A 57,671-nucleotide genomic window follows, 5' to 3' on the forward strand; every position below is an offset into this window, starting at 1 on the left:
GAAACTGCACTCACTTAGTAAAAACATTACTGTCATCACAATTATATCGAGATAATAAAGCTCTTTAATTTTATCTTCAGAAAGGTGATAACCTCCCATCAACAATATGCTAGGAGGTTATTACAGTTATTTTAAATTTGTTTTTATTTTAATGGATTCGATTTTTGCAAATAATAATGTTATTTAATTTGAGCAGCGAATATTAAAAACATACTGCTTAATAACTCGTAATTTTTCTAGTTGTTCATCGGTTGCTACCATCTCATATGAGTTATCTACAACCAAACGAATTTCAGTATCATTTTCTTTTACTTTTCGCAAGTCTTTTTCTGTACAATTAAACTCTCGAATGATTTCCCCTTGTGTGTTTACCAATCTAACGTAAATGTTTTTTTTCTCCTTCTTCTTAAACATCTGAACTCCCCCTTATTTGTTTCCTATCATAGATAACCCTATTGTAATTAAGAGAAAGAAAACGATAATAAGGAAAGTCTTCCCTTTGCTTACTTGTGTTGTACAACCTTCCAAGACAGCCCATATAAGAATTGGAAAAAGAAGAATACCTAGGAGAATATCGACCAACTTGTTGCTACTCTTCTTTAGTGGTTTTTCTTCTACTATCGGTTTTATCTGAACAGCTTCTTTTCTTATTTGTTTCGGTTTCTTTTTCTTACGTCTATGATTCACCCAACTTACTCCGCCACATTTTAAACTTAGCTGCAAATTGATCTTCCATTCTTCAAAACAAATCAGCTCCCTTAGAATGATTTATTATTATGAAAAGACTTTTCATAATTCACATAATCTTGCTTCGCTTTCCTCTTTAACTTCATACTGTCACCAGTTACTCTAGGCATTTTTAGTTTCATTACGTTCCCTTATTGTTCCTATCATAAATCCTAAAGCATCCTCAGGACTCCAACGATGTTTACATATCATCCGAAATTTATCTAAATCTTCTTTTTTTATATTCCATATCCAAGTTTTCCACCTTTAACTACCTTTACTTAAATCATATAGATTAAAAATAAAAACCTTCTCATTTTAACGAAAAGAGAAGGTTTTCTTACTGTTATACATTCATGCCATATTCAAAACTTTCCCTCTTCAAATAACGTATTATAGTTGTTAATCTTTGGAATTTTATTTTTGCTATTAATTTAGGCATTTTTACTTTTCTTAAAAAACACCAAATATGCAAATAATGACGAAATTAAGAGGAATACACCCGCCCCTATACCCTCATATATTTTAAAATAAACAGCAGCAATTATCACAAATATTGACATTATTATTATTAGAATCATTGTATATTTCATTATAAATTCTAACGCTTGATAGATAGATACTATTGTCCTTTGAAAAAAACTTTGCTCTGTTTCTGAAACATTCCGATCCTTAATCAAAATAACACCTTCCCCTCTTTACAAATTGACTTTTGAATAAACTTTCCCCTTCAAACTAGCAACAAAGCGAACTATAGCACGTAACTACTACCAATACAGAATGAGCCCGTTGAAAATCGCATGTCGAAATATTAAGTTAATTACATATAAATTTGAGAACGAAAAACCTCCTCATTCTAACGAGAAGAGAAGGTTTTATTTATGATATTTCCCCAAACCCTATTCAAAACTATCTCTTTTATGATATTTCATGATGTTTCCATATGTTAAAAGCCACAAGCTTAAAATATTATTCTTCATTAAATACAGCAATCTTCACTTCAACATACTGTAAAGACTCATCACCGCTAAACACATGATAAATTGGCGAGGCTAAATTCAGATTATTATCCTCCATATACAGAAGCATTTCACCATATACCTGCTCTGTTAATTTTTCATAATCTCCCGTATATCGTTTCATGAGCATCTCATCAACATAATAATAGCTCCTAAATTGAAGTGTTTCTGATGCTGGAATTTTATCTTCATTCACTGGCATGAATAATTCAACGTACATATTTTCATCAGATGGTATATTTTTCAAAGCATAAAACATCGGACCTTTTACTGTTAAATTCTCTGTTGCAATTTCTGACATAAAATGTTCAATTGCTTCTTCCATATCTTCGTAATGAAAATAGTACTCTTTCGAAACAACATTTGTATATGCAATACTTTGTCCTTCAATTATCATTTTATTGTTTCACCTACTTCTCTAATAGGAGCATAAATATCTAGCCACATGTCACCGTATACGTCTAAACATACGTGATAAAAACCATTATCTAACTTGATATGATGCTGTTCTGCAAACTCATGTATTAAATTATAAGCCTCCTCAATATCACCATCTTCATCAGTAAATCGAACACTTAATGCCTCTTCAATAATTAATCCATCAACGTATTCATATGCAGAATTCTCTCCCAATTTAACACGCTCATTTACTGGAACAGAATACGTATATTCACCGTACTCTGGTTCATTTTCCAATGGCTGATATTTAAAAAGAACAGGACCTACAGCATATATTCCATTATGAACAACTTGATTTCTCAGTGCGATAGCAGGTAATAACCAATCTTCTTTTTTTACAATTTGAGTAATACTAATTAAATTTAAAAGTGATAATGCTTTATATTGAATTTTCATAATACCTACTCCTTTTACTATTCTTTCTCTTGGCTATATATTCTTTTGTTTCTTCAAATGTCACTTACGCTCTCTTTCATATTCCTTCCACATTATAGTAAATGGCGAACATTTAAACCTACTATACTCATTTCCTTTACGCCTTACGTTTTGATTTACCTTTTTTATTTTTCTTTTGATATCTTGGAGTCTCTCTTTTATGTTGCTCCCACGACATGTTAAATGAAGGGAATTTAAATCTACAATACGCTAATAGCTGAAATTCAGCTGCACCAATGGCTATCGTATACATTAAAACAGTACCTATTACATACCCAATAAAAGTATCAAACGCATAATCATTATGAAAATAAATCAAAATAAGTAGGAGTAATGCGTATATTGAAGCAACTTTCATCATAGTTCCTTTTGTTTTACTAAAAAAGGAAGCGGATCTTTCATTCATACTAAACGCACCTTCACTTGCCTGTTTAAACGTATCAATCGTTGTCACAATATGAACAATCACTGCTCCAAAAAATAAGAAACCTACATATACTAATGTAATTCGATCAATTGTATAATCAGACATTCCAGGAAGAATTAGAGCCGTGAATAATATCGTACCTAATTGAAATGCATATAATAATACAACAAATGTTTGTAACTTTTGAAATTTAAATCGAGCTTTTGGAAATGAATATAGAATTAAAAAAATTATTTGTAAGCTATATAACACAAGTTCCATTCTAACGATTGTTTTCTCAAAGAAAGTAGTATAATAGTCCCAACCAAACGTTACTAAAGTACCAATAAGAAAAAACATCATTACTGAAACAAACACTATTGTTCCTATCATAAATCCAAAAGCACCTTCAGGACTTAATCGACGTTTACATGTCATCCGAAATTTATCTAAATCTTCTTCTTTTATATTCCACATTACCTATATGCACCTTTCTTGTAGTCTTATTACCAAAATATAGATCCAAGTTTGTGTGTTACTTTTTTAACTCCTTTTTTAGCAAGATCAATTGCATTGTCTTCTCCTCCTAAAAAAGACCATTTTTTATTAATTGCCCATGTAAGTCCTACGGCAACACCAGCTCCAACCACAGTTCCAAGCGGCGGAAGGAAAAACGACCCTGCTACAGCACCAGTGGCCATCGCTCCAGCATTTGCTCCAATATCTACAGCTGAATCTGTTGCTATATCAGCTACATCATGTAACTGCCAACCATCATCTTTAGTAGCGTCTACAACATTCCCTCCGACTGACACAACAGCCCCAAAAATACCTGCTCCTTTCAATACTGTGGCCGGTTTCCCCATACCTTTAAACATTTCTTTCCATTTTCCAGGATGTAAATCCTTTAAACCGTCTGCATAAGCAGTCTTAAATGCACTCAATCCTCTCTCCCCAATTGCAGTAGGCAATCCTTTCTTCTCCCAATCAACGTGGAAATCTTGATAACTTTGAAACTCTGGTAATTTTAAAATGGTTTTTCTTGCTTTTTTTATTTGTGCATTTGTTGTTTTTAAATCACCAAATTCAAATTCTAATTTATTCTTGATAAATCGAACTAAAACATCATCATTATTATCCATTGTAAGGATTTTTGCTACTTTAACCAAATCTTCTTTCTTTAATGTCGATAGTTCATATACTCCTTTCCCTTTTCGACCTTTAGGATCAAAAAGGACGTCTAAAGCATAATTCTTTTTAACATAATGCATGCGTATATAGGAAGCTAAAAGAGCCTTAGTTCCCTTAACACTAATGTCGAATTTGGTCATTGTATCTGCCATTACCTTAATGATATTTCCAATTGCCACGCTAGATATAAGCTTCCCTATTGCAGCGATAGACAAATTTCCATTATTCACTTTTATTTGTTGCATTCCCTCATCTATTTTATGCATTAATTCATCAAACTCTTGCAGGTCACTTTGTTTACTATTATAAGTCTCTAATTTTTCTAATGTATCACTGATTTCTTTTTGGCTTTTTACAGCGCCTTCAGTGATACTTGATGATGATGGGTATTGAGTTGCGACGATGTCACTAATCGTACCTACTGTTTTTTTTGCCTCTTCACTAGAGTGGCTGAATCCCTCACTATATCCATGAACTTTTTTCTTTACATCATCCAAATAACTTCCATGAATTTTTGCATCTGCATCACTGTCAACCTCACTGTTAAACTCCTCTATTGCTTTTTGAAATTGACTTTTTAACATTTCCGTTGTAACTGTAAATCCAGTGATAACAGCTCCATGAACTGTAGATAAATGATTCTTAATAGTATCAGCAGCTTTTCCTTGAAAAGAGTTAATTTGTGTAAAGTCCTCTATTTTTTGCTGCAATGTTTCCAAATGTTGATTTAACTCTTCAGCACTTGAATTAAAGCGCTCTTGCAGTTCTTTTACTTCTTGTAACTCTATGATTTTGCTCATATTTTCCCCCTCCTTTCCCTTTACATAGCACGGTGAGCTGAACTGTCTTTCAAATCTTTTCCAAGCTTTTCATCTTGCTGAACCATTTCTTGTCCTGTTTGCTGAATTCTACTAATATCTTTTTGTAGTATTTGTTCATATTGCTGCACTTTTTTCGATAACTTTTCAATCGCTTCACAATATTTTTTCAGTTTACTTAAATTCGTACGATGTAACTGCATACCATTAAATTTAGTCTTACCTAAATCACTAGCACCACTTTTCAAATCACTTACTTTCGCATCAAATACCCCTTTATTTAATTTAATTTCCCCCATTTATCATTTCCCCGCCTTCTGTACTTCTACTTGAATACTAGCGTCAACCATTGAAACACTTCTACTTAGAGAAAGAATACTAGACTCACATGTAGCGATTTCTCTTTCAAGCCGCCGTATAGCTTGATCGATGTCTTCTTGCACTCTCCCTAGTTCTCCGATAAACTTCCCTAAATTCGAAATGACTTGTTGTTCATATGTTTCTTTAAAAGTAGTTGCTCTTTGCCCTTTCCAACTACTCTCGTTTATTTCTAAGGACTTAAACTGCTCTTGATTTTGTTTAATTGCTTCAAGATTATTTACAAATTTCCCTTTAGCAGTTATTAGCCTTCTTAGTTTCATTTGTAGTTCAGCCAATTGCCCTTGTTGATGACTTATACTACTTAATAAACCAGATTTTTGACTATTTAATTCCTCTATCCCCATGCAAATCCCCCCTTAAATAGTTGGCACTTTAATTCTAGTAGCAAAACGATTTTCAACAAAATACCCTTCAAATGGATTTAATTTTGTACTACTTAAATCTTTATTAGATACATCGAAGACCATTTGGCCTGATGATTTTCTAAGTAAAATAACATGAGATTGCGTTTTTATTGTTTTTGAAACTAAGTCGTATCGACTGTCAATTGAATCAACATCACAGCCAATTACGAAGTGGATGCCCATAAATGCACCATTTGTTATTAATTCCGCTAAACTATATATATCGCTATCCTCTAAATTACTTAAAATATCATTTACATCTGCAATTACGATTACAATCGGCTTAAATTTCTTAATAAATTCTGCCGGGTTCACTGTTTCACTTGATGCTTCCTGTTCCTCTTTAAACGCCGCTTCTCTCGATTTATAAGCATTTGTAACTTGTTTAATCGTTTTCTCAATTCCTGTTTTTTCAGCTACATATAAAGCAGCGCTCTCTCTATAGTTTGAGAAATTGCGTGTTCTTGTATCAATTAAACCTAGGTCAAAGTGTCCACTGTCTGCTAACTGTTGAAGGAATTGATGAACTACATTTTCAACTTCATCTTTCTTGATTCCCCCTACAACAATATTAGACGCTTCCGTTAAATCTAATTCGAGAGGTGTAACGCTTTCTGTTTCTACACCAAATGTTAGTTTGCCTGCTTCAATAATTTTTCTTGTTTCTGGCCATGCAATAAATTCTTTGTATTCTAGAACTTCAGGTACCATAGGAATTGCTTTCGGTCTTTCTCCATCCCAGAAGGAATCCATCTCTTTTCCTTCAGCTTGTATATTTTCAATTCGAGTAAGGACATCTTCTCCATCTGTCGGTAAAGCTGTTTGGAAGATTGTTGGTTCGTCAATTTTAACTAAACCACGTCCTGCTAATTCTTCAATTTTCAACTCTGTTCTTCCTACAATCGCTCTAGATTCTGCCTCATCTATCATATATAGAGCAATTTGTAGTTTAATATTTGTATTTACTTGTACTCTCAATGCATTTTGACGTGTAGCTGTAAGCATTAAATGAATTCCTACCGCTGCCCCTTCACGTACAATTTGTGCAATAATGCGTTCAAAATCTTCGACAAATCCAGCTTCTCTAACAGCATCATAGTTATCTAATGTAATTAATATTGTTGGTAATACTTCTTTACTAGCTCTCTCATACATTTCAAGACTCGCAACGCCATATTTACTTAGCAATTGCTTTCTATCTTTTAATAGGTCTTCTATGCGACGAAGAAACTTCTCGCATTTTTCAACTTGGTCTAATGTAATGATGTCTGCCACATGCGGTAAAGATTTTAATGGCATTAAACCATTTGTTCCGAAGTCTAATAAATACACATGCAAATGCTCCGGACTATGTTGACGAGCTACATCCATAATGACTGATTGTAAGAATGTTGATTTTCCGTAGCCTGGACTTGAGAAGACCGCTACGTGTCCGTCTTTACTAATATCTAAAGTTAATGGTGTTTGTGATTGTAATTCAGGCTGATCTAGTAGACCAATTGTTGCTTGTAATGGTTTCTTTTCTTTCGTCCATGCTTCTTTGAACTGAATAGCATGTAAGTCTTGTAAATATACGCTTTCTGGAAGTGGTGGTAACCACGGTCTTGCTAATGCTTCAATTTCATTTATTTCTGCGTAATCGTGAATGTAGTCAATAACAGCATCCAGTTCAGATGGTACGCTTATTACTTCTTTACTGCTACCAAGTCCACTTAAGTCTTCACTTAATATTTCATATTGTCCTAGATCATTTATTGCATAGATTGTTGCATCTAAATGTTCTTTATCCTCTTTATTTTCTACATAGTCTGCTCCGCTCCAAGCTGATTGGAATAGTTCATAAATTTCATTATTCCCAACTTGTAAGTAAGCACGTCCTGGTAATGTAATTTCAGCAGCATCTGGTGTTTTTAAAATTTCATTACTATCTGACGTATTTTGAACTTTTAATGCTAGTTTGAATTTCGAGTTACTCCAAATTTGATCATCTACAACACCACTCGGTTTTTGCGTAGCTAATATTAAATGGATTCCGAGCGAACGACCGATACGCGCTGTTGAAACTAACTCTTTCATAAACTCTGGTTGTTCTGACTTCAGTTCCGCGAATTCATCACTAATTAAAAATAGATGCGGCATCGGCTCACTTACTAAGCCTTCTTTATACAGTTTTTGATACTGATTAATATGGTTTACATCATTTTCACCAAATAATCGTTGTCTTTTCTGTAATTCAGCTTTAATTGATGCGAGCGCTCTCATACTTTGTGCTCCATCTAAGTTCGTAATTGTTCCTAATAAATGCGGTAAGTTTTTGAATAAATTCGCCATTCCGCCGCCTTTATAGTCAATTAGTAAAAAGGCTACTTCGTACGGGTGGAAATTGACTGCTAGAGATAAAATATACGATTGTATAATTTCCGATTTACCTGAACCTGTTGTACCTGCTATTAATCCGTGTGGTCCGTGTGCTTTTTCGTGTAAGTTTAAGTTTACGATATCTTCTTTCCCACGTAATCCAAGTGGTACAGCTAAAGATTTATGCGCTGCATTTTTCTCCCAACGACTTGTGATATTCAGTTCTTTTACTTTTTCAACGCCGTACATTTCTAAAAATGTTACGCTTTCTGGAATACTATTTTTTAAGTTTTGCAAATGATTTAATGGTGCTAATGCCCGTGAAATATCTTCTAAATTGAATCCTTTTGGCACATGGTTTAGCTTAAATTGACGGTTAACAAGTTCTCCTTGCTCTAAGATGATGTTCCCTTGTTTTGCATCTCTTATATCTATTACCGTTTTCACATGCTCCGGTAAACTTTGCATAACATCTTGTACAAATACAAGCGATACACCTAATTGACTCGGATCATCATTAAAGAACTCCATAACAACATGGTCTAATATTAGTTTTTCATCTGTAATGAGAACGACATAGTGCGGTGCAAAGTACATTTTTTCATTAGTAGAACTTTTTTCATCTAGTTTTAATTTTCGTTCTTTCAATATTTGATACAAACTATTTAACACTTGATCACGGCTACGATCATGGTATACAAATCCACGTACATTTATATCGCGAACACTTCCATGAGGTAACCAGCGCATCCAATCCCATTGTTCTTTTTCCTCTTCCGGAAAAATAGTAATAAACTGCAAGTCATAATAACTATGGAATAAAGCCGTTTGTGCAACTAATAATTGTAATTGCTCTAACACTAAAGAGCGTTGACCAATATAACCGACTGGTCCATTCATTAAATCTGTTACAACTGGTACATCTTCCAATGATAGATAACGCTGTCTTAGTTCACGTGCTATATCAATTAATTCATCTTTCGTTTGACTAAATTCTTCTTCATTAAATTGAATTTCAAAACTCGTATTAGCTTGTCCTGTTCCAACGCTAAATGTTAAGAAATCATGATGTAACATTGTTTTTTCATAAATTCGAGGATTTACTTGAACTGCCATATTACGTATTACTTCTACATTTGGATTGTGATAATGTAATGCGTGACGCTGTTTTTCACTTTCTGCATGTAAATCTTTCGTTTTTTGTTTTATATACTCTCTATAGCTTTTATCTCGTTCAACAATGTCGACTTTATATTGCTTCAAATTTTTAATATACGATGTGACAGAAACAATGATTGTTACTAATGTCATCGCAATCGATGCGATAATAAACATTCCATATTTCATGAAAATAGCAAGTAATACGGTTACGACAATCATGACAAGTGAAGGTGCAATGATTCTTGCTAAATGCTCCGTTGGTTTTGATGGCATACTTGAAGGCTTTGCAATTGTCATTTTCTCTTCTGGTTCACGGTAAATAATACGTGGTGAACGATGATAGTCTGGATAACCACTTTGATAATTTGTTTCTGATTCTACTAAAATAGGTAACTCAGATTTCACTTTATCTTCTGAAGAAAGTACTTGAATGTCTTCACTACCAATCTCCAATAAAATACCATCAAAATATAATACGTCTCCTGATTCCAACATAACGCTATCTTTTAACTTCGTATAATTATGAAATACATCCCCGCCATACACGTTCACTTTAAAAGAATCGTACAACGTTTCGCGAGATAGCATTAAATCTACACTAGTCCCGGTAATAGAAATATCATCGTAATCGTTTTGACTCACTGTAAGAGAATGTTTCGTTCCGATATCAAACACTTTAGTTGTACCAACAATAGATATAAAGATTTTCAAGCTCACATCTCTTGTTTTCCCAATCTCAATTTCCTTATTAAATTCTATTAACTGATCCTGTACCATCCAAGCATTTACTTCATTATTCCACTTTAACTCTACTTCTTGTTCTAAACTTGGATTCGTAATATCATTTGTCCACTCTTTTCCAATCGACACTATTGATTGCTCATTTGGATGTAATGTGCACTTATATATTTTGTCTCCATAAGTCAATACTAATAGTTGCTCCATCCGTGTTCACTGCTCCTTTTCAACTGTCTCATCAAGTGCTTACTCTTTTTTCTCCGTGTCCGACAAATTTTTATCGCTTGATGAATTGCCATATTTCTTTTTATATTCATCTAATTGTTGCTCATATGTTTTTAACTTTTGATCACGTTCTTCCCCTGATAAATCTGGATTATTTTTCAGTGATTCAATTTGTTTAACAAGGCCGTACATAATAAGCTGAGGATCATCAAGTGTCTTAGCTAAATCTAATGATTTATCAAAATTACCTTTTCCGTTATACATCCAATACAGCAAATACTTTTCATCACTTTTCAAACTAATGTTTTTCATAATCGATTTCTTTTGAGCTTCACCTAGTTTTTCAGCTGTAATGTATGCAAATGCTAACTCATATTTAGATGCAATCGGTAATGATTCAAACTCCTCCTCATTCAATTGCGTAATGACTTTGTCATAATCAGTTGCTATGAAACTTGCATTTGCTTCTAACAATTTATTTTGATAAGGAAATTTTATAAAAGTGAAATATATTAAAGGAGCAGCTAAAATAACTGTCGCCGCTATGAAGGAAAAAGCTAAGTATTTAAATGATTTATAGCTTTTTTTAGGTACTAACTGCATATTTTTTTCTGTTTTTGTTTGTTCCTTCTCAAAGCTGTCATTAAGAAACTGCAGTAATGCATCTAAGCTTTCCATTTGAGCAACGGTCTGTTCAAATGTTGTTTCTTTTGCATCTTTTAGTAACCCAGCATACAAATCATCAAAGTTATGTTTTTGGGAGAATAAAGCAATAATTAGACATTTATATTGTGTTAAAAATTGCTCTTCTAATAACGGGGTTGGCGGAACAATATCTCGAATTCCTCTATGTATAATACTTGGTATTAAATTAGCATTAAAAACTATATTGTCTGGATGTAAAAAGAACGTGATTCGTTTATTTAAATATTTACGAAACTGCGCAACATTCCGAAGTAGTCTTAATTTCTCATTTCTTCCAAAACGGCTAAGATCGTCCCACTTATATAATTTTTTATCTACTTGATATAGAAACGTAAACATATCATCCGTTTCTTCTATTTTTAATGGTACAAATTCAGATGATTCGCCCGTAATTATATCGAATTGACGGAAGTCTTTTATACGTGTTTGAGATTTGGTCATCTCCAATTTCCAATTTTCTTTTTCTATTTGAAATTGATAGTTCATTGCATCAATTTTAATTATTTTTTCCGTCATGTTTATCCTCTTCTCCTTTTCTTTATAACCCGTAATAACTTATTTTCAAATAACTAAAAGTAAAAAATATTCTTTATAAAACTTGCAAAATATCTCCATCTGTTATTTGGTGATCAATTAAACGATCATTATCTGTTAAAACAATTGACTTATTTTTCACTTTAATTACAAAATGTGAACCTTCATGATTATCAATCTTTAGCGTATCTAATAAGTTTTTTAATAAATATTTAATAGATTGATGATTCGGAATACGCAAATCATATGTATTTCCATTCCATTTACTAAAATCTACTGTCACATTGATATGTGTTTGTATTGCCATCGCTTTACCTCCAATTTTTACGAAGAACCGTATAAATACCGATGCAAATAAGTAGAATGCCGCCGCCAAATAATAATATTATTGTTATACTAATTGGTTCTTCATTCATTGTTTCATTACTCGCTACTTCATCTGCACTTTTTCTGACAATGTATTCACTGCTAAACAAACTATTTTTCGTATCTTTAACACTATTATTCTCTTTTTGTTTTATAAAAAGAGAATCTCGCAGAGCTTCCATATCTTTTTGTTCTTTCTTTTTCTTTTTCTCAATTTCTTCTTCTATATCTTGGTTAAATAACTCAATTGATGCTTTATCTAATTCTGTTTCCTTATGTTCCTTTTTATTTTTTTCTTGGTCGCTTTCTTCAAGTCGATCCACTTTAAACTTAATCTTCCCATCATCACCAAGATAACTGTCAGCCGCGCTCCTTATCGGTAGCGCGACAAACAGTAAAAGGATAGAGAGAAATGATAACTTAGCCACTATGCTCCATTGTTTGATCATTTACTTCTTTTTCCTCCCATTTCTTATGCCATACAAATAGATTACTAACCAATCCGATAATGGCAATTACAAACAATACGACAAAAATAACTTTCCCAGTATCTTTCCCACTAATAAAATCATTTAGAAAACTTTCTATATACTGAAGCGGTGAGAATTGACGTATCTTTCCGACAGAAGACATTTGATCTACTTTACTTCCAACTGCCTCAGTTAAAAATAGGTACATGCTTAAAAATACTAATAGTATAAACATTCCTACCATTTTTATTTGTCGTAATAAGTAGGTTGAGACCAATACAAACGCCATCATAATAAATGTAATGAACGCAATCCATAGCAAACTTTGATCCTGACCGAACTTTAAAAGACGCCCAGAAATGATACCTATACTAATTCCTTCCACAATTGATATACCGAAAGCTACTACTGTAGTTGGTACATTCATATCAATTAATGAGAATTTCTCTTCAAAATGATCCGATTGCATTCGTTTCTTTTCTTGATTCGCAATTGCGTATGCTGTAAATAATGCAACAATGAAACAAGTTAATACAATTAAGTACGGTGTAAAAGCATTACCTGCTACAATTACTCCATCATTTTGCTTTTGAACTGGACTAGCTAAAAAGTCATATAGCATTTCATTTTGACGATCTCCAATACGACTATTCGCTAAAATTTTCGTAAAGTTTTTGGAGAATGATTTATCATCTTCCATTTTCTTTGTAAAGTCATTTAATAATAAATCAGCTTTTGAAACAATTGTCGTTCCGCTGTCTTGAATTTCTTTTGCTTGTCCATTAATTTGATCAAATGTTTTATATACATCGTCTGAAGTTGCTAAACTATGCTTCGAACTTTCGACCAATGACTGACTTTGCATCATTAATGATTTAATACCAGAATCTAACGATAAAACAGCCGTTTGCTCACCAGCATGATTTGTTGTTACTACTTGCTGCTCTTCAACTAGCTTTAAGCTATTCTCACGCCATTTCGCTAAACCTTTTACATACTCTCCTAAATTTTCATTCATACTAGTCGCTTGTTGCGTCGTTCCATTTAATTTCTCCGCTAGTAGCATAGAATTTTGATCCGCACTAGTAATAGATTGTTGATAAGAGTTTATTTTTTGTTTTAAACCTGACATATCTTGCTTTATTTCTGTAGTAATACTTGATGAAACAAGATTTGAAATTAAATCAATTAAGCTTTGTTTATTTAATACGTAGTACAAAGATTGATCCGTCGCAATTGCATCTAAACTTCCCTCTTCTAACTTAGGACCTACATCTTTCGTTCTTAAATCAATCCCATAATACATTTCGTAAAGGCTCATTAAACCTTGATAACTTTCGACTGTATCTACTGCTTCTTTTATTAATACACTAGAAGTAATATCTGGTATTTTTTCTGTTTTTTGATGTATAACTTGATTCGTTGTACTTTCAATAATTTTTGAATTGCTACCGTTATCTGTCCCAGTGTCTGGCTTCTCTCCTGTATCAGGTTTTTCTCCTGTGTCTGGATTTCCTCCTGTATCAGGTTTCCCTCCTGTGTCTGGATTTCCTCCTGTATCAGGTTTCCCTCCTGTGTCTGGATTTCCTCCTGTATCAGGTTTCCCTCCTGTATCAGGTTTCCCTCCTGTGTCTGGATTTCCTCCTGTATCAGGTTTCCCCCCTGTGTCTGGATTTCCTCCTGTATCAGGTTTTCCTCCTGTATCAGGTTTTCCTCCCGTATCAGGTTTTCCTCCTGTATCAGGTTTTCCTCCTGTGTCTGGATTTCCTCCCGTATCAGGTTTTCCTCCTGCATCAGGCTTGACACTGTCACCATTATTACTCTGTTCTGTTTTTTGAATAATAGGCGTTTTAGCATTGTGTACTAACGGCATTATGCCATACTGTGATTTATGAACCACATTTTCCACCTTGCTATTTTCCGTTTGTGTTCCTTTATCTTCTTTGTTAGGTTTTTCTTTTTCAGGACTAGTTTCTTTTTTATGAGTCCCACTCAATTCCCATTGCCACATTACAGGAGAGAAAACATCTATATTGATGTTTGGATCTTTTAACTTCACATCCAAGCTAATCTTTATATCCCCTTCATTACGAGGAGCTATTGTAATTTCTCCTGCTTCGCTTTGAAGAAAGTCACTTGTACGATCCACATCATCAATATGTAAGAATCCTGTACTTCCATCTAGTTTAAATTCTTCTGGAATCTTTATCTTCAAAATTTGCGGAGATTCCATTTTAATTACTTTAGCAGTATCACTAAATGTAATTCCCTCTGTATAAAGTCTATCCTTTACTTCTTTAATAGCATTTCCTAAAGATATTTTATTTACAGGATCATAATAAAAATTATTTTCTTTATTATATTTTTTTGTAAATTGAATTACATTTTGCAGTTGTAATTTCGTTGTATCTGGCAAATCACTTTGAGCGATTTCTTCCATGTTTAAACTAGGTAATTTCGCAATTAAATTCTCGATTTGTTTCTTTATTCGAACATCTGGTTGTTTCATTAATGTATTTATGAAGATTTCTTGCTTTCCATCGTTCGACATAGATTGCTTTAACTTCCTAATTACCGTCTCTTGAATATCACTTTCTAACTTTCCTGCAAGTTCTGTATCATATTCAGACACTTGTTTTTTTACATCTGCTAAATATTTTTGAACTGCTGAAGCATCAGTTAAAATATTCGGTTCTTTCTCTGAAAACGTAAATTGATTTGAAATACTTTTATTAGCGGATTCCAATGTACTTAATTGCTTTAAAGCATCGCCTGTATTCATATCATTCATATATTGATTGAATTGATTTGTGAAATTATTTGCTAACAAATTGTTATCAGTTTGCATTTTTTGAAAGTTATTAAAACCATCTAAGTACGTACTGTTAGATTTATTCCCTTCATCTAACGCTTGACCGAAACCTTTTAAAACATCCTGAAATCCTTTGAAACTATTAACAGAAACACCTGTATAATCTTGTACTGTTTTAAATTGATTTGTGTAATTTGCTAACGGACTATGTATATCTTTTTTATACATAGTTGTTTGAACGTTTCCTTTTTCAATTATTTTACCTATATTATCTTGTGCACCTTGTAGCTTACCGATAATACTCGCAAAATAAACATCGATTATTTGCTTATTGAAATCTTCTAAAATAACAGAAGCTGTATTTTCTGCCTCAGCTTTCAAATCCTTATTCCCAGTTGCATTTACTTTGTAGTTTAACGTTAATTTCTCTGGAATCTCTGAATCAATCGCAACTGCTTTCCTAGAAAAATCATTTGGAATAACAATCATCATATTGTAATTATTATTTTTCAATCCGTTTTCCGCTACCCCGCGACTAACTACGTACCATTCTTGTTTCGTATTTTTATTTACATTTTTAACAAATTGATCTCCAAACGCTATTTTATTGCCCTCAAATACAGTGCCCTGATCTTCATTTACCAACGCAACTGTCATTTTGGGTGTAGTATTCTCATTAGCTTTCTTAACATTTTGATTTAATGCTAAATAGGAGACCCCTGTTGATAGTACAAGAGCTAAAATAATAAACAACAAGATGCTCCATTTGAACTTTTTCACTACTTATCACTCCTGCGACTGCGAGTCTATCTAATGAAAGACTTCGTATCTTACTCTAGTTTTAAAGTAATTTAGCCATACAACGTATGGTTGCATGGCTAAATTATATATTTCTTTTTATCTGTCTTATTGTAGACCGAAATTACGAGAAAGATCTTCGTCATGTCTAGCAACAGCTTCTGCAGTTTTATTAAGCTGCATATTAATTTCTTGTAATAGCTGCGCGAAGTTTTGTACTTTTGGCTTTAATTGATTGAACTGTTGGTCAAAACCTTCAAAAGCACGACCTTCCCATTCTCCTCTTAATTCATTTTGTAAGTTTTGTAGTTGACGTAAAATGTCCTCAATTTGATTTGCACCTTGTCCATATCGAGTCGCTTTCGATTTAAGCTCCTCTGGTGACATACGAATTTGTCCTGCCATTATTAAATCCCCCTTAAAATTTAAAAATAGTAAAATTAACCAATAATCAATTCTACAAATTGATTATATCAATAATTTAAAAATTTCTAAACAAAAAAATGATATTTTTCCAAAATTTATCTTTTACTATAATAACGATATATTGTATAATAATAATTTATCTGTTTTTAAGCATACTCTATAAATCTACTAAAAAATAAAGGCAAACCATCTATTTTATATATTTATAAGGACTTATTCACTTTAAATTTCAGCGATAAAGTAGCCACTAAATCATTATTTTCTCCCATTGAGACTATAATACTCACTTCAAAGTCATAATTACCTGCCTTTCAACAAACCCAAACTCTTCGTACATCTCTTTTGCAAAATTCCCAGCAAATACATTCAACCGAATTTCTGAATACTTCTCCTTTAATTCCTTAATACCAGCTTCCATCAGTTCTCGCGATAATCCTCTCCCGCGATATTTTGGGAAAACGTACAATTCATATATAAATCCAAGTTTTTCACGAGAAAAATAGTCTGTATTTTCCCCTATTAATATCCATCCCATTACTTTATTTGCTTCTTTAATGATTAAATAATATGCTCCTTTTTCTACAATCGGCTTTGTAATTTTAATCGCTTTCTCGGTACTTAATTGACAATTCCCTCTCGTCCCTTCAAAAAGCGATTGAGCCGCATATTTTAATATTTCATTGGTATCTTCTTGATTCGCCTTAATTATCATTTTTCACAACTCCCCTTGAATAATAGGCATTACTATCCCTTGTTCAAGATTCTCTGCTTCCATAACAATTGCCGTTAATCCTTGTTCTGTACTTGTTTCATGAAGCTCTCCCTTCTCCCAAAACACAGCTTGTCCCGCCTCTACCTTTATCTTTTCTTTATTTGCCCCACATACATATCCTGCTCCGTCCACAATAAGAAGCAGTTGAGATACAACTGCTTCATGATTACCGATGATTCCATTCTCGTGTAAATGCATAGCACCGATATGTACATTTCCTTGATGGTTTACTATTTTCGACATGATGAAATTAGATTGAAATACTGATAAGTGCTTTCCTACTTTTTCACTAAAATCAAAAGTTTTCATTACTAGTCCTCCTTATACGTATAAAACCATCCTTACTGTCTGCATCATATGTCCTTCAAAGTCTTCTTCAAATTGCTCTAATTCAGCAAAACCTTTCGCTTCATAAAAGCGTTTTCCTTTTTCATTTGCAGCTTCTACATGTATGTACAATTTCCGTATCCCATTTAATGCCTTAATCCCTCTTTGTAATAAAGCACTTCCGATCCCTTTTCCTTGCTGATCTGGTAACAAATAAATTGCCCCTAATTCTGCTTCGTTTTGTAGTCTAACAGGTGAAAAGTTCGCAAATCCTATTACTTCACCCTCTTCTTCCGCAACGAATAAATGTGTATTTTTAAGGCGATATTTCATTTTTTCATCAGAATATGCCTCGTCTAAAAAACTATCTTGAATCTCTCTCGGAATAATGCCTTCATATGTATCATGCCAAGCTATTTTCGCTACTGATTGTACAGCCTGAATATCTTCTTGCTTCATTTCTCTAATTACATATGTCATCTCGATGTCTCCATTCTCTTTAAATTATATTCTGCTAATATACTAGAAGAAACGGCAGAACCATTTTCATAATTGACCTTAATTAATTTTAACTTTTCAATCGAAGCTGTTGTAACATCAAAATTCTCATATATATACTCCATCGCACTTAAAAAATGAGTTGAATTCAAATGATTCGCAATCGTACAATGCGGAACCCATTTTCCTGGTACATAATATGAATTTGAATTATCATGAAAAGTTTTGAAATGATCATGATAAAAATGATGAAGTCTCAATAAATCATCGGTAACAGTCGGCGCTAGAAAAACCGTACCGTTAGTAGGAAAAGTTCCAACAGAAGGAAAAGTGACTGCAGACATGTTTTCTTGAATAGCTACAAATTCCTTTAATTTTTCAATATACAAATTAACATCTAACTCATTATAATCCGCAATCGTTATATGAGGTTCTACTCCAGCTAATTGATTTGTTCCAATTACATTTGTTAATTTATTTTGTAATTCTGTAATTTTATTAGTAAACACACGATCAAATGTAGCTATGATAGCGTACAATCTTTCTCACCCCTTCGTTACACATAGCGCTTCCCATTCTTCACGAATCATGCCCATTCGAATAGAATCATAGTATGTTCCGTTATAATAACGACACTTTCGCATTCTACCTTCTAAGCTCATTCCTATTTTCTCTGCTACTTTCATCATTCGTTCATTGCCAGACCAAGTCGTGATTCCTACTCTACCAATCTCCATTTTTTCAAATAGCAAATCTCTATATAATGTCAATACTTCCGTACCGTAACCACCATTCCAGTATGTTGGGTCATAAATCACAAGCCCCATCTCTAACCAACGCGACGGTTTATATTCCCAATAAAACCCGACTGTCCCAATGATTTGACCGTTATTTTCTATAATTAAATTTGACAGTGGTTCTTCTTTTAAACGAGTTTGCATCTTCTCTTTATAGGAAGAGTATTCTTGCATTGAGAACGGGAAATATGGCGCATCCCATTTCTTCCATTCTGGGCTTTCTTCTTTAAATATGATATTCCATAATGTTTTTATATCTGATTCTTCTATTGTACGAATTGTAACTTTCTTCCCCTTTAATACAACGTTTTGCATAATTCCCTCCTGCATTTCTCTTTATTTCATATATAATTATAATATTTTTTCAGAAAAATCAAAACTAATATCATATATTATATTGTATAATTTTGTTATTAGATACCAATTATTGATTTAGAAAGCTGGTGATTCAGTGAATAATTGATTTAGTATTACTTTATTTCTCACTATTATTACGACAAATATTATTCTATATTTCTTCTTACCATCAAATATTGTTACGAAATGGGACTTCAATGGAACGCCTACATCAACAATGGATAAAAGCACTTTTGTAATCGTAAATATAATTATATGTTCCTTCTTATTCTTTGTATTTTTAGCTTTATCTAAAGCAGCGAGTAACCAGAAATTTCTCCATTGGATCGGCAACACAATGTTACTATTCTTATTTTTTGTCGATATTGTCATTGCCCTCATCGCTCTTGGCTTTTCACTTCCTCTTGATCATTTCATATTTTTAGCATTAGGGCTTTTATTTATATTAATAGGTTATTTCAGTTCCAAAATTGATACGACTAAATCAACCGTTTCATTAGAATGGAATGATAAGCACCTTGAAAAAAGAGCTTCAAATATTAGTAGTATTTCAATGATGATAGCAGGTATTTTTTTAGCGATACTTCCTTTTATCGTTTCTGCTCCCTATAGAGGTTATGCTATACTAGCAATTCTTTTAGGAATGACGCTTATCATTCTGCCGAGTACGATTTATTTACTTATTAAAGACAGCAAGCAATCTACTCCTTTAAAAAAATAGGAGGTTATATCCCTCCTATTTCAGCTTAATGTTTTATTTTTCACTTTTTCTATCTCAACTAAAATCCCTTTCTCTATCCAACCCTCTACGCCACCTTTTTTAATTAAATCATATCCTGAACAGCTATCATCAATGAGAGAAACGATATCTCCTTTTCTAACGCTTATTTGCGCACAAGAAATATCAGTTTTCACTGTATATTCACCTGACTCAAGTTGTTTCATATATTCATTTTTTACAGTGAGCACATTATTTGTTTCCTTTTGCTTACATATTGTGTAATCTTGCATCTTCTCGATAGGCTCTATGTAATAATACGGATATGTCACTCCGCCCTGCATTTCTGAATTCGCATTAAAATCCGCTATTACTTCATACTCTGGAAAATAGTCTACATATGTATAAGAAAACGTATCACTTGTTGGTTTCCTCTGAATAATAAATACATTTAATTGTCCTGCTTCTTTAATTGCATTTCCTCCATCAATTGCAATAATTTTTTTCTCCTTATCAATAACTGGATTGTTAGACGGTGCTTCTTCTGCATAGTTCACGACAGGCCAATGACCAACTATTACATACTTATTTGCTTTATGTGATTTATTAAAAAACTCTGGCATTGCTATCGCATTTTTGCGCTCTGTTTCTTTCCAATCTACTCTATCTTCTAGCCCGGCATGCACAAAAATATAATCTTCTGTTTCAATCGCTGTCGGCAACTCCGTTAGCCAATGTATTTCTTGTGAAAATTCACTTAGCAATGCTTCTCTCACTTCACGAATTGAAGTGCCTTCATGAACTGAAAAATCCAATTGCTCTAGCCATTCATTAAAAATCGAATGCTTTCTCGTACATAAATAATTAATAAGACGAGGATTTTCATTTAGAAGAGCATCAACTAAAACTTCACAATTCCCTTCAACAACGTGAACATTTGAATTGTTCTTTACAAGATTCATAACGTAGTTTACTACGCCTACGCTATCTCGTCCTTTCTCGCAAAGATCTCCATTAATAATTAAATAATCTTCATCTTTAAAGTTAACTTTATGTAGTGCTTCTTTTAAAAGATTTAATTCTCCATGAATATCAGATATGACGATAACTCTAGCATCATTAGGGATTGATAGTTTCTTTATTTTCTTCAAGTATAAGCGCTCCAATCATTCTCTTTATTAAATTAAAACAATTCGACAAAATACACTATATAACTTTTTCAAATACATATACCATAACTTACAACCTATTTACCGTTCAATAATAACTTAATAAATAAGAAGAAGCTGTTCCCAACTTTTGCGGGACAGCTTCTTCTTATTATTTATAATTCTTTATGAAAAGAATAACTCACTTTATCATACCCTTCTCTTTCATAAAAACGATGAGCATCAATTCTTGGAAATGCTGATGTGAGGACGATAGATTCACATCCGTTTTCCTTTCCCCAGTTCTCTATATACGAAAGTAATACATTTCCATGTCCTTTTGAACGATGTGCGTCTGCTGTTACAAGGTCATATACGAAAACGTGCTTCTTATTATAAAAGTTCGTACAAATCGCTACACCTGCAAGGCTAACAACTTCATCCTCCTCATTACGCAGCGAAAATAGTTTATAATTTTCTTCTTTCATATTTCGAAATAAAGTGCCTGTTTCCTCTTTTGAAAGTTTCGTTCTTAATTGCTGTAAAACAGGTAATACTTCATGTAATTGCTCTTCTGTTACTACTTCTTTAACATTCATTTTTAACTCTCCCCTAACTATTTATATAATTTTCTAAATGTTATATCATTATTATAGGAAGCAACTGCCCTTTACTTAAGTGGCAGTTTAAGAATTTTTTATAAGGCCAGTTTTAAAGGAGAGTTTTATATGGATTTTACTATCCCATTGCAATTACAAAGTAACACACCTATTTACTTGCAAATTTACGAATATATAAAAGCTGAAATTATACAAGGGCGTATTTCTGTTGGCACACGTCTACCCTCACACAGAAATTTAGCATCACAACTTAATATTAGCCGCATTACTGTTGAATCAGCTTATCAACAATTATTAGCTGAAGGTTATGTAGAAAGTAAACCGAAACGTGGTATTTTTGTAGCAAATTTCGATATTGACGTTATCCCAAATAAAAAACGAAATGCAGCAATGAAGACGAGCAATTTAATAGACGAAAAATTCGAATATGATTGTAGCCAAGGGCTTATTGATCAAACTGCTTTTCCGATTACAAATTGGAAACGAGCATTACAAGAATCCATACTTAAATACGAAAATGCACTATTTTCCAAAGAAGATCCTCAAGGTGAATTCGCTCTTCGAGAGCATATATCAACATATTTATATCACTCTCGCGGTGTACATTCTTCACCTGATCAAATTATTATTGGTGCCGGAACGCAGCCACTTCTCTGGCTACTACTTCAACTGCTTGGCCCTACAAAAGAATACGGCATTGAAAACCCTGGATTTCACCGTATACACGCAATCATTAAAAGCTGTGATAGACAAATCCATCCCATACCATTGGATGAAAAAGGGATTAATATTTCTAGCTTATACAATACAAATGCCAATGTCGCATACGTTACACCATCACACCAATTTCCACTTGGGATTATTATGCCTTTACCTAGAAGATTAGAATTGTTAAAGTGGGCTAATGATTGCAATGGATACATTATTGAAGATGACTATGACGGAGAGTTTCGCTACGCTGGTAAGCCGATTCCTTCTTTACAAAGTCTTGATTCAAATGAACGCGTTATTTATATGGGGACTTTCTCAAAATCTTTTTTACCTTCTTTACGAATGGGATATGTTGTTTTACCACCACATCTTTTAAAAATATATCAAGAACTGCATGGAATTTTTAAACAAACAGTGGCTACAATACAACAACTTGCTTTTGCTAACTTTATACAAAGCGGGAATTGGGAACGTCACCTTAATCGGAGTCGTACACTATATAAAAGAAAACATCATGCGTTAGTAAAATCCATTATGAAAGAAATGGGGGCTAATGTTCAAATTCTTGGCGAACAGTCCGGACTTCATATTGTATTATGTGTACATAACAGTATGAATGAAAATGAACTGATTGAATCCGCTAAAAAACAAAGCGTTAAATTATACCCACTTTCTCCATATGATTTCATGAATGATTTACGCAAGGAATCATATGTATTACTCGGTTTTGGTAGTATTCCGGAAAATAAAATTGAGACGTTGGCTACATTATTGAAAGACGCTTGGTTCCCTAGTTGCAAGGAAACTTGTTAACAGTGGGTTTAACTTGTAACATACTAACAATTCAACAAAATAAAAAAGAAGGTTGTTCCAAAATAACTTTTTGGACAGCCTTCTTCTAGTTACTCACCTGACCTAGCTTTCCTTCCCGGACGTTTCACACCAGTCGTTTCTGTTGAATAGGAAGCTTCAATTATAGCGGTTGGATCTACAGAGAGAACGAGATCTTTCATTTTCGGATAAATGAATCGGTTTGTAATGCAATAAATGATTCTCTTATGCTCCCCTAAAAAACCACCTTCTCCATGTAGATACGTAACAGATAGTTGCAATTCTTTCATAAGTAAATCGCCTATTTCTTTATTCTTACCAGAAATAATCATAACGCTCTTACCTTGATTAATACCATCTAATATAAAATCAATCATCTTCGTAACAATATAGAAAATTGCTAATGAGAACATCGCTTGTTCGATTGAAAATAAAATTGCAACAAAGATGAAAATAACTGCATTTACTGCAAGTAAAAATGTACTAATTGGTACATTAAAGTGTTTATTCATCCAAACTGCTAACATTTCCGAACCGTCAATTGCTCCACCCATTTTAACAACAATCCCAACACCAATTCCGAACAGCACTCCACCATAAAGTACAATTAATAACTCAGAAGTCGTAATTGCTGGAAATGGTTTTAAATAAATTAATCCGAGTGTTGTAACTACATTCGCATAAGATGTACGGATAAAAAATTTCTTTCCCATTACTTTTGCAGTAAATAATAAAATTGGGATATTAATTCCTAAGAAAACGCCATAAAGCGGCAATCCTGCAACTTTATTTGCCATAATAGCAATAGCCGTTACCCCGCCATCTACTAATCCATTAGGTGCTAAAATAAGCTCTAATGAACCTGCTACTATAATTGAGCCAATTGTTAATAATACGTATTCAAATACTTTCTTCATTCATTACCCCCAAAGCTTATATATTTTCTTAGTATTATTTTAACGTAATTTTTCTGCTAAGACAAAGATATCAGTTTATATACACAAAAGTTTCACCTTTATCGCTATTTTTATGTAACACATTTAGCGCGTAATACTAGAAACACACTTACCAATTAAAAGTAAGTGTGTTTTTAACATCTATTTAATCTTTACGTACGGCTTCATTTTTAATTCAAGTATTTCCTCAACTGCCCTTTGATATCCACCAGCATTTCTAAGCGACTCTCCCACTTTACGACTATTTTCCTTAAACGTCACATCATCCATTACTTTCTTTACAGTCTCACATAACAATTCAGAAGTTAACTCGTTACGATTAAGTCTTATGCCTGCCCCTACTTCAGTCAATCGTTTTGCAACGAATGGCTGATCTCCTGTTACCGGAATTACAACTAATGGAACACCGTAATATAACGCTTCACTCGAACTATTCATACCACCATGTGTCACGAATACATCAGCATGCTGTAAAACTTCTAATTGCGGGACATAATTATACAACTTAAAGTTTTTCGGGATATTTTCAAATTGACTTATATTTATCTTCTTACCAACGACTAATACGACTGTCGCATCTACATCTTTAAACGCTTCAAAACACTTTTCATACAGAGCAGGTTGCTCATTAAAAACTGTTCCCATAGAAATGAAAATTACTTTTTCATTTTTTAAATCTTCAGTAGGAAAACTCCCCACTTCTTTTCGAGTAGCAATTGATGGACCTACAAATTTATACGATTCATCAAATACATCTGAACGCGGCTGATATTCTTTTGAAGTATATACAATCGTAATATCACCAGGATGGTTCATAATATCATACATACTATTACATTTCATTCCATACTGCTTATTCCATCTTTCCATTCCCGCTAAACAAGATTGATATAATGGATTCATTTCATCTACTTGTCTCGATTCTTGCCCATCATGAAAATTAATGTACTGATTAACAGCAAACGTTGTACAAGATGAAACGCTTGGTAATTGTAAAATATTCGCTATAATACGTCCTACTGGAAAATGATTATCATATATTAAATAATCGTATTTTTCCTCTTTTGTTTCCTCTACAATTTGAGTAACAATACGCTCTGATGCTTCAATCATATGAGATAGCATCGTCAAAGGGCTCCCACCTTCATTTACTCGTTCCATAATATTAATTTGAGAGAGAAAATTCTCAAACACTCGGAATTCCGCACCTGTTGCTTCAACCTTCTTTCTATAATCTTCAATACAATAAGAAACAACTGTTTCCCCTCGCTGAATTAACTCACTTACAATAGCTAAAGTCGGATTAATATGACCTTCCCCAGGGAAATTTATTACGAGTACATTTGCCATAATATTCTCTCCTATCCATTTAATATAATAAAATTAACAATTAATTATATTAATTAATTTAAATCTATTATAAATGAATGCATTCTACTTCTTCATGCTTTTCTCTTCATTTTATTATTGAGAAATATTTTCAATAGTCTACATTATTCTGATTCACAATCTTATAAACGAATGCTTAATTCTACTTTTACTCTTCATAGCTTTAAAGATACGAGCTTTACATTCAAATACTATCACTCTGTTTTTTTTGACAATTCACACAAAAATGGAGAAATATAATATTTTTAATAAGTTCTCACTATAAATGTAACTATGATTTCAATTTTTTATCTTTATCCCCATAACACATCACCTGTTATATAATAAATTTATAGAATTTACAGAAAAAGAGGTCTTTTCATGTTACAACAACTATTCAATTCACCTATTCTATCCGTTCAAGCCTTGCACCCAGGTTATGAAGATCATGCAAGTGATGTTTTTCTCGTTCAAACAGAAGATACAGAAGTTATCGTTCGTGCTTCTAAAATGAATGAAGAACCAAATAATGATTTTTGGTGGGGATGTAAAAATTTATTTGGAATTGATCCAAGGAACGTCCATCATTTAGAAACGGTACATACATTGTTGCAAGAACATACGAATCTTCCTATCCCAACAATATTAGAAAAACATGTTTTAAATGGCCGTGAATTTGTGGTGGTTGAAAAGTTAGTAGGTAACACAGTTCAATCTTTTATCGAGCAACCAGATTCTATTTTATTCAGCCTAGGAAAAGGACTTGCAGAAATACATAAATTTAAAGCCGATTTCATAGGAAATCCGTCAGGCACGTTCCAAGTTCCACTAGATGAATTCCAATCACATATTTTAAACGTAAGTAAAGAGCTTGTGAATATGTTTTATTCTGATGATGAAAGCATACAAAATGCATTCCCTACCTTTGAATCACAACTTTCTTCCCTGTCCGTACCAAAGGAATCTACACTCGTCTTAATTGATATGGATCCTACTCAATTTTTATCTGACGGTACAACTATTACGGGTTTAGTAGATACTGAAGCTTACGCTGTTGCTCCGCGAGAGCTTGATTTTATCGGACTAGAATATGTACTTACCGAAAAAGAAGCACATGCCTTTCAAAGTGGTTACGAAACAATTATGTCTATTCCTCACTTAGAAGAATATAGACAGCCTTATCGTTATTTATACCGACTGTTATCTGTGCAAGGTAATGTGGAATTAAAGAAATGGTTAAGTCACCCATCCTATTTTTAAATACGAATGAGAGGGATTATACAATGGATATTCGGAAAAAGCGTTCTGTAACAGAAAGTGAAATACAGCAAATGAAGGATTTGGCTTATATTTGTGGGCAACAAGACAACCTTGATTACTCTTCAGATTTACATATCAACTTTTTAAAAAATCGAAATGAAGATTATATAAACGATTTTCTTCTTTATAACAGCACTCAATTAATTGGCGCTTTAAATATGTATGATTTTGAAAGACCAACAAAGCTTGAACTAATAGGCTTTGTACATCCTCATTTTAGAAAACAACGTTTCGGAACTATCCTTTTACAAACTGCAATGAAAGAAATACAAAATAGAGAGACAGATGAAGCTCTTCTTATTATCAATGGGGATTCTATTTCTGGGAATGAATTTGTAAAACATATGAAGTTACCATATTTATATAGTGAATATAGTATGGAGTTCAAGACAAACGAACTTCAAAAAACAACAGATAATAATATACAGCTTACTCTTGCAACTTCAGAATCACTTCTTGATCTTATTGAAATTTCTAGTAAAGCTTTTGGTGATTCAGTAGAAAATACGGCTACATGGTTACAAAAAATGATGACTTCACCTTCTCATAAAGTTTACAGTGCTCTTGTCGATAAAAAAATGATAGGAACGATTACAGTTACTGAGCAAGATCATTCTACTATATTATCAGGATTCGCTGTCCACCCTTCCTATCAAGGTAAAGGCTACGGTAAAGCTATTTTAAACTATATGACACATAAGCTCTTCACAAATGGTTCTACAACAATTGAATTACAAGTTGAAACAAAGAATAACAATGCTTTGAAGCTTTATACACAATGCGGTTTTGAAATTATGATGAAGCATGATTATTATAATTTAATGAATAGCAAGGAGAATATTTATGTCTAAAAAACTTATTTATTCTAATTATGATATTTTCGCATCTATTTATAATAAACATTGGGGACATTTTTCTGAACACTCCTATCCAGCTTTTGAACAACTCGTTTTACAATATGCACAACCACGTTCTCATATTTTAGATCTTTGTTGCGGGACTGGTCATCTTACTAGGAAACTACTTGATCATAATTTTGTAGTAACTGGTATAGATGGTTCTACTCAAATGATTGAGTATGCACGTAAAAATGCGCCAGATGCAACCTTTATCGTCGATGACGCTCGCTATTTCAATATAAATGAGCAATTCCACTACGTCATCTCTGCCGGTGATAGTTTAAACCATATTATGAATTTAGATGAACTAAAAAGTGTGTTTCAGAAAGTTTACTCCGTATTACATAACGAGGGTATATTCGCATTTGATATGAATATGGAAAAAGGATTTCTTAAAAACTGGATTGCTTCGTTTCATATTTCAGAGAAAGAATATGTTTGTACGATTGATTCTACATATAATAATGAAAATAAAAAAGCAGAAATGAACTTTATACTATTTCACCATGACATAGATAATAATTGGACAAGAAGTGACTTTTCTTTTGAAGAAGCTTGTTATTCCAATGAAGAAATAATTTCTTCATTGGAATCTGTAGGTTTTAAGAACATTCAATTCCACGGTACAAATAGAGCATTTTTCACTTGCCAAAAATAAAAAAACTGAATCGAAATGATTCAGTTTTTTCTTAATATATTTACAACTGCAGTTGTTTCGTCATTTTCTTTATAGACACGCGGAATTCTTCTATCTAGCATACATGTAACTTCATAGTTTATTGTACCTAACATATCCGCTATTTCTTCTACTGCGATATTTTCTTCACCTTGTTTACCGTAGAATACTACTTCGTCTCCTACTTGTACTGGCATCGCTTTTGAAACATCCAGCATTAACTGATCCATACAAACACGGCCGATAACAGGTACTCGAATCCCGTTAATTAACGCATAGCCTTTATTAGATAATTGACGATTATAACCATCAGCATAACCAATTGGTACAGTCGCAATCCATTCTTCACCAGTTGTTACATACGTATTCCCATAACTTACACCGCGATTCTTCTTCGCATGTTTAATATGAGCTACTTTTGATTTTAACGACAACGCAGGCTGTAAAGAAACGATTGTATGATCCACTTCTTTTGACGGATACATACCGTATACTCCTATTCCAACGCGTACCATATTTTGAAATGTGTTACTTAATTCCATTGATCCTGCACTATTTGAACTATGAATATATGGTATTTGAATTCCTAATTCTCTCGCTGTATTAACAGCTTTTTCAAATAAACTTGTTTGCATATTCGTATATGATTTATCGATTTCATCTGCCGTAGAGTAATGCGTAAATATCCCTACTACCTCTACATACTCCATACGGTTTAATTCTTCTAAAAATGGTTTAACCTCTTCTTCTTGTAAACCGATACGACTCATTCCTGTATCAATTTTCACTTGAATTTGTACTTTCTTTTGAAGACGGTTTGCAATTTCATTTATACCATGTAAATCTTCTACTCTATAAACAGTCATCATAACGTCATATTGAATTACATCTTCTACAGCCGCAACTGGTGTGTATCCTAAAATTAAAATCGGCACAGTAATTCCTGCTTCTCTTAATTCTATCGCTTCATCTACAAATGCAACTGCAAGTTGATTTATTCCTGCTTCAATTGCAGCTTTGGCAACTTCAACTGCCCCATGGCCATACCCATTCGCTTTTACAGCAGCCATCATCTTAATTTTTTCATCATTTACATGTTTTTTAAATTCGTTTACATTATGTTTTACAGCATTTAAGTCAATTTCTACAATTGTATCTCTTCCATATTTCAAACTCATTGGTCTAACTCCTAACTCAATAATTGCATTCCATTCTATTTCACGTTTCATATGACCTTTTACAATATAATACTTTTCATTATGCTAGTCAAACTACTAGAATTTTCGGAATTTTGAGTATGATATAATATCCTCAAGAAACTATTATATACGGAGACGAGGAGAATTACAATGTTTGTTCAATCTGCATTACATCAACTAAAAGTTGCTATTGATACTTCTATTGATATGCTTAACCAATATAGTGAAAACGATTTAAAAATACAACCGATTCACTCAAAACGATCATTATTTGAAATGTATGCACATCTTTCTCTTATTTGTCATGCTGATTTACTCATTTTAAATGGTATTTCAGAAAAAGAATTACATACCTTTTATATAGAACATACGCCCGTAACAGTTGCTCACATGCAACAAACGATGATTGAAGGATACAACCTTCTCTCTAAAACATTTCTTTCCTACTCCCAAATAGAATTAGCAGAAGTTATGACTGCCTATTGGGGGATTTCTTATTCGCGCTTTGAATGGTTACTTGAAATCGTTGCACACTTTTATCATCATCGTGGACAAATTCATATTTTATTATGCGAGCATATGAAAGATCCTCGCATTCCTTTATTTGAGTGATTTTCCACTCATTCATTAATTATAAATAGAGAAGCTACAAAACCAATAAAAAGTATCATTCCTAATAAAATAAATGTTTGAGCATAACCTCCTATTTTCATAAGATAAATAGAAATGATAGGCCCTATACTAGTACCTAAAAATAAAATAAAAGTATAAATAGATACCGCTATTCCCCTTGCTTTCCCTCCTAATTGACCTACAAGAGAAACTAAAGACGGAACGGATATAGCAATACCTATTACAAAACAGACACTCATCATTACAAGTAGAAATAGATACGAAACAAAGCCCATTGAACTTAGACTAAAAATAGCAATCAACAATCCTCCTTGAAGAACTTTCCTTATTTCAAACCTCTTTGTTAAACGACCTGCAAGTGGTGACAGCAACATACCAAACAGCCCTGCTAAGCGAAAATAAAGGATTTGTTCCGCAGTTAAATTGTAAGTAGGAGAGCTCAAATAATTCCCTAAAACAGTATACATATTAACAAAAGCCATTAATAAAACGAATGCAATTATATAGCTTAATACTAAGCTTTTATTTGTAAAAACTTTACCCATCTGTTTAATTGGTCCCAAAATATCAGTATAGGATTGAGACGTCTCTCCTTTCGGAAGAGAATAATAAACCCATATAGCAGTACTTATATAGACAATGCTAAGAAGAAAGAAAACCATATGCCATCCAAAATGCTGACTAACAGCAGTACTTATTACCTGCCCTACAATTCCAGCTACTAAAAAACCGGTACTAACAAACCCTATTGTTGTAACCCTTTTTTCTACTGGGAACATTTCTACAACGTAGGCTAACGCTACTGGAGAAAATGTAGCTGCGGCTATCCCCTGTATACCTCTAAAAATAACAAGCCAAAATAAACTATCTACAAACCCTAAGCAAAAAGAAACTATCGACAGTGCAAGCAATCCAATAAAAATCACTTTTTTTCGTCCATATTTATCAGAGATTGCCCCAAATAACAAACACCCTATAGCAAAGCCAACAGAAAATATACTTCCTGTAGCTGCCGAGTGTGTTAATGACGTATTAAAAATGTTTGAAAATAGAGAGATTAAAGGTATTGTTACATATAGGCTAGACATAACTACCATACCCGACCAACATAATACAGCTGTCATTATTGTATAATTCTTTTCACTATTTACTTCCTTTCCTATTTCCATCATAAACTCTCTCCCTTATTACCATTTATTTTTATTAGTTTAAAACCTCTAAATCACTAAAATAGCATTCCTTTAACTCTTATTTATTTTAATTACATAGCAAAAATTATCACCGTACAAAAAGTTAGTTAAACATATAATAAGACAAGCTAATTATATGTCCAAATAAATAAGTTGATCTTCATAATCAACTTATTTACCTACCTTCTCCTAATTTCACCTGCATAGTTGCTTGCATTTTATTTAATAGCTTTTCTAAAACTTGACGCTCTTCTTGATTAAAGCCATCAACTAACGAAGCGCAAGATAACCAAAAAGTTGGTAAAGAATGTGTAACTAGTTCTTTTCCTTTCGGAGTAATTTTCACCTTTAATCTTCTTCGATCTTTAGAATGGTGGAATCTTACGATTAACTCTCGTTTCTCCATCCAATCTAATAAGCCAGTGACAGAAGCACGTGTAATCCCTAATCGACTCGCAATATCCGAAGGACTCATGTTCACTTCTTCCCCATTCGCTTCCATTTCACGCAAAATAAACAATAGTAAAAAATCTAATTTACTCTCTGAAATACCAAGTGGAGCTAAATCTACGTCAACAGCATCAAGAACATTATCAGACGTCCATAACATTAACAAACCAAGTTTTGCTGCGATTGGATCCGTTTCCGCTGATGCTGTCTTTTTGATTAACTCTGCGTACGGCTCAATCCCTAAAGGAAGAGAATCTTTTCTTGAATCCATTCATCTTCACTCTCCTTTCTCGTTAAATAATTAGCTTACCTAATTACTTTCTCATTATACTCATATTTTTCCTTTTATCGCAAGCACATTGTTGAACAAAAAAATCCTATTATTAAAACAGGATTTTTCACACTGACTAGCTATCAGTTTTAAATAATGCGTAACTTCTTTAAGGCATAAGAAATTCCGCCTTCACTCGCCTTCGTTGTAACGAAATCAGCCCTTCTCTTCAACTCCTCTCCACCATTTCCCATCGCAACTCCTAATCCTACATACTGAAACATCTCAATATCATTTCCACCATCACCAAAAGCAATGGCTTCTGATTTACTAATATTTAAATGTTCCAATACTTTTTGAATTGCAGTTAGCTTCGATACTTTACTATCTTCCAATACATTTATAACGTAACCATGAAAACGGTCAAACGTAAGTGCTGGATATCTTTCAATGAATTTTTGAGCTTCTGCTTCATCGGCATACAGACATATGCAATACATCTCATCTGACAAGTTTTTAACTTTGTCAGGATACCGCTCTAAATTTAAAGTTTCATTTAACGCTCGTATGACACGTTCATCTTTGGAGGCAATATCATTCATTGCAAATTCTTCTGTAAAGTAAGAAACACTGTGACCATCTATTATATATAAAACTTTAATTTCTTAAAACTGCACAAAATGGCTATATTACGCAGTTTTGTACTACATCTAATTTTATAAATGGCAACATATTTCTGGTCATTTGTGACCAAATTCGTTACCGAAATAATTCAAAATTAAACTAATAAAAAATAAAAGAGCACAGCGTGTATAAAGAGTGCGTCAACACCCTTTATACCGTCCGCCTACACCAACTAGGCAAACACTTGCTGTAACTCTTTATGTACTTTATTTTACCGTACGTAAGGGTTCTTCCGCAACAGTTTGCTTACATTTTGTGGCATACTGTTGCTTTTTTATTTTCAAAGGAGACGAGCCCTTATGAAAAAGAAACAAGCCATTACCATTCTTGCTAGTATAGAAACATATGAAAACTTAGTATCTTTTCAAAATCTCAAGGAGCTAAATGACACTGTACGCGCATATAAAGAACAATTTGCTGATCGATTAAATAAAAATCAATTGGCTGTACTCAATCACTTACACAACCATTCTTGTAAATATTTTGGCGTTTCTTTTAAATCCAAAAAGAAGATTGCTGAAGTACTTCATATTAGCCGCAGAACAGTTATTCGCGCATGCCGACACTTAGAATTACTTGGTATCATCAAACAACTAGAAATGAAACGTAAAAGTGATATGAGACAAACAAGTAACATTATTGTAATCCAGCCAATCTTCACAAAAGACGAGTTTGTCACAGAAGCCCCTACTAAAACTGTGGAAATTTGTCACACCAAGAAAACAACTACTAAAACCTTAAAACAAAAGATAAAAGATATAAATAAACGTAAGGTAGATTCAGCTGACACAACACCTGAAAAGAGTGTACAACAAGCAAATTTTATTGCACACTGGGTTCCAGAACGTTTTGCTTCTCTAGCCTCTGCTTATTATTCAAAAGCGAGAACTATTCAAGAATTTTGGAAAGTAGTAAAACAGTGTAATTGTGTAGTAAATCATACAACAGGGGAAACTGCTTTTGATAAAGAACAAGAACTACGAATTAGTGTACAAGCTATGAAAGAATTTGCGATGAAGGTAAAAGATGGAGTCAAAATGAAAAAGGGTAAGTTTGCGTATTTCAACGGTATCGTGAACAATTTAATGAACAAATATTATTTTGACCCCGAATTTGGTATGTGATGCTCTCTGTTACACTTCGGGTATCACATATACCTTTGCATATACACCTTGCTGCACAGCCAATTGTTCCAGTGTTTTTTGCCTATATGCTGTGAGTGTAAAAAAGTGAATAATAGGGACTTTCCCGCTGTATTTGTTTTTATAATACACGGTGAATTCACCATATCTATTCATTTTTTCACTGTTCACATTCATCATTTGTGTACGATCTATTTCGACTGCGTTTAAAATCCCGTCACTATCACGGTACTTTACATCCGGAATAATTGTTTTCTTCTTGTCATGTATTTTATAACGTATAGGGGCTTCTATCTGCCAATCTTCAGGACAAAACAAATACAGCCACGCTTCGTTCCTCATGAGGCTATGCTCTAATCGAATCGTAGGCACAATCTTTTCTGTATCATCGAATAGCGCACGCCCTTGTTTATTGAGGTAATATACATACTCTTTTTTATAAACGGTACTGTTCACATATGGGCTTAAATCTTTTAGAATCCGATTTGCATTCCGTATTCCTCCCATATCGTGAATGGCCATCAAATGTCTTCTAGTGGCGAATTTCAGCTTTCTAATCGAGGTCAAAATCATCATCTGACGATTCAGTTTGATATGTGTCTGCATATACATCTTTTTTCACCTCGTATTGTTTTAATACGTCCCACATTTGTTCATTTGAGATATAAGGGACTTGAATTTCTGTTAATCGATCTGTTTTAAAAAGCGCGCGCCCTGGTATACTTTCAATCGATTCCAGGCCAGTTTCATCAATGACAACTTGAGAAGCTGTTTGAGTTGGTAGCCGAAATCCTAATTTTGCATCACTGTTTTGTTTCACCTGACGTGGTAAAGTATCTCCGGTAGGGTATTGTGTACAAAATATCAATCGAAATCCTAATGCTCCACCAATTCGTGCTATATGAGAAAGCATCTGTTGACAAGCTCCTAATAGTTTTTGCTTTTCTTTACTCATGCTCTTATCTGGACAAAGTTCTGCACCTTCGTCCACGATAATAAAATAGCGTTCTCTTATATTTGTTTCTACCACATTGGTATAATGGCGTTCTTTCATAAAAAGCATCTTTTCTTCCATCTTTTTCAGAATCACGGTCAATACCTGAAACGCTTCGATTGGTCTTTCTGCAATCGATTCAACCTGTTTTATGTTTTGGTATGGTCCGAACTCTAACCCACCTTTTAAATCAATAATAAACAAGTGCGTATAATCTGCTTGTGCAGTAATAAGGGATGTCACCACATTCTTTAGGAATACAGTCTTTCCCATACGTGTTAAACCACCTAATGTCATATGTGGTGTTTTATCAAAATCGTGATAAATCAATTCTTCTAAACTTTGCCCGATTGGCACAAGCCATTTTCCACCTTGAATTAAATTGTTTGACCATTCCCACTTCTTCGGTATTTCTTGGTCGAATACACGAATGTTCAATTTATAATTGTCATACTGAATTCGAACAGGTTTATTTAATCCTTCACTTACAACATCTTCAACCTTTTGAATAATTTTACTTGGCATACCAACAGGCAACTCATACACATATGTTGTACTTCGATTATCATGAGTTCGCTTCTTAAATGTTGGATACTGAATCCTATCATCTTTTTTAATTGCAATTCCTGACACTTCAAAAAACACTTGTATCTTCTTTTTATCATCTATCTTACTTTTAAACCGATCACCTACGAATGCAATAGTTAAAGCTGCCGTCGGGACCAATAGTAATTCCAGCATAAACATTTCTCCTTTAGATATCCCTATAAGGATATCATTGCACTTTGTTGGAAGATGGCAGAACAAGCATTTTCACTTATGAGGTCTACTGTCCCTCTCTTCCACATCATATTCCTTCATAGAAACATAACGAGAACATAACGTAGAAGATATAAGAACGAGCCCGTAAGCGTCGTATACAAGGTTATACGTGGAAGCCAATGTGGAACACTCTTCCCCATTTTTTCAGCTGCACTCATCGCAATTACAGACAAGCCTGTTGCCGTCCAAATAATGACTGCTTCTCCTGCAAGTGTCATAACCATTCCTCAACCAGTTCCTCTTTCTCACGAAATTTAATCCCTGATTTGGTAGCTACAATTTGATACCGCTCCATTAAATCTTGCCAATTCAATATATCTTCCTCTTCTCCATATAAATCTTCTTCAATAACTTGCGATAAGCTGAAATACCCTTTGTACTCTTTGTTATCAAATACTTCATGGTTCCTCATGTGAGTAAGAATGGATTCCGTCTCTTTTCTGGATCTTGACTCGTTATACATGTGACGTAGTTCTTTTGATGAATATAAATACGGTGTTGCATTGAGGTAACTATACTGAGAACGCATATAATCCTCTCCTCCATTGATATCTACAATACCATTTGGAATTCCAAGTAGATTTCTTCGTGGGCTTCCAAACGGAAGTAATATAGGTATATGAACTAGAAGAAGGATTATTGCCTGTCCTACTAAAGATTTTTAGATTCCCCTTACCTTTTTTTAAAGGATTAGCAATTTATTTATGGAATTAGACATTGAGGTGACTTTGTATGGAATTCAAATGTAGATTAAAGGTGATATTTGCTGAAAAAAATATTAAAATGGGAGATTTTGCTGACTCTGTAGGAATTAATCGTTCTACATTAAGCCTTATTGTAAATGGAAAAACCCTTCCTAACTTTACAAATGCTTATATAATCGCTCAAAACTTAAAAATGCCAATTGAAAAAATATGGATCCTTGAAAAGGAGTGAAACCAATGCATAAACCCACATTCAAAACACTCAATCAAATTATGGAGGGATACTATCATCCAGGAAGTGGACTGTCTGAGGTCACAAAATTTATTGTGGAACATCAAAATGAATCCTTGTTTATATTAGACTATAAGGGCATCCTATATCAGAAAACTTCTTCTCAAAAATATGCACAAGGATATGAAACCCTACTACTACCTTATATAGAAATACATTCAAACTCTAAACAAGACTTACTACAGCTGTTGAAACAAAAAATGATTGTTTATTTTACATATACCGAAAGAGATCAACAAAAAGAGGATTTTGTACCTTTTATGAGGAATCAGATTTTTTCATTTATGAGTCATCTACTAAAAAATATCCAGCAGAATAAAAAAGCAAATGCAGTTAAATTTGTTCTCATGGATATTGAGGCCATAGGTTATATTCCTAGACTTCCTAAAATTATGGCTGGCTGCCGCGGGTTTAATCTGGGGACTTGTTTATTTGTAGATGATAAAGAAACGCTATTGTATGGATATGACAAAGAACAAGTAGATAAGATGTATAAAAACAGTCTCGTTATTTCTAAAGTACACAAATAAAAAATCCGCCTCCAAAAGGAGACGGATTCTTCATTGTGCAATAGATTAGAGAACCTATATAAAATATAGATCATATAGAATTATCAGTCAAGAAAAAGTTCTATTTTTTGCTCATATTGGATATACTATAAATGACATCTAGAGAATCACCACGTGAGAGTCGCCTTCAGCTGGGGAAGGCGACTCTCATATTTTAAACATATTTTCAAAAATCTTTACATATATTAAACTGCTCCTGTTATGTTATATACGATTCTTTCTATACGAAAAGGCAATCCAGACTCACCACCCTGGATTGCCTTTTCTATTTTTTGAGTTATACAACATAATTTTCTGCATATATATAAAGCGGTTCAAGAGAAACCACTGAATCAGAGTACACTTTGGTCAAGTGTATTCTGTTTTTCATTATCATATTCTTCCTTGGCCTAACATAAAAATAATATAGAACACAACTACGGGGATAATATATCTTATACTGTTCTACAAACTGGGTTCTTCAGATAGAAGAACCTTTTTTATTTTACAACATATTTCTATGTTAATCCTACCTATAATGCACCAACTCTTTCTATTTGTATGACATTCTCCCTATTCCTCGCTACTATTTGTTTCCCACTCCAAATTTCGTAATCTCTTCCGATTCCTTGTTACTCATTTTTTAATTCACTTCATCTTCTTCAATCATTATAATTAAATATAAGATATCCTGTATTGGGGGGAGAAAAAATTGATTTTCAAACTATCCATTGCACTTTTATTATTACTGTTAGCTAGCATTTGGTTATTCATCGGATATTACTTGAAAACTTCACTACTATTAGGATTAGGTTTCGGAGTTATTTTTGGTGTCATCATCATGCTATTACCTGATGTGTTAGAGTGGATTATAAAAGAGGATGTATCAGAAGCCATGTTTCATTTTTAAAACAAGGAGGCGAAAACCTCCTTGTTTTCTCTTCCCTACTTCACATACACAAAGGTTTCGCTTGATGTCATATAGTATGTGCGCCCTTTACTATTGTGCACTTTAAATTGCGTGAAGCCATCCACACTTACTTTTTCATCGATTATAAATCCTTCGCCACTATCGACTGTACCCGCTACAGCGCTACCCTGCCATGACGGTGTATCATAAAACCGAAGGTTATCTACTTTTGAAACCACACGTTTCCCTACAACTGGATTTACTGATTCTTGCTTTTCAAACCTAATATACGCTGGATTATATTTCACCCATTGCTCTCCACCAAGGTTGAGCCATCCATCTTTTTCTCCCCACACTTGATACGCTTCAGGTTTGTTTAACTGACGAATAACTGAATAGCTCGTACCTGGCCCTTTTCGTAGGTTTACGTTGTTTCCAAGGATATAAGCACTCCCATCTGTTGCTGCTGTTGGTACTTCTTCTGGTTTAGACGGAACAGAAACATCCACACTAGAGTTATTATATGCCTGCTGCACATCACTTCTAAACTGTGATTCTGATACACCATGGCTACGTAAATAATCAATCGGGTCTTCATGATCTGTACCGCCCAGGTACTTTCTCACATCGTTATGCGTCCATAATCCTTTTTCTATGGATAGATTGTTATCTTTTAAGATTCTGGCCAGTAATCTTACATACTTTTCATAACTCCGTTTAAACTTAGCGTAATCAGCCGTTTCACACAACTCTACATGAACAAATCGTTTATTGGCTCCTGGTCCTGCACCATACGCAATATACTTTGTATCTGCAATTTGAATGGTTTCATTCCAATCGACTGCGTAATGAACGAACGCATTTCTCCAGGTACGAGTTTCATAACGTTGAATGTTAATGGCTGGTGCTTCAGGTGTTGCGGTACTGTGGGCAACCACTCCTTCATATACCCCTATACCGCCCCTGTATGGCGTTTTCGGCAAATCAGGTATCAGAAGTATTCTATCAGCAAAAACGTTCGTAGAAAGTGAAAATAGGATACATAATGTTGCAATTATCCCTAGTAATCGTTTCATGTTTGTTTCTCCTCCCATAGAAAAACGCACCACCGATTGGCGATGCGTTCTCTTTGTTTTTTATTTGTCTGTTTGTGCTGAGCCTTCGTGATTACTCCAGATTCCTAAGGCGACACCCAATGTAAAAATATAGGGGAGTACCTCATCAATAAAACTTTTTGTCTCCAGTAACCCAGCCTTTGCACAAATAAATCCCAGAAGGGAGGCAAGTGCCACCCATGTTTTCCAGTTACGTAATCGTTTTTGGATGTTTTCTTTTGTCATGTCTAATCCGTCTCCTTTTCGATTGTATCCAAGCGTTTATGCGCTTGTTTGGTACTTTCCTCTACCCTTGTGACCCGCTCTCCTAGTGCTACCATTTGTTTTTCGCTTGCTTTTAAATCAATCCGGATATCATCCACACCTTTTCGAATATAACCCAGTTCTGCTTTGACCTCGGCACTTTGTTGTCCATCTGCTTTTATGGACTTGGACTTATTCAGTGCGTAACCAAAATAGCTGATGGCGAGTGATAGTACTGCAATCAACACGCCTATTTCAATTGTCATGTTTTCCAACTCCTTTCCAAAAGAAAAAGAGAGACGCTTGTCTCTCTTTCACTCATACAGCTATCTTACATTTTACATGCCACCTTTTAGTATCAATCCTAAAATTGTCATAACAACTGCACCAATTACAATGCGCAAAATCCACGTTGTGTTCATGCTAATTTTCTCTAGTTGCTGATTAATCGTTGAAATATCTTTTTCATTTATCGTTGTACGCGTCTCTAAATTTCGTATATCTCGCATGATTTCTTTTTGTTCTGCTTTTAAGCTATCGATTTTTGCATATACATCTTCCAATGCATTCACGTCCTTTTTGAAATCTTAATAAAACAATCTATATATACTATGAGACAACCTTTTTCATAGTGAATGCATGGTAGCCATTTTTATGCCCATGCCGTATGTTGTTCAAAATACAAACCGCTTATGACTGCTTTGGTTCCTCATTTATTAATTGTTGTACTAATACCTTTAATTCAGCAATTTCAGCTTTCATTGAAACTTTCTCAAGTTTTTCTGCTTCAAGTTGTTCTTTAAGAGTATCAACTTCCTGCTTCAATATACCGTGGTCAAATTGAAGATTTTTAACTTTAAAGTCAACTTCTTGTATTGCTTGAATAGAAATTGAAACCGAGCTATAAAGTGTTACAGCGTCTTTCTGTGGTGTGGTGAATACATCGTCAGATTCCTCCGCAATCATACCGTAATTAATTGGAAGTGTAATAGACTCCCCTGACTCGAAACGTTCAACATCTCTTATAAAGTGATACTGTTTGATGTTTACAGAGTTGATTTTATCTAAAGCAGAGAATGGAAGGTCTTTTATATCCGTTTTAAGCGTACGAGAAGAATTAGGGATAAATTCTTGCGCCCACATACGCCCTGTAGCGCTAATATTCTCTTGCGCTCGTAATGTTCTTAATTCTATATCTTTCCATCCCTTACCCATCATATCTTTAATCTGCAAGCCATTGTTATAACCTTGTACAAAACTTGACCTTATCATTGCATTACCCATAATTAAATCATGATCGGTGGTGCCGTTTACGAAATGTATTTTATAGTCACTGCCTTTTCTTTTGAAAGTAAACTGCCCAGCGTTATTTGTAAAAATATGTGGTTCAGTTGTAGTTACAGAGAAGTAACCATATCCTGGAGCCCATCCTTCAGATTCAAAAATAATATTATTCAAGTTTTGAAAACGAAATTGTCCATCTGAATATACGCTCAGATGTCCACCGTCATTATGCATTTGAATATAGTTTGACCAAATATTAGTTCCTTCTGCATTTTCTCCTTTAGAAATCCCAAATTTCGCATATGCTTTAGAAGGTTGATCAACTCCATTCATTCGCGGCATGACTTGATAAATATAAAATGATCCTGTACCAGCGTATTTTCTATTATCAGAACCAAGGACTAATGAAGGTTGAATACTTCCATCATCTGTTTCCATAAATCCTATATAGCCACGTGGCTTATCCGAATCGAAAATCTTCATGTCTTGCTTATTTATTTCAACAAATCTGTTTCCACTTGTTTTAAGCGTTACCCCTTCTAACACTTTTCCTTTAATATGATTTGCTGTAATAAAACCTACTAAGTTAATTCTGTTCGCATTCAACGTAATGTTTTCTTTACTCATATTGAATGCTGCGATTACATCGTTTTCTTTTACAGATATGCTAACACCCTTTTCCGTTAACTGAAGACGTGTTTCCATATCTCTTACATAAGATGATGTGGCAAATTGCCCATTTGCTTGCTCTTTTGTGTATACCTCTGTCTTTTTGGCTGAAGCATTTATACCCTGTTCATTGATAGTAAAGCGGTTATCAATCAAAGTCATTTTTTGATTAAATTGCTCAGTTGCAAGTTTGTTAGCTAATTCGCCCAACAAATCTTGTTTATTTTTATCAACTGTTTGCTTCAACTCAGGGATTTTAAACCCAGCAATATAATTCTCTACTTGTTTCAGCTCAACTTTACCTTGCAGTGCTTTCGCAGTATTTTCCCATCCAGCTTTCGCCTCTTGTAATTGTCTTCCTTGTTCTGTCTGCGTATTTTGTATGAAAGAGACATTTTGTTTAATAGTAGTTGCATCTTTTTCTACAGTCGCAACACGCTTATCAAATCCACTTTGATTATTTTCTACTTTTGTGATTGTTTCTTTAATTCCATCCACATTTTTTACAATCTCTGTTGTTTTCTTTGTAAATTCATCTGTTGTTACTTGATCTTCTGCCGCTGGTTTATAGTCTGTTGCTTTATTTCCAATTTCAATTTGCCATTCTTTTAATTCGATCATGCCTTTAACATTACGTAATAGCGTTTGTGGATTGAAAACCTCAATTGCTTTATCTTTAAGATTATAAGTAAAGGAATATGTTTTCCATTCTTGATTTGCGTTAACATCACTTTCGCAACGAACACCAGGCCATAATTGTTCACCATCTTTATACTTTATCCACACTTCTACCCCAGCCCATGGGTTCGGCGTTCCCTTTTCATATCCAATAGTTCTAGCTTTAAAACTAATAGTAAACTGCTGCCCTTGTAGCATCGATAAACCATCCGTCACAATTTTAAATGACTTATTTACTATATTAGACACTGTTGTTCCTGTGTCAGATTTAAGTGTGCCACCTGTACTTAACAGAATGTTACGTCCGCCAATCTTCATATCATCAAACTTTTTCTCCACACTACTCAACTTCTCGGTGACTTTTCCTGCTTCTTCTTTCATTTCAGTTGTTGTTTTCTTAAGCTCACTTGTTGTTTGCTGCACATCAGAAATATTCTTCTTTGTACCTTCTACAGTAGATTCAACTGTATGTAATGTATTGCTAATGTCAGTACCTTTTTTCGTTAACGATTCAATAGAAGTTTTAAATCCATTAGAATCCTGTTCAAACTTAGTTACTTTTTTATCGATTTCACCTTGTTTATTTTCGATAGTAGAAATGGTACGACTGACACCTTGTAAACCTTCCTGTACTTTATTGAATTGTCCTGTAGCTTGATTCTGTGCTTCTTGTACCTTTTGGTTTAATTCTGTTTTTGTGGACTCAATATCTTTATTAACCTGTGTTAGTGTTTCTTTCTTAACTGATTCAACATCTGGTACAACCGATTCCCAAACTGTACCTGTCCATATTTTTAAAATGCCGGGCTTTCCATTACTCGTATCACGCCATAGCGTTTTATTAGGTTTAAGCCCTGTTGTTGGTGGATTTTTAGCTTCTATGATTTCAACAGTATTGTTTTTCATATTCTCTTGTACCTTTTCAGCAAGTGTTTTCGCTGCTTCTGATTCTTTCTTAGCGCTACTTGCTGTTTCATTCGCTTCTTTCACCAATTTATCTAGCTGATCCAGCATTTCTTGTTTTTCACCGAATTTACTAAGGATTCGATTGTAAATCTTTCGTAATTCCTCGTTCGGATCCGCAATTTCACGATAATCACCAAACACATATTTATCTTGTGTAGGATCTGTAAAAGATTCATCACCGGCAATTACACGTGCTTCCAGGTATAACTTAGGTGTGAAGCCCGTATCTTTAATTCGAATCGTATCGCCCTCGTTAATGAGTTCATGTGCTAGTCCGAAAATACGTCCAATCGATTGTGCCTCTACTTCATACGAAACGGAAGAATTAATACGTTTTTTCAGTTCTATTTCCATTAACGTCATTAAACGTTGTGGTGTCATATGTAACTCTTCTGTTTCTGGCGTATAAAAACCAAACTTATGCTTACCACGTTCGTTCCATCGTTGAAATGCATCATGATCAACAATATAAGGAAGTCCCCTGTTAATACTTTCAACAGTAATTACACTATCGCCTTCGCCTTTTACAAATCCGACTAACGCTGTACAAATATCTCTTGAATGTTCCATACGTGTAACACCTATCAAGTCTTTACCTAACTCTATTTCTTTACCAGTGTCTCGGCCACGCCTTTGAATCATATCTACATACCATCCAACTATTTGTGATCCTTGAACCTCAACACGGTACTGAATTTCTAATTTGAATAAAGAAGCTATTTTCTTTAAAAATGTTAGGGGATCCATAAATTCATCAATGGTCATCGTATGGAATCCTGCATAATCCGTTTTCCCACGTTTCCATTTCATGCCTACTAGGGCCATATCAATATATTCGTTTACCGTTTTCCCTTCTATTCGTTGCGGTTTTATAATTCCTGACTTAGCAATTTGAACCCAAGCCCCTGAAGCATATGTTGTAATGGATCGTTTGTCTGAATTCTTTTCTGTCTCTCTAATAACATAAGGTACAATTCTTCCGTCGCGAACTTCTTTTAGAACAAGATTTTGTTGTTGTAATGTAGCTGAATGAGTAGTTCCATCAAAAACAGTGAAATCCAGCATATCAACATTGTTTTTCAGTTCCCAATGCCTTTTGTCATCCCAATAGTCCTGTGGCTGGATAGCTGCAACGATTTGATCTGTTTTGAAATCCACAACATGCAAAATCCCGCTTGGTGTTCTCATCTGTATCTCTCCCTATAACGAACAGTTGCTTTCACATCTGGTGGCATGATATCAATACGATTTTCACCACGTATGACAGTGGGAAAATTACTAAAAATGTCTTTTAAATGAATCGCATTTTTACCGTTAATGGTTACAAGACTTTTTTCTGTATCAATTATAATCTTGTCTCCCGTATCAAAAATGTAAGGCGGATTATTTTGAGTATTTACATTCACTTTCCAGAATTTCAAATCTGAAACGGTCATTGCTTCTACTGGCGGCACATCTTGCCATTGCATCATGCTAATCTGGATTTGTGCTGCTTTTTCCATATGATAGTTATTTTCATCCGTCCACCGCACAAATCGTTCTGAATCATCTTTTTCCGTCCCCGGAAGGAATTTCGAAATATAAGCCTCCCATACATTTCCCGTTCTAGCTATCCACAATCGCCCTTGATATTGGTTCCAAGTGTTTGGATAATCACCACTCTCATAAATCAAACCTATTTTTCCCGGCTTATTATCATATCCAATTACCATTGTTCCGAAATTTTGTTCAGCTTGCCAAAACACATCAGACATAGCAATTTTTGAAAGCACTTTACTGTTTTCATCTAATATCGCTATTTCTACTCGACCCATCTCATTGATACGTTTACTTTTACATGTAACATAAGCCTGGATAATAAAATCTTGCACTGGCCCATTAGGTATATTTTTTTTAACAGCTGCACCATTCCAGCCTTTTCCTGTACCTGTACCATAATTAGAACAATAGAATTGATAACCGTCTGATTTCATTTCACCGACTGGATTGCCATCTTCCATTGAACTGACTTTACTCCATCCTACAGTGGTAGTCATTTCGTCCCATATAAGTCTTTGATTTCTTTCTACAGGTAATTGCTCTGTTTTTAAAGGATAACCGATTCTAAAGTAATCTCGATTATGGGGATACTCACCAAACCACACATCTAAAAATGTACTTGGTTTCTGTGCTTCAATTTCAATACTTGCAGGTGCTTCTATATTTCCTTGATTGACGAAAGAAGCAGTGACTTCAGTAGAACTATTTTGAGAGAACGAATGAGTATTTTGTTTTCCTAATTTATATGGCATTGGACAAACAAAAGTAATAACCCCTTTACCTCTATTGACTAATTCGTCCAAATCGACAGAACCATCAATTAATGCCAAATAAGTCCTGTCTAACTCATCATCAAAAATAAGTTCAGCCGGTTGCTCTGTATATAGCCAATCCGCCATATCTTCTTTTACTTTTTGTAAATCAGCCATATCTTTTTTCGCTCTAATTACAAGAGGAACATCAATACGACGTTCCTCCGTTTCTGTATGAAGAAAAAGAGCCCCTGCGCGATGAGGGACCCTTACTAATTTTCTTTTAACTGGAGCCCAGGAAGGGCGTTTTCTTCCAACTAGCATTTGAATATAATCTTTTCTGATCTTATTAAAAGTAAAACTGAGTTTCCCCAACGTGCTCACCACCCTTAAAATTCCGCTCTTCTTTTTTGTTCACGATCTTGAAGCTTTGTCGTATATGCGTAACTTCCGTTCGCTAATTCTTTTCCATCTAAAACGTTTGTCATATTTACCGTTACATTCAGTTCTTGTTCTCTACCTGATCTATCCGAGAACATTGTTTTTGCTGTAGGTGCGTTGTTATAAGGTGATTGTGGTTGCGTATACCCATTGAAATCACCAAGTGTATGATGCGGGATACTATAATGCGCAGTTTGGAATCCAAAATCAAAAACAGATGGCATATTCCCCATCTGTTTCTTAACCGTTCCAACTACATTTTTTGCTGCATCAAGGGCAAATCGTTTCCCTTTATCCATACCAACCCCAACACCTTCTGGTACGGCACTACCGACTGGAATCATCACCTTAGATGGACTGTTAATTTCTAACGCTCCAGAAATAGTCTTTTTAATGCCATTTGCAATTCCAGCAGCCTTACTAAACAAACCTCCTGAAGCATCATCTATTCCTCTTCCAAGCCCTTCTATAATTGATTTACCAATGGAGCGTAGATTTATCGTGCTGAAGAATTTTTCAACTGTATTCCATTTATCTTCGATACTGCTTTTCACTTCATTCATCTTATCTTTTACAGCTTGGACTTGTTCGCCAAACTTTCTCGAAACTGTATTTTTTATTTCCTCTACCTTGTTGTCGGCTGAAATTTTGGTTTCTTCCCACCATTTCGTTATACCTGACCAAGTTTCTTTCATCTTTTGAACGACATCATCTTTCATGACTTGGTATTTGGATTTTATCTGACCCGTTTCCCAATCCACTTGATTTGTATGTTCTCCCGCTTGGGATTTTGCTTCACTCACAATTTCTCGGTGCCTATCCCGCGCTGTAGAAACCGTACTTTCATATTGACGATTCGCTTCCGCAATCGCTGCGTTCGCTTCTTCTTTATTCAATGCTCCTGATTCATCCCGCAAGCGTATCGCATACGCAATTTTGTCATCACGAGTCTTTTTCGCATCTTCAATCACTTTATCTCTTGCTTTGGCACTATTTTCAACCACTTCTGCTGCTTGTCTAGCTGTAATTTCACTCGCTTGTACACGCATATTCTCATAAATAACTTTTTGTTCCATTTGATTTTTAGACATATGTTGGATAGCTGTCCTATCCATTTCATCTTGTAAAGCCTGTAAAGAAATTCTTTCAGATGTAGTAAAGTCACGTTTTTCATTTGCTGCCGTTTGAATGATTTCTTTGATTTTATTTTCTTTTTCTTGCGTCTTTAACTTTTCTTGTTCGTAATGTTGATTCATTTGTTCCATCCGCTTATTTTCTTCTTCCGCGGTTAATACATACGAATCCGCAAAGAACTTTTTCAATCCCTCCACTTCTGTTTGTTGTCTTGCATTTGTTTTTTCTATAATCGTGTTACCTAACTTGTCATATTGTCCAATTAACTTCTGTGACTGTTCTTCTGTTATTACTTCATGGCTCAATCTCATTTCAGTCAACTTTTGTCTAATACCATCAGATAACTTGAAATACTCACCTAGCACTTTCTTTGTGGAAGAACTTACTTTTCCCTCTGTATTCGTAGAAAAGCGATCTACAGAAGCAATACTGTCTTCAGTTGCTTTTTGATATGCTTTATATGCGACAACGCCAGTCCCAATGAGAGCGGCTGCTACCAATCCAATCGGACCAAGTAATAACCCTATTGCACTTCCTAAGAATCCAACTGCTCCAGCTGCCGCTCCAGCAATCCCACCAATTGGCGCTAAGGCTAAAGATAAAGCACCGATACCTGAAACAACCATTCCAACAGCCCCAAGAAATACTCCTATCGCTGTGACGATAACGGTTATCGCAAGAACAATACCACCTGTAATGGCAATCGCCTTTTGTACTGGCCCTGGTAATGAGTTAAATCCATCCACAAGCTTCTGCAACCCAGCGACAAAAGCACTCACCACAGGAGCGAGTGCATCACCAATTGTTTTTTTCATTGTGTCAAACGCTCCACTTAATTGTTCGATACGACCTTTCAACGTGTTCATTTTCGTATTAGCGGTTTCTAAAGCAGTAACTTTGGACATCTCGGTATACATTTTATTTACACCTTGTGATCCTTCATTAAACAGAATCGTTGCGCCACGAACTGCGTCTGATCCGAATAATGTTTCTAAAGCCATACTTCGTTGCTGGTCTGTTAAACCTTTCATGGATTCTTTCAGAGTGCCAGATATATGTTCTAAGCTTTGAATTTTCCCTTGTTGATCATAGAATTTTGACGATAAGAAAGCGGAACTGGTAGCTAACTCTCGGAATGTTGTATCACACTTATCATTCCATTTCGTTACGCCTTCCGTTTGCATGACATACTTTTCTAGCGCAACCTCGATGTCTCCTACACTTCTAGATGCTGGCGTAACACCATTTTTCACAAGGAAATCAAAACCAGCCTGCGCGTTATATGTGATAAGACCTAAATCCGCCATCTTGTTATATGCTTCTTTCGTAGATGGGTTCAACCTCATCAGCATCGTTTTTAAAGATGTACCTGCATCTGATCCTTTTAACCCATTCTGAGCGAATACGGCTAAAGCTGTTGCCGTATCTTTAAATGTCATACCTGCACCAGCCGCAACTGCTGCGGAAGCTGACAAACCATACTTCAATTCATGTACATCAGTGGCTGAAGCGTTAGCAGCCCCTGCAAGTAAGTTAGCGGCATCAGTAACACTCAAGCCATCTTTTTTAAATGCATTTAAGGCGGTAGAAGCAATTTCTGCTGCTTCTCCTAGTTCTAGTTCACCTGCTGCCGCTAAGTTTAATGCTCCTTCTAATCCACCATTGATAATGTCCGTTAAACTAACGCCGGCTTTTATTAATTCTTCCATCCCTTTTCCGGCTTCAACAGAAGAATATTTTGTATCTTCCCCATACTTAACCGCTAATTCGGAGAGTTTACTCATTTCTTGTCCAGTCGCACCCGATACAGCTTTTATGTTTGCCATCTGTTGCTCAAAATTCATGGATTCTTCCACAGCTGATTTTAGACCTCGACCAATTGCATACGTCATTCCACCAAACACCATGCCAATTTGCATGCCGGCGTTTTGTAAATGATTACCCAATGACTCCATTCGGTTTCCAAAATTGAGAAGTCTATTTCCTTGTTGTTCTAGTTCACGATTCGACTGCTGTAATTCTGTTTCAAACCGATTCAGTTCAGCTGTTGCCCGATGAATTTGCTCGGCATACCGCTGTGCGGATTGACTCGCTTCTCCTTCTTCTGCCTTGGCCCGATTATATGCTGATTGAAGTTCCCGAATCTTTTCTTTCTGTTTCTCTACCATACGAGACAAAACATCTACTTTCGCTTGCGTTTGCTCCGTTGCATGAGAAAAACCGCCCATGCCTGTTGTAATAGACTGAAATTCAGCCTGCAGGGATTTTAAAGAGTTGTTTAACTTGTCCATCCCTTTTTGTTCAGCTTGACGGTTTACTTGTTTTAATTCATTTTCAAACCTATTTAAATCAGCAACCGCTTTATTGACCTGTGAAGCGTATCGCTGGGTTGCTGCATCATTTTCACCCAACTTAGCCTTATTTTGATCATAGGCTTGGCGTAATGCTCTAACTTTTTCTTTTTGCGCTTCAATCAATCTATTCAGCGCATCTGTTTTAGCACGCGTTTGATCACTAGCGTTAGCGAAGCCACCCATACCAGTACTGATTGATTTCAATTCATTCTGCAATGTCCTTACGGCACGTCCTGAATTCGCTATACCTTGACGAAAATTCACATTATCAAGGGACAGCCTAACGACTAAATTATTCATTTCATTTGCCATCATCTTCCCCTTTGTTAGATCATGTTTTCTGCGGGAACTTCGATTTCATTTGAATTCTGATTTCCACTACTTGAAGGATCTTGTTCACGATACTTTTGGTTCAGTCTTACATAATGCCAAATATCCATTTCATTATCGATATGATGATGTTTATATCCCTGACGTAATAAAGAGAGGTAGAGCTCGTCCATAAACTCAGTGAACGTGAGCCCTCCTCCCTCTACGCGTTTGGGTTTGTTTCTTCTCCAGTTCCTGATGTACCACCAGCCGCTTCTACCGTTTCGTTTATAATGGCATTAATGACTTCTGTTGTGGTCGATAAGAACTTGCGAGCATCTACACCATCCCAATATTGATCCAATGTAAATTGTTCACCGTACACTTTTACTACATATTGAACCATTTTATCCATGTCCTCCGGACCAGGGTTATTTGGAATATCCGCAAGCTCAGGCGCTTGACGAATCAAACGCGCTGGAATGAATGTTGGCATATTAAAAATGTGTTGTTCTCCATCAATTCGTAAAAATAATTTCATCGTTTCGTCCTCCTGTTAAAAAATAGAGGGATTCCCCCTCTATTTCATTTATTTTGGTGATGGCGTTACCGCTTTTTCATATACCTTTTTGAACCAATTATCTCCCACAGCTTTTGTAAAGGTAGGTTCATCCGCATCAGCTGTAAATTTTGGTCTATCATCAAAATCACGCTCAATAAACGAACCTTTGAGTTTCGTTGTTTGGAAGTTAGGCTTATCCTTCTTCGTTTCGCCTTCTTCTTCCTCTTGTGAAAGTTTTCCTTTTAATAGCCAAACATATCGATATTTTCCGTTAGCCTTTAAGAAACGCCATCCGATTGCTACATAAGGCTTTTCACCTTCGCGTCTCTCATCTAATACACCGTCTTTCACTTCTGGATACCCTTCAATATCTGCTTTTGTTGATAATGAAATACTACGAAGTTCAATCTCTACTTCTACTTCCCCATCAGACTCAGCAATTTCTGATTTTTTATTATCGCTCCACATAATTTCAGAAGCTACCTTTTTAGAGGTTTTAATCTTTACAGCGCCTTCCATTTCTTTCACTGCACTATAGTCAACACCTGTTGCATCATCTTTCAATAACTTTGCGTAAACAAGGCTATCTACACCGACAGTCGAACTAATTTTAATCACTTCTCCAGCCATCTATAACTCCACTCCTTTTGCGAATCGCATCGCATAATGAAAAATTTGTGTATCATCTTCATACAAATCAGCTACCGCATAACGTGAAAAACCAATACTTCTCATGATTTCATTTACTTTTTGATGGATTGCTGTTGTGCTACTCTTTGACCAAATATCGATTTGGAATGTGATTTCACTTTCACTTTCATCATTATCCGCAAACCCATCTGGTCTATTGTCTAATTCAAAAAATGTAATCCGTGGAAACTCTTCAGCATTTTTGGCTTTACGATAATACACACGTCTTCCACCTAATAAAGAAACAAGCTCCTGATTATTTTCAAGAGCTTGCACGATTTCAGGTCGTAAATTTATCATACATTTAGCCTCATCTCGTTCTTTAAGATGTCTGTCATAGCACGTACCGCTTCTGCTTTTGAAGAATGAAATCCTGGTTCTATAAATGGCTCTGCTGGCATTTTAGATGTTCCCCATTCTAAGAATTTCCCATAAAAGAATGGAGAACGATCTGCTTTATCTATCCCGATTTTAATCGTTTTTATGCCGCCTTCCATTTTAGCTTTTGTAACTCGTATATGATCAGCCAAATGTTGTCCTGTACGCCACGGTTCACTTTTTGTTGCTCTTTTAGGACTATCACTCCTTGGCGCTATTTCAGAAATAGCTTTTCGAATAGGTTCTCCACCTGCTGCAAGGGCTTTATCCTCAATCTTTTCTCCACGTAAACCCATTTGTTCTAATTCAGATATCAAGCGATCAAAGCCTAAAAAATCAACACCATCAGCCATTCATTCCACCACGCTTCCACATAATTGATAAGGTGTGTTTTTCAGTTGGAATAACTGAAATAATGTCATACATCACGTTCTTATACTTCATCTTCATATCAGCATTTACATCAATGCGATATCGGATTTCCGTTTCACCTTGGATTTCGCTATTAGCTGCGGCTGCTTCAAAGTATTTTCTTCCTTTTAAAAAAATAAAAGAACCCCATACAGTAAAAGAATCTTTATAACTTTCTATTGGATCACCGTCTGGACTCTTTGCTTCCTCGTCTTTCACTTGAAAGGTAAGACGTTTATCTAATTTACCCGGATTCACTTGCATCACCACCACAATACTGCAACTGAATTAACATTGACTGCAAACTAAATGCCAATTGTTCAGCCTTCCCAACCGCTTCACGGTTTTCATACCAATGAGAGATTAAAATACGAGCTGCCAATTTGGCAAGCTCGCTATCTAGTTTCACATCCTGACGTGTTGCATTTTGAATATAGATTTCAGCTGCGATTACGAAAGATGTAATGAGATCGTCCTCCTCATCACCATCCACACGAAGATACTTTTTCGCTTCTTCTACTGTTAGTACCAAGAAGGGCACCTCCTACCGGATTACGCCCCTGCTTTCGGTGTAACCACAATCTGTCCATATACAACCGCTTCTGCATCCCATAATGTCACGTCTTCACGTTCAATCGCACGGAACTCAGAAGTGTTTGTTCTCCATGCATTCCCGCCTTCTTTCGTCATATCAATAGATAATTGTTTTCTATCCCAAAGAATAACTGCCTCTTTTAAGTCACCAACAATGAAAGGTGCTTTTCCGTCTTTATCTGTCGCAATTGTTTTATTAGACAACACAATAACGGGTTTACCAGCGAACAGCTTACGAGTTGGATTTGTTGGATCTGGTTGAAGTAGTGGGCGTCCATTTTTATCTTCTAACTGATCTAAGTAATTGAATCCATCTTGGTTTGTAATAATGTTTGCTACAGCCGAGAAAGCTGGATCTAATGTGACATGTAATGCTGTTTTAATGCCTTTATAATCTTTTAAATCAACTTTTGTTAATTTGTTGATTTCTTGTAAAATTAAATAATTACGAGTTGCAATCGATTTCTTCGCAATCCATTGACGTAAATAACTTTCTAACGCTTGATCTGTATCATCTAATAAATCATTGGGTACTGGTAAAAAACCTGCATAATCCTCAATTGCATAAGATAAACGATCGAATTCAGGAGAAGCAATCTCTTGCATCGCATTTGGTTTCCCATACTCAGATAATGGCGCAAAGGGTGTAGATGCTGCACGTTTTTCTAATGTGCGAGCTCCCTTGTTTGTTGAAACAGGTTGTACATTTACATATTGTTCTAAGCTATCTACTGTTTGCTTTAGCTGATTAATCGTTGTTGTAATATCTTCTGGAACAATAAAACCGCCATCTTTTCCTGTATTCTCAGATAGTGCTGCTTTATATTCCTCCATCACACTTGCTTCTTCCTGCGTTAAATGTTGACCACGAATCGCTTTCATAAATACGTCTTTGTATGATGGATCTTCATTTTGAACGGATGATGGAGGCAATATGCCTGCTTGTGAGTTTACAGGTTCAGAAACTTGAATTTGCATCATTGCTAAATAATTATCCAATTCATTTTTCGCGTTTTTTGCTTCCTCAATTTTTGCCTTTGCCTCTTCATATTTACCGCTGTTATTACATTCTTCCGCTTTCGCTTTCAAATCAGCAACTTTTTGACGTAATTCTTGTTCACGTTTATCCATTCTGGATTTCCTCCTCATATTGGCACAAAAAAACAGACCTATAGTTCTAACAGGTCTAGTGCATTTTGTATTTTTAATTGTTCATTATTATTCTTCTTTGGAATAGAAGGCGCTTTTGCTACTACTTTACTAGGTGTTTTCTGATATTTATCAAAGTAATCACTACTACAAGCTGCAATTTCTTTTGCTCCCACAACTTCAATATGGAAGTATTTCTCGGCTTCTTCCCCACTTAACCAGGTCTCCGCATCTACTAACTGCTGAATCTCTTCCATTCCAATACCATCTTTCAGATTCTCTTTGTAGACATTCAAAATGCCAGATTCAATGTGATCCAAATCCTCTGCCATCTTTCGAAAATCATTGGCATTCCCTGCAGAGATGGTCCAGGGTTTATGAATCATTAGGAAAGCATTCGAAGGAATCACAACACGATCACCCGCTAAAGCAATCACAGAAGCAATCGAAGCTGCCACACCATCTACATAAACAGTTTTTTGAGCCTTATTGCGCTTTAGCATATTATAAATAGCTAAACCAGCAAATACAGAACCACCACCACTATTTACATAGATATTCAGGTTACTTTTATCATCCAGTTGTCCTAACATGTTTTTCACATCATCCGGCATCACATCCGAATCGTCCCATTTCCAAGCAGTATTATTAATGATATCACCATAAATATACAAATCCGCCGAAGAATCTGTTTGATTTTTGACGGTAAACACATTATGCATCCTCTTCACCTCCCCCCGTAGGCGCTCCTGCTTTCGCTAACTGATATTCATCTGCAATTTCAATGGATACATGGTTTAAATCCACGCGATTCTTATCTCCGTGTTCCCCGATTCCATCCATGTCTTCTAGTTCTAATACCTTATTAATCGAGAACACCCCACGGTCTAACATAATGTTATAGAACTCCGCTCTAGATTTCTGGTCCGCTCGTAACAGACTGGTTAAGTTAAACTTGAGATAATATCGTTTTTGTTCAACAAAAGAAAAGACTTTATAAGAAAATTCCTCTTCATACTGAATAAGAATCGGGCTGAGTGTATTTTGAATAAAATCCAATGCCTGTTGTTCAATATTGGAGAATGTCGCACGATCTAATTCATTAATCATGTGCAAGGGAATGTTAAAAATATTTGCGATTTCACCTTTATCAAACTTCATTCCTTCAATAAACTGGGCATCTTTTAACGGCATACCCACTTTTTCAAATTCGAGACCTGCATCTAATATCGCAATACGCTGTGCATTACTCAGGCCTGTATTGGCTTCTTCCCAAGCATCACGAAGCTTATCTTTCGCTTCTTTATTCAGGGGTTGCGCTGTCTTTAACAACCCACTATGGGTTGCGCCTTTCCTATAGAATTTCCCCTTGAACTTTTGCGCTGCCTGTGAGCTTCCAATCGATTCTCTTGCGACTTGAATCGGTGGTTTCCCCTTCAGACCATCGGTCGATAATGTCGTGAGATGAATGACATCGTCAGCTGCTAGTTTCACAGGTGTCCCATCTGGTAAACTCGTGAAATACCACAGTTGATTTGTTTTCACATCAATAACGGGGTTTGTAACAGCTGGATTCAATACCCACAATTCTTTTGGCCTTCCATCCAATCCCCAGTGGATGTTGATGTAAGCATTTCCCCATGTATTGCGGTGCGTTTCAATTACATGTTTAAATTTAAACGGGCTTTGGTACGGATTCGGGCGCCTTTCCAACACAAATGAGACTTGATGCGCCTTATCCCGTTCTCTTCCCTTCGCTGTCTTTTTAAACGTTTGAAACGGAAGCATCGCCACACTATTCGCTAAAATGTTCACGCATCGGTATACCGTTGGTACACCTAACGAAGATTCTACGGTAACCCGTTCTCCGCTCGTTGCTTCATAACTAAATAAACTCCGAAACCAAGGTGCTGGATTTCTTAGGTCTGTTGTGTCCTGATTTCGAAATAAATTTCGGAATATCATATTTTCACCTCCCCTCTATTTCCTCGCCATCACCACCCCGATCAGTGTAAGAGTGATTCCAAGTACATACCACCCATATACAGGAGCCACACAAAAAGTCGTCCCAATGATAACGGACAACCCCGAAATGATAAAAATATCTTCTAACATGGTAAGAAAAACGTATAAAAATCGCATATCATGCCTCCTAAAATGAGAAATCTTGACTTAAAATATAGGAGTTTAAGTCCATTTCGCCAGAATTCAGCATACAACGAACATGTGAGTTGATGACAGCCGCTATCGGATCGATTCGTTCTGTTGCTTTTGACTTGTCCAACATGATGTTTTCGTTCGCATCTTGTTTTGTTATCGCGTTACTCGTTGCCCAATTTAATACAGGATTGTTATTGTGGATGACTTTCTTTAGATACACTTGTTCTCTAAAATCTTTTGTAGGACCTGATAAAGTTGCCATCCCTTGGCGTATTTCTATCATCGTATACCCTTCCGCTTCCATGTCTTGCATAAATTGCGTTGCATTCCATGGATCTGCACATATTTCTTTAATCTTAAATTTATGGTCTTTTTCCATATTTCTAATATGTGTTTTAATATATTCATAATCAACTACCGCACCCGGTGTTGTGGTAATCCATTTTTGTTGTACCCATAGATCATAAGGGACTTTATCCGTTTTTCGTTTTTCAGCTAATGTATCTTCTGGCATAAAACTATGACTCAAGACGATGTATATATCATCCTTTTTAAACTCAAATGAGATACTGGTTAAATCAATTTTGGCTGATAAATCGACACCTACTGTACATTCCAATCCTTTTAATTCGGATAATTCCACCGTTTCCTTGCAATCCTTCCATTTTTGCATATCCATGTAGCCATTTTCTTTCCTATCCACCCAACGATTCATGTTTTTCGTGAGATAATTACGCATTTTCTCAGGTACATCTAATGCTGATTGAAGTTCTCCTTTTAAAAAAGAACGCCCTTCTTCATAACTACATAGAATTGGATTTGCTTTTTCCCACACTTCTGGATTTGTAATCTCATCATCTTTATCTAACTCATTAACCATGACAAAGTATTCTTCGTTTTCAATATCAACATTAGGGTCTAAAATCTTAGAAACATATTGATACTCCACACGATAGCAAGGATGACTCAAATTGAAACCAGCTGTTGTTATAATCATCATCAGTGGATTCGAACGAGCACCCGAACCTGACACCAGAACATCATAAATTTCAGAAGTAGGATGCGCATGATACTCATCAATAATTCCGCACTGAACATTCAGCCCATCACCAGATTTCCCAGCGTCTTTTGATAGTGCTGAAATAAAAGAATCCGTTTTAAGGTGTTCAATTTTCCCATACGCAATATTGAACTTTCCTTTTAAATCCTCACATCCATTCATTTGTGCTTTCATTTCATTCCAGACAATTTTACTTTGCTCTGTTTTTGTGGCACCAACATATACTTCCGACATATTCTCACCAAAGGCCATTGCTTCATATGAGCCCACGCATGCTAAAGATTGTGACTTTGCATTTTTACGTCCAACTTGCCAATATGCCTTTTTAAATCTCCTTAATCCTGTATTTCGGTGCACCCATCCATAAATATTGCTAAATACGAAAATTTGTATGGAATGCGGTTCAATCCTTTGTCCAGCCAGTTTCCCTTTTGTATGTTTAAATAAAGACATCCATTTTAAAAAACGAAGTGCCTTCTCTTCCTTAAAAACATAGGGAAAATCTTCAGATCCTTCACGCTCTATATCATTTAAAAATCGTTTACAAGCCTGTTTATGCTTCTGACAAGCAACAACTTCATCATGCAGTACATCATCACAATAGTCCAACATCCATTGTCTGATCATGTTATACGTCAAACTCCTTTTCTACGTTTGTTTTCGGACCTTGTTTACGATTTGGAATGACAATTTTCGCTCTTGCACTCGGTGTAAGACCAAACTCAACAGCCAAAGCCTTCATTTGCTCATGCAATTGCTTCTTCTTTGTAAGTAGTGGATGGGGAACCTTATTGGTTTCAGCTGCCTTATTGGTATATTCAACAAGAAGTCCTTCTTCTCGTATAATTTTGGTGCATGCAACATAGTCAGAGTAAGCATCGCAATACGTTGCTAATGTATTCACATCTATGTTT

59 protein-coding genes and 2 pseudogenes (1 of these 61 cut by a window edge) are annotated in these 57,671 nt (G+C 35.0%); 10 read left to right on the forward strand and 51 right to left on the reverse strand.

Features of this window, described 5'->3' with window-relative positions:
- Positions 1–228: 228 nt before the first annotated feature.
- From MHI28_RS06280 to MHI28_RS06375, 20 genes and pseudogenes are all read right to left on the reverse strand, one after another.
- Positions 229–414: pseudogene (locus MHI28_RS06280) on the reverse strand (hypothetical protein); the annotation flags it as partial.
- A gap of 12 nt (positions 415–426) precedes the next feature.
- A complete protein-coding gene (locus MHI28_RS06285) occupies positions 427–687 on the reverse strand; it encodes a hypothetical protein (protein WP_002083293.1) in 261 nt (86 codons plus the stop codon).
- A 473-nt stretch (positions 688–1,160) separates the two neighbouring features.
- Entirely contained in the window at positions 1,161–1,406 is a 246-nt protein-coding gene (locus MHI28_RS06290) for a hypothetical protein (RefSeq protein ID WP_000588631.1), read from the reverse strand.
- A gap of 289 nt (positions 1,407–1,695) precedes the next feature.
- Positions 1,696–2,142 (reverse strand): DUF5085 family protein, encoded by a 447-nt coding sequence (locus MHI28_RS06295; protein WP_000582719.1) that lies wholly within the window; start codon positions 2,140–2,142, stop codon positions 1,696–1,698.
- On the reverse strand, positions 2,139–2,600 hold the full coding sequence (locus MHI28_RS06300) for a DUF5085 family protein (RefSeq protein ID WP_000701786.1): 462 nt from the start codon (positions 2,598–2,600) through the stop codon (positions 2,139–2,141). The genes MHI28_RS06295 and MHI28_RS06300 overlap by 4 nt, the downstream gene beginning before the upstream one ends.
- 136 nt (positions 2,601–2,736) lie before the next feature.
- On the reverse strand, positions 2,737–3,522 hold the full coding sequence (locus tag MHI28_RS06305) for a hypothetical protein (protein ID WP_000267117.1): 786 nt from the start codon (positions 3,520–3,522) through the stop codon (positions 2,737–2,739).
- A 29-nt stretch (positions 3,523–3,551) separates the two neighbouring features.
- Positions 3,552–5,036 carry a T7SS effector LXG polymorphic toxin gene (locus tag MHI28_RS06310; protein WP_000034621.1) on the reverse strand — a complete coding sequence of 495 codons (1,485 nt, stop codon included), beginning with the start codon at positions 5,034–5,036 and terminating at the stop codon, positions 3,552–3,554.
- A gap of 20 nt (positions 5,037–5,056) precedes the next feature.
- On the reverse strand, positions 5,057–5,353 hold the full coding sequence (locus MHI28_RS06315) for a TIGR04197 family type VII secretion effector (RefSeq protein WP_000503886.1): 297 nt from the start codon (positions 5,351–5,353) through the stop codon (positions 5,057–5,059).
- 3 nt (positions 5,354–5,356) lie between these two features.
- Complete coding sequence (locus MHI28_RS06320; protein WP_000510565.1) at positions 5,357–5,779, reverse strand: YwqH-like family protein; 423 nt, start codon at positions 5,777–5,779, stop codon at positions 5,357–5,359.
- Between the two features lie 12 nt (positions 5,780–5,791).
- Positions 5,792–10,303: a type VII secretion protein EssC gene (essC, locus tag MHI28_RS06325; protein ID WP_000436747.1), complete on the reverse strand. Its 4,512-nt coding sequence runs from the start codon at positions 10,301–10,303 to the stop codon at positions 5,792–5,794.
- A 39-nt stretch (positions 10,304–10,342) separates the two neighbouring features.
- Positions 10,343–11,542 carry a type VII secretion protein EssB gene (gene essB, locus MHI28_RS06330; protein ID WP_000136602.1) on the reverse strand — a complete coding sequence of 400 codons (1,200 nt, stop codon included), beginning with the start codon at positions 11,540–11,542 and terminating at the stop codon, positions 10,343–10,345.
- 73 nt (positions 11,543–11,615) lie between these two features.
- Complete coding sequence (locus MHI28_RS06335) at positions 11,616–11,867, reverse strand: EsaB/YukD family protein (RefSeq protein WP_001007571.1); 252 nt, start codon at positions 11,865–11,867, stop codon at positions 11,616–11,618.
- 4 nt (positions 11,868–11,871) lie between these two features.
- Complete coding sequence (gene essA, locus MHI28_RS06340) at positions 11,872–12,375, reverse strand: type VII secretion protein EssA (RefSeq protein WP_000595660.1); 504 nt, start codon at positions 12,373–12,375, stop codon at positions 11,872–11,874.
- Positions 12,347–15,988 carry a type VII secretion protein EsaA gene (esaA, locus tag MHI28_RS06345; protein WP_340827695.1) on the reverse strand — a complete coding sequence of 1,214 codons (3,642 nt, stop codon included), beginning with the start codon at positions 15,986–15,988 and terminating at the stop codon, positions 12,347–12,349. The genes essA and esaA overlap by 29 nt, the downstream gene beginning before the upstream one ends.
- Before the next feature lie 126 nt (positions 15,989–16,114).
- The gene (locus MHI28_RS06350; RefSeq protein ID WP_000918601.1) at positions 16,115–16,411 is read right to left on the reverse strand and encodes a WXG100 family type VII secretion target; all 297 of its coding nucleotides are present in this window, start codon (positions 16,409–16,411) and stop codon (positions 16,115–16,117) included.
- A 304-nt stretch (positions 16,412–16,715) separates the two neighbouring features.
- Entirely contained in the window at positions 16,716–17,144 is a 429-nt protein-coding gene (locus MHI28_RS06355; protein ID WP_000584243.1) for a GNAT family N-acetyltransferase, read from the reverse strand.
- A 3-nt stretch (positions 17,145–17,147) separates the two neighbouring features.
- Entirely contained in the window at positions 17,148–17,513 is a 366-nt protein-coding gene (locus MHI28_RS06360; RefSeq protein ID WP_000846432.1) for a hypothetical protein, read from the reverse strand.
- Between the two features lie 12 nt (positions 17,514–17,525).
- Positions 17,526–18,011, reverse strand: a complete 486-nt coding sequence (locus MHI28_RS06365; protein WP_000222835.1) for a GNAT family N-acetyltransferase — start codon at positions 18,009–18,011, stop codon at positions 17,526–17,528.
- Complete coding sequence (locus MHI28_RS06370; RefSeq protein ID WP_000270897.1) at positions 18,008–18,568, reverse strand: 2'-5' RNA ligase family protein; 561 nt, start codon at positions 18,566–18,568, stop codon at positions 18,008–18,010. Before MHI28_RS06370 ends, MHI28_RS06365 begins: the two co-directional genes overlap by 4 nt.
- Before the next feature lie 6 nt (positions 18,569–18,574).
- Complete coding sequence (locus MHI28_RS06375) at positions 18,575–19,141, reverse strand: GNAT family N-acetyltransferase (RefSeq protein WP_001181853.1); 567 nt, start codon at positions 19,139–19,141, stop codon at positions 18,575–18,577.
- A gap of 154 nt (positions 19,142–19,295) precedes the next feature.
- On the opposite strand from MHI28_RS06375, the gene MHI28_RS06380 reads away from it, so the two are divergent.
- Entirely contained in the window at positions 19,296–19,904 is a 609-nt protein-coding gene (locus tag MHI28_RS06380; protein WP_232299575.1) for a DUF1648 domain-containing protein, read from the forward strand.
- Between the two features lie 20 nt (positions 19,905–19,924).
- Here the strand turns inward: MHI28_RS06380 and MHI28_RS06385 are convergent, their stop codons facing one another.
- Together MHI28_RS06385 and MHI28_RS06390 are read right to left on the reverse strand one after the other, a co-directional pair.
- Positions 19,925–21,052 (reverse strand): metallophosphoesterase, encoded by a 1,128-nt coding sequence (locus MHI28_RS06385; protein ID WP_000721392.1) that lies wholly within the window; start codon positions 21,050–21,052, stop codon positions 19,925–19,927.
- Positions 21,053–21,225: 173 nt separating this feature from the next.
- The gene (locus tag MHI28_RS06390) at positions 21,226–21,648 is read right to left on the reverse strand and encodes a GNAT family N-acetyltransferase (RefSeq protein ID WP_001101114.1); all 423 of its coding nucleotides are present in this window, start codon (positions 21,646–21,648) and stop codon (positions 21,226–21,228) included.
- Positions 21,649–21,777: 129 nt separating this feature from the next.
- Here MHI28_RS06390 and pdxR point away from each other — a divergent pair, with 129 nt between their 5' ends.
- On the forward strand, positions 21,778–23,193 hold the full coding sequence (pdxR, locus tag MHI28_RS06395) for a MocR-like pyridoxine biosynthesis transcription factor PdxR (protein WP_086412938.1): 1,416 nt from the start codon (positions 21,778–21,780) through the stop codon (positions 23,191–23,193).
- 89 nt (positions 23,194–23,282) lie between these two features.
- Here pdxR and MHI28_RS06400 read toward each other — a convergent pair whose 3' ends face one another.
- Both MHI28_RS06400 and MHI28_RS06405 read right to left on the reverse strand, forming a co-directional pair.
- Positions 23,283–24,128 (reverse strand): YitT family protein, encoded by an 846-nt coding sequence (locus tag MHI28_RS06400; RefSeq protein ID WP_000755126.1) that lies wholly within the window; start codon positions 24,126–24,128, stop codon positions 23,283–23,285.
- A 180-nt stretch (positions 24,129–24,308) separates the two neighbouring features.
- Entirely contained in the window at positions 24,309–25,517 is a 1,209-nt protein-coding gene (locus tag MHI28_RS06405; protein ID WP_000024469.1) for a macrolide family glycosyltransferase, read from the reverse strand.
- A 399-nt stretch (positions 25,518–25,916) separates the two neighbouring features.
- Between MHI28_RS06405 and MHI28_RS06410 the strand changes: the two genes are divergently transcribed.
- The 3 genes from MHI28_RS06410 to MHI28_RS06420 are packed head-to-tail and all read left to right on the forward strand — an operon-like array spanning position 25,917 to position 28,412.
- Positions 25,917–26,795 carry a nitrate reductase gene (locus MHI28_RS06410; RefSeq protein ID WP_000941370.1) on the forward strand — a complete coding sequence of 293 codons (879 nt, stop codon included), beginning with the start codon at positions 25,917–25,919 and terminating at the stop codon, positions 26,793–26,795.
- 23 nt (positions 26,796–26,818) lie between these two features.
- Positions 26,819–27,706, forward strand: coding sequence for a GNAT family N-acetyltransferase (locus MHI28_RS06415; protein ID WP_340827698.1), 888 nt, complete (start codon positions 26,819–26,821; stop codon positions 27,704–27,706).
- Positions 27,699–28,412 (forward strand): class I SAM-dependent methyltransferase, encoded by a 714-nt coding sequence (locus MHI28_RS06420; protein ID WP_000038499.1) that lies wholly within the window; start codon positions 27,699–27,701, stop codon positions 28,410–28,412. Before MHI28_RS06415 ends, MHI28_RS06420 begins: the two co-directional genes overlap by 8 nt.
- Before the next feature lie 20 nt (positions 28,413–28,432).
- Here MHI28_RS06420 and alr read toward each other — a convergent pair whose 3' ends face one another.
- Positions 28,433–29,608 (reverse strand): alanine racemase, encoded by a 1,176-nt coding sequence (gene alr / locus MHI28_RS06425; RefSeq protein ID WP_014895227.1) that lies wholly within the window; start codon positions 29,606–29,608, stop codon positions 28,433–28,435.
- Positions 29,609–29,779: 171 nt separating this feature from the next.
- Between alr and MHI28_RS06430 the strand changes: the two genes are divergently transcribed.
- Complete coding sequence (locus tag MHI28_RS06430) at positions 29,780–30,241, forward strand: DinB family protein (RefSeq protein ID WP_000497993.1); 462 nt, start codon at positions 29,780–29,782, stop codon at positions 30,239–30,241.
- 8 nt (positions 30,242–30,249) lie between these two features.
- Here MHI28_RS06430 and MHI28_RS06435 read toward each other — a convergent pair whose 3' ends face one another.
- The 3 genes and pseudogenes from MHI28_RS06435 to MHI28_RS06445 form a co-directional block, all read right to left on the reverse strand.
- Positions 30,250–31,431 carry an MFS transporter gene (locus MHI28_RS06435; protein WP_033668968.1) on the reverse strand — a complete coding sequence of 394 codons (1,182 nt, stop codon included), beginning with the start codon at positions 31,429–31,431 and terminating at the stop codon, positions 30,250–30,252.
- A gap of 196 nt (positions 31,432–31,627) precedes the next feature.
- Positions 31,628–32,173 carry a MarR family winged helix-turn-helix transcriptional regulator gene (locus MHI28_RS06440; protein ID WP_000378334.1) on the reverse strand — a complete coding sequence of 182 codons (546 nt, stop codon included), beginning with the start codon at positions 32,171–32,173 and terminating at the stop codon, positions 31,628–31,630.
- A gap of 149 nt (positions 32,174–32,322) precedes the next feature.
- A pseudogene (locus MHI28_RS06445) lies at positions 32,323–32,817 on the reverse strand (HAD-IIB family hydrolase); the annotation flags it as partial.
- 339 nt (positions 32,818–33,156) lie between these two features.
- On the opposite strand from MHI28_RS06445, the gene MHI28_RS06450 reads away from it, so the two are divergent.
- Positions 33,157–33,981 carry a helix-turn-helix domain-containing protein gene (locus MHI28_RS06450; RefSeq protein WP_327947447.1) on the forward strand — a complete coding sequence of 275 codons (825 nt, stop codon included), beginning with the start codon at positions 33,157–33,159 and terminating at the stop codon, positions 33,979–33,981.
- Between the two features lie 9 nt (positions 33,982–33,990).
- Here the strand turns inward: MHI28_RS06450 and MHI28_RS06455 are convergent, their stop codons facing one another.
- From MHI28_RS06455 to MHI28_RS06470, 4 genes are all read right to left on the reverse strand, one after another.
- Positions 33,991–34,611, reverse strand: coding sequence for a replication-relaxation family protein (locus MHI28_RS06455; protein WP_098856211.1), 621 nt, complete (start codon positions 34,609–34,611; stop codon positions 33,991–33,993).
- A complete protein-coding gene (locus tag MHI28_RS06460) occupies positions 34,553–35,734 on the reverse strand; it encodes an FtsK/SpoIIIE domain-containing protein (protein WP_327947588.1) in 1,182 nt (393 codons plus the stop codon). Before MHI28_RS06460 ends, MHI28_RS06455 begins: the two co-directional genes overlap by 59 nt.
- Positions 35,735–35,850: 116 nt before the next feature.
- On the reverse strand, positions 35,851–36,033 hold the full coding sequence (locus tag MHI28_RS06465) for a hypothetical protein (RefSeq protein ID WP_000170775.1): 183 nt from the start codon (positions 36,031–36,033) through the stop codon (positions 35,851–35,853).
- A complete protein-coding gene (locus MHI28_RS06470; protein ID WP_098856209.1) occupies positions 36,030–36,344 on the reverse strand; it encodes a hypothetical protein in 315 nt (104 codons plus the stop codon). The genes MHI28_RS06465 and MHI28_RS06470 overlap by 4 nt, the downstream gene beginning before the upstream one ends.
- A 203-nt stretch (positions 36,345–36,547) precedes the next feature.
- On the opposite strand from MHI28_RS06470, the gene MHI28_RS06475 reads away from it, so the two are divergent.
- The 3 genes from MHI28_RS06475 to MHI28_RS06485 all read left to right on the forward strand — a co-directional run bounded on the left by MHI28_RS06475 (position 36,548) and on the right by MHI28_RS06485 (position 38,269).
- On the forward strand, positions 36,548–36,751 hold the full coding sequence (locus MHI28_RS06475; protein ID WP_098856208.1) for a helix-turn-helix transcriptional regulator: 204 nt from the start codon (positions 36,548–36,550) through the stop codon (positions 36,749–36,751).
- A gap of 5 nt (positions 36,752–36,756) precedes the next feature.
- Positions 36,757–37,341 carry a type IV secretory system conjugative DNA transfer family protein gene (locus MHI28_RS06480; protein WP_098856207.1) on the forward strand — a complete coding sequence of 195 codons (585 nt, stop codon included), beginning with the start codon at positions 36,757–36,759 and terminating at the stop codon, positions 37,339–37,341.
- A gap of 730 nt (positions 37,342–38,071) precedes the next feature.
- Positions 38,072–38,269, forward strand: coding sequence for a hypothetical protein (locus MHI28_RS06485; protein WP_098856206.1), 198 nt, complete (start codon positions 38,072–38,074; stop codon positions 38,267–38,269).
- A gap of 35 nt (positions 38,270–38,304) precedes the next feature.
- Here MHI28_RS06485 and MHI28_RS06490 read toward each other — a convergent pair whose 3' ends face one another.
- The 19 genes from MHI28_RS06490 to MHI28_RS06580 all read right to left on the reverse strand — a co-directional run.
- Positions 38,305–39,345, reverse strand: a complete 1,041-nt coding sequence (locus MHI28_RS06490; protein ID WP_098856205.1) for an N-acetylmuramoyl-L-alanine amidase — start codon at positions 39,343–39,345, stop codon at positions 38,305–38,307.
- A 60-nt stretch (positions 39,346–39,405) separates the two neighbouring features.
- A complete protein-coding gene (locus MHI28_RS06495; RefSeq protein WP_098856204.1) occupies positions 39,406–39,609 on the reverse strand; it encodes a hypothetical protein in 204 nt (67 codons plus the stop codon).
- A 2-nt stretch (positions 39,610–39,611) separates the two neighbouring features.
- Positions 39,612–39,893 (reverse strand): hypothetical protein, encoded by a 282-nt coding sequence (locus MHI28_RS06500; RefSeq protein ID WP_098856203.1) that lies wholly within the window; start codon positions 39,891–39,893, stop codon positions 39,612–39,614.
- Between the two features lie 72 nt (positions 39,894–39,965).
- Positions 39,966–40,190, reverse strand: a complete 225-nt coding sequence (locus tag MHI28_RS06505; RefSeq protein ID WP_098856202.1) for a hemolysin XhlA family protein — start codon at positions 40,188–40,190, stop codon at positions 39,966–39,968.
- 127 nt (positions 40,191–40,317) lie between these two features.
- Positions 40,318–44,412 carry a phage tail spike protein gene (locus MHI28_RS06510; RefSeq protein WP_340827701.1) on the reverse strand — a complete coding sequence of 1,365 codons (4,095 nt, stop codon included), beginning with the start codon at positions 44,410–44,412 and terminating at the stop codon, positions 40,318–40,320.
- Complete coding sequence (locus tag MHI28_RS06515) at positions 44,409–45,890, reverse strand: distal tail protein Dit (protein ID WP_336295027.1); 1,482 nt, start codon at positions 45,888–45,890, stop codon at positions 44,409–44,411. The genes MHI28_RS06510 and MHI28_RS06515 overlap by 4 nt, the downstream gene beginning before the upstream one ends.
- A 14-nt stretch (positions 45,891–45,904) precedes the next feature.
- The gene (locus MHI28_RS06520) at positions 45,905–49,756 is read right to left on the reverse strand and encodes a phage tail tape measure protein (RefSeq protein ID WP_340827703.1); all 3,852 of its coding nucleotides are present in this window, start codon (positions 49,754–49,756) and stop codon (positions 45,905–45,907) included.
- Between the two features lie 220 nt (positions 49,757–49,976).
- On the reverse strand, positions 49,977–50,294 hold the full coding sequence (gpG, locus tag MHI28_RS06525) for a phage tail assembly chaperone G (RefSeq protein WP_065484886.1): 318 nt from the start codon (positions 50,292–50,294) through the stop codon (positions 49,977–49,979).
- A 48-nt stretch (positions 50,295–50,342) separates the two neighbouring features.
- The gene (locus MHI28_RS06530) at positions 50,343–50,945 is read right to left on the reverse strand and encodes a major tail protein (protein WP_098856408.1); all 603 of its coding nucleotides are present in this window, start codon (positions 50,943–50,945) and stop codon (positions 50,343–50,345) included.
- Complete coding sequence (gene gp17, locus MHI28_RS06535) at positions 50,946–51,305, reverse strand: tail completion protein gp17 (protein ID WP_065484889.1); 360 nt, start codon at positions 51,303–51,305, stop codon at positions 50,946–50,948.
- Positions 51,302–51,736: an HK97-gp10 family putative phage morphogenesis protein gene (locus MHI28_RS06540; RefSeq protein WP_098856407.1), complete on the reverse strand. Its 435-nt coding sequence runs from the start codon at positions 51,734–51,736 to the stop codon at positions 51,302–51,304. Before MHI28_RS06540 ends, gp17 begins: the two co-directional genes overlap by 4 nt.
- On the reverse strand, positions 51,729–52,052 hold the full coding sequence (locus MHI28_RS06545; protein WP_098856406.1) for a phage head closure protein: 324 nt from the start codon (positions 52,050–52,052) through the stop codon (positions 51,729–51,731). The genes MHI28_RS06540 and MHI28_RS06545 overlap by 8 nt, the downstream gene beginning before the upstream one ends.
- Positions 52,039–52,326: a head-tail connector protein gene (locus MHI28_RS06550; protein ID WP_098856405.1), complete on the reverse strand. Its 288-nt coding sequence runs from the start codon at positions 52,324–52,326 to the stop codon at positions 52,039–52,041. Before MHI28_RS06550 ends, MHI28_RS06545 begins: the two co-directional genes overlap by 14 nt.
- A gap of 20 nt (positions 52,327–52,346) precedes the next feature.
- Positions 52,347–53,519, reverse strand: a complete 1,173-nt coding sequence (locus MHI28_RS06555) for a phage major capsid protein (protein WP_098856404.1) — start codon at positions 53,517–53,519, stop codon at positions 52,347–52,349.
- A gap of 38 nt (positions 53,520–53,557) precedes the next feature.
- Entirely contained in the window at positions 53,558–54,259 is a 702-nt protein-coding gene (locus MHI28_RS06560) for a head maturation protease, ClpP-related (protein ID WP_445661793.1), read from the reverse strand.
- Positions 54,252–55,502 (reverse strand): phage portal protein, encoded by a 1,251-nt coding sequence (locus MHI28_RS06565; RefSeq protein ID WP_197229016.1) that lies wholly within the window; start codon positions 55,500–55,502, stop codon positions 54,252–54,254. Before MHI28_RS06565 ends, MHI28_RS06560 begins: the two co-directional genes overlap by 8 nt.
- A gap of 15 nt (positions 55,503–55,517) precedes the next feature.
- Positions 55,518–55,679 carry a hypothetical protein gene (locus MHI28_RS06570; RefSeq protein ID WP_199665344.1) on the reverse strand — a complete coding sequence of 54 codons (162 nt, stop codon included), beginning with the start codon at positions 55,677–55,679 and terminating at the stop codon, positions 55,518–55,520.
- Positions 55,680–55,689: 10 nt separating this feature from the next.
- A complete protein-coding gene (locus MHI28_RS06575) occupies positions 55,690–57,384 on the reverse strand; it encodes a terminase large subunit (RefSeq protein WP_340827711.1) in 1,695 nt (564 codons plus the stop codon).
- Between the two features lies 1 nt (position 57,385).
- Positions 57,386–57,671 carry the 3' portion of a phage terminase small subunit P27 family gene (locus MHI28_RS06580; protein ID WP_340827712.1) on the reverse strand. Its footprint extends 218 nt past the window's final position, so the window shows 286 of its 504 coding nt (coding positions 219–504); its start codon lies off the right edge, out of view; its stop codon occupies positions 57,386–57,388.

This window comes from Bacillus sp. FSL K6-0268, from assembly GCF_038005425.1.
Taxonomy (GTDB): Bacteria; Bacillota; Bacilli; order Bacillales; family Bacillaceae_G; genus Bacillus_A; species Bacillus_A thuringiensis_S.

What these genes read in the sequence shown, in the direction of transcription:
- MHI28_RS06295 (WP_000582719.1), bottom strand. Translation starts at nt 2,142, where the DNA reads ATGATAATTGAAGGACAAAGTATTGCATATACAAATGTTGTTTCGAAA.
- MHI28_RS06300 (WP_000701786.1), bottom strand. Translation starts at nt 2,600, where the DNA reads ATGAAAATTCAATATAAAGCATTATCACTTTTAAATTTAATTAGTATT.
- MHI28_RS06305 (WP_000267117.1), bottom strand. Translation starts at nt 3,522, where the DNA reads ATGTGGAATATAAAAGAAGAAGATTTAGATAAATTTCGGATGACATGT.
- MHI28_RS06310 (WP_000034621.1), bottom strand. Translation starts at nt 5,036, where the DNA reads ATGAGCAAAATCATAGAGTTACAAGAAGTAAAAGAACTGCAAGAGCGC.
- MHI28_RS06315 (WP_000503886.1), bottom strand. Translation starts at nt 5,353, where the DNA reads ATGGGGGAAATTAAATTAAATAAAGGGGTATTTGATGCGAAAGTAAGT.
- MHI28_RS06320 (WP_000510565.1), bottom strand. Translation starts at nt 5,779, where the DNA reads ATGGGGATAGAGGAATTAAATAGTCAAAAATCTGGTTTATTAAGTAGT.
- essC (WP_000436747.1), bottom strand. Translation starts at nt 10,303, where the DNA reads ATGGAGCAACTATTAGTATTGACTTATGGAGACAAAATATATAAGTGC.
- essB (WP_000136602.1), bottom strand. Translation starts at nt 11,542, where the DNA reads ATGACGGAAAAAATAATTAAAATTGATGCAATGAACTATCAATTTCAA.
- MHI28_RS06335 (WP_001007571.1), bottom strand. Translation starts at nt 11,867, where the DNA reads ATGGCAATACAAACACATATCAATGTGACAGTAGATTTTAGTAAATGG.
- essA (WP_000595660.1), bottom strand. Translation starts at nt 12,375, where the DNA reads ATGATCAAACAATGGAGCATAGTGGCTAAGTTATCATTTCTCTCTATC.
- MHI28_RS06350 (WP_000918601.1), bottom strand. Translation starts at nt 16,411, where the DNA reads ATGGCAGGACAAATTCGTATGTCACCAGAGGAGCTTAAATCGAAAGCG.
- MHI28_RS06355 (WP_000584243.1), bottom strand. Translation starts at nt 17,144, where the DNA reads ATGATAATTAAGGCGAATCAAGAAGATACCAATGAAATATTAAAATAT.
- MHI28_RS06360 (WP_000846432.1), bottom strand. Translation starts at nt 17,513, where the DNA reads ATGAAAACTTTTGATTTTAGTGAAAAAGTAGGAAAGCACTTATCAGTA.
- MHI28_RS06365 (WP_000222835.1), bottom strand. Translation starts at nt 18,011, where the DNA reads ATGACATATGTAATTAGAGAAATGAAGCAAGAAGATATTCAGGCTGTA.
- MHI28_RS06375 (WP_001181853.1), bottom strand. Translation starts at nt 19,141, where the DNA reads ATGCAAAACGTTGTATTAAAGGGGAAGAAAGTTACAATTCGTACAATA.
- MHI28_RS06390 (WP_001101114.1), bottom strand. Translation starts at nt 21,648, where the DNA reads ATGAATGTTAAAGAAGTAGTAACAGAAGAGCAATTACATGAAGTATTA.
- pdxR (WP_086412938.1), top strand. Translation starts at nt 21,778, where the DNA reads ATGGATTTTACTATCCCATTGCAATTACAAAGTAACACACCTATTTAC.
- MHI28_RS06400 (WP_000755126.1), bottom strand. Translation starts at nt 24,128, where the DNA reads ATGAAGAAAGTATTTGAATACGTATTATTAACAATTGGCTCAATTATA.
- MHI28_RS06405 (WP_000024469.1), bottom strand. Translation starts at nt 25,517, where the DNA reads ATGGCAAATGTACTCGTAATAAATTTCCCTGGGGAAGGTCATATTAAT.
- MHI28_RS06410 (WP_000941370.1), top strand. Translation starts at nt 25,917, where the DNA reads ATGTTACAACAACTATTCAATTCACCTATTCTATCCGTTCAAGCCTTG.
- MHI28_RS06415 (WP_340827698.1), top strand. Translation starts at nt 26,819, where the DNA reads ATGGATATTCGGAAAAAGCGTTCTGTAACAGAAAGTGAAATACAGCAA.
- MHI28_RS06420 (WP_000038499.1), top strand. Translation starts at nt 27,699, where the DNA reads ATGTCTAAAAAACTTATTTATTCTAATTATGATATTTTCGCATCTATT.
- alr (WP_014895227.1), bottom strand. Translation starts at nt 29,608, where the DNA reads ATGAGTTTGAAATATGGAAGAGATACAATTGTAGAAATTGACTTAAAT.
- MHI28_RS06430 (WP_000497993.1), top strand. Translation starts at nt 29,780, where the DNA reads ATGTTTGTTCAATCTGCATTACATCAACTAAAAGTTGCTATTGATACT.
- MHI28_RS06435 (WP_033668968.1), bottom strand. Translation starts at nt 31,431, where the DNA reads ATGGAAATAGGAAAGGAAGTAAATAGTGAAAAGAATTATACAATAATG.
- MHI28_RS06440 (WP_000378334.1), bottom strand. Translation starts at nt 32,173, where the DNA reads ATGGATTCAAGAAAAGATTCTCTTCCTTTAGGGATTGAGCCGTACGCA.
- MHI28_RS06450 (WP_327947447.1), top strand. Translation starts at nt 33,157, where the DNA reads ATGAAAAAGAAACAAGCCATTACCATTCTTGCTAGTATAGAAACATAT.
- MHI28_RS06455 (WP_098856211.1), bottom strand. Translation starts at nt 34,611, where the DNA reads ATGTATATGCAGACACATATCAAACTGAATCGTCAGATGATGATTTTG.
- MHI28_RS06460 (WP_327947588.1), bottom strand. Translation starts at nt 35,734, where the DNA reads ATGCTGGAATTACTATTGGTCCCGACGGCAGCTTTAACTATTGCATTC.
- MHI28_RS06465 (WP_000170775.1), bottom strand. Translation starts at nt 36,033, where the DNA reads ATGACACTTGCAGGAGAAGCAGTCATTATTTGGACGGCAACAGGCTTG.
- MHI28_RS06470 (WP_098856209.1), bottom strand. Translation starts at nt 36,344, where the DNA reads ATGCGTTCTCAGTATAGTTACCTCAATGCAACACCGTATTTATATTCA.
- MHI28_RS06475 (WP_098856208.1), top strand. Translation starts at nt 36,548, where the DNA reads ATGGAATTCAAATGTAGATTAAAGGTGATATTTGCTGAAAAAAATATT.
- MHI28_RS06480 (WP_098856207.1), top strand. Translation starts at nt 36,757, where the DNA reads ATGCATAAACCCACATTCAAAACACTCAATCAAATTATGGAGGGATAC.
- MHI28_RS06490 (WP_098856205.1), bottom strand. Translation starts at nt 39,345, where the DNA reads ATGAAACGATTACTAGGGATAATTGCAACATTATGTATCCTATTTTCA.
- MHI28_RS06495 (WP_098856204.1), bottom strand. Translation starts at nt 39,609, where the DNA reads ATGACAAAAGAAAACATCCAAAAACGATTACGTAACTGGAAAACATGG.
- MHI28_RS06500 (WP_098856203.1), bottom strand. Translation starts at nt 39,893, where the DNA reads ATGACAATTGAAATAGGCGTGTTGATTGCAGTACTATCACTCGCCATC.
- MHI28_RS06510 (WP_340827701.1), bottom strand. Translation starts at nt 44,412, where the DNA reads ATGAGAACACCAAGCGGGATTTTGCATGTTGTGGATTTCAAAACAGAT.
- MHI28_RS06520 (WP_340827703.1), bottom strand. Translation starts at nt 49,756, where the DNA reads ATGGCAAATGAAATGAATAATTTAGTCGTTAGGCTGTCCCTTGATAAT.
- gpG (WP_065484886.1), bottom strand. Translation starts at nt 50,294, where the DNA reads ATGAAATTATTTTTACGAATTGATGGAGAACAACACATTTTTAATATG.
- MHI28_RS06530 (WP_098856408.1), bottom strand. Translation starts at nt 50,945, where the DNA reads ATGGCTGGAGAAGTGATTAAAATTAGTTCGACTGTCGGTGTAGATAGC.
- gp17 (WP_065484889.1), bottom strand. Translation starts at nt 51,305, where the DNA reads ATGATAAATTTACGACCTGAAATCGTGCAAGCTCTTGAAAATAATCAG.
- MHI28_RS06540 (WP_098856407.1), bottom strand. Translation starts at nt 51,736, where the DNA reads ATGGCTGATGGTGTTGATTTTTTAGGCTTTGATCGCTTGATATCTGAA.
- MHI28_RS06555 (WP_098856404.1), bottom strand. Translation starts at nt 53,519, where the DNA reads ATGGATAAACGTGAACAAGAATTACGTCAAAAAGTTGCTGATTTGAAA.
- MHI28_RS06560 (WP_445661793.1), bottom strand. Translation starts at nt 54,259, where the DNA reads ATGCATAATGTGTTTACCGTCAAAAATCAAACAGATTCTTCGGCGGAT.
- MHI28_RS06565 (WP_197229016.1), bottom strand. Translation starts at nt 55,502, where the DNA reads ATGATATTCCGAAATTTATTTCGAAATCAGGACACAACAGACCTAAGA.
- MHI28_RS06570 (WP_199665344.1), bottom strand. Translation starts at nt 55,679, where the DNA reads ATGCGATTTTTATACGTTTTTCTTACCATGTTAGAAGATATTTTTATC.
- MHI28_RS06575 (WP_340827711.1), bottom strand. Translation starts at nt 57,384, where the DNA reads ATGATCAGACAATGGATGTTGGACTATTGTGATGATGTACTGCATGAT.